This is a genomic window from Streptacidiphilus rugosus AM-16, assembly GCF_000744655.1.
GTDB classification, from domain to species: Bacteria; Actinomycetota; Actinomycetes; order Streptomycetales; family Streptomycetaceae; genus Streptacidiphilus; species Streptacidiphilus rugosus.
Map to the genome: position 1 here is coordinate 4927905 of NZ_JQMJ01000004.1, position 55569 is coordinate 4983473.

General features: G+C 71.1%; 56 protein-coding genes and 1 pseudogene. 25 read left to right on the forward strand and 32 right to left on the reverse strand.

Translation table 11 applies throughout. The annotated features are described in order from the left end of the window. Positions 1-109 precede the first annotated feature (109 nt). Together BS83_RS31650 and BS83_RS45910 are read left to right on the forward strand one after the other, a co-directional pair. Positions 110-694 (forward strand): suppressor of fused domain protein, encoded by a 585-nt coding sequence (locus BS83_RS31650; protein ID WP_051944402.1) that lies wholly within the window; start codon positions 110-112, stop codon positions 692-694. Between the two features lie 704 nt (positions 695-1398). After that, positions 1399-1692 (forward strand): hypothetical protein, encoded by a 294-nt coding sequence (locus BS83_RS45910; protein WP_037606835.1) that lies wholly within the window; start codon positions 1399-1401, stop codon positions 1690-1692. Between the two features lie 374 nt (positions 1693-2066). On the opposite strand, the gene BS83_RS31660 is transcribed toward BS83_RS45910, so the two are convergent. Next, the gene (locus tag BS83_RS31660) at positions 2067-3224 is read right to left on the reverse strand and encodes a lactonase family protein (protein WP_051944403.1); all 1158 of its coding nucleotides are present in this window, start codon (positions 3222-3224) and stop codon (positions 2067-2069) included. 495 nt (positions 3225-3719) lie between these two features. Next, positions 3720-4334 carry a TetR/AcrR family transcriptional regulator gene (locus tag BS83_RS31665; protein ID WP_232248544.1) on the reverse strand — a complete coding sequence of 205 codons (615 nt, stop codon included), beginning with the start codon at positions 4332-4334 and terminating at the stop codon, positions 3720-3722. Positions 4335-4512: 178 nt separating this feature from the next. On the opposite strand from BS83_RS31665, the gene BS83_RS31670 reads away from it, so the two are divergent. Together BS83_RS31670 and BS83_RS31675 are read left to right on the forward strand one after the other, a co-directional pair. After that, on the forward strand, positions 4513-5475 hold the full coding sequence (locus BS83_RS31670; RefSeq protein WP_232248546.1) for a carboxymuconolactone decarboxylase family protein: 963 nt from the start codon (positions 4513-4515) through the stop codon (positions 5473-5475). Beyond that, the gene (locus BS83_RS31675) at positions 5472-5912 is read left to right on the forward strand and encodes a nuclear transport factor 2 family protein (RefSeq protein WP_051944404.1); all 441 of its coding nucleotides are present in this window, start codon (positions 5472-5474) and stop codon (positions 5910-5912) included. The genes BS83_RS31670 and BS83_RS31675 overlap by 4 nt, the downstream gene beginning before the upstream one ends. Before the next feature lie 85 nt (positions 5913-5997). Here the strand turns inward: BS83_RS31675 and BS83_RS31680 are convergent, their stop codons facing one another. Continuing rightward, the gene (locus BS83_RS31680) at positions 5998-6630 is read right to left on the reverse strand and encodes a PadR family transcriptional regulator (RefSeq protein WP_037606837.1); all 633 of its coding nucleotides are present in this window, start codon (positions 6628-6630) and stop codon (positions 5998-6000) included. Between the two features lie 62 nt (positions 6631-6692). Here BS83_RS31680 and BS83_RS31685 point away from each other — a divergent pair, with 62 nt between their 5' ends. Together BS83_RS31685 and BS83_RS31690 are read left to right on the forward strand one after the other, a co-directional pair. Then, entirely contained in the window at positions 6693-7544 is an 852-nt protein-coding gene (locus BS83_RS31685; protein WP_037606838.1) for a class I SAM-dependent methyltransferase, read from the forward strand. A gap of 41 nt (positions 7545-7585) precedes the next feature. Then, positions 7586-7936 carry a YciI family protein gene (locus BS83_RS31690; protein ID WP_037606839.1) on the forward strand — a complete coding sequence of 117 codons (351 nt, stop codon included), beginning with the start codon at positions 7586-7588 and terminating at the stop codon, positions 7934-7936. Here the strand turns inward: BS83_RS31690 and BS83_RS31695 are convergent. The 5 genes from BS83_RS31695 to BS83_RS48440 all read right to left on the reverse strand — a co-directional run bounded on the left by BS83_RS31695 (position 7930) and on the right by BS83_RS48440 (position 12070). Then, complete coding sequence (locus BS83_RS31695; protein WP_157597396.1) at positions 7930-8229, reverse strand: hypothetical protein; 300 nt, start codon at positions 8227-8229, stop codon at positions 7930-7932. The two genes, BS83_RS31690 and BS83_RS31695, sit on opposite strands and share 7 nt — an antisense overlap. Before the next feature lie 105 nt (positions 8230-8334). Beyond that, positions 8335-8868, reverse strand: a complete 534-nt coding sequence (locus BS83_RS31700) for an SMI1/KNR4 family protein (RefSeq protein WP_037606841.1) — start codon at positions 8866-8868, stop codon at positions 8335-8337. Then, a complete protein-coding gene (locus BS83_RS31705) occupies positions 8865-9401 on the reverse strand; it encodes a hypothetical protein (RefSeq protein WP_037606843.1) in 537 nt (178 codons plus the stop codon). The genes BS83_RS31700 and BS83_RS31705 overlap by 4 nt, the downstream gene beginning before the upstream one ends. A gap of 231 nt (positions 9402-9632) precedes the next feature. Then, complete coding sequence (locus BS83_RS31710) at positions 9633-11819, reverse strand: protein kinase domain-containing protein (protein WP_157597397.1); 2187 nt, start codon at positions 11817-11819, stop codon at positions 9633-9635. Positions 11820-11938: 119 nt separating this feature from the next. After that, positions 11939-12070, reverse strand: a complete 132-nt coding sequence (locus BS83_RS48440; RefSeq protein WP_269664877.1) for a hypothetical protein — start codon at positions 12068-12070, stop codon at positions 11939-11941. A gap of 46 nt (positions 12071-12116) precedes the next feature. Here BS83_RS48440 and thpR point away from each other — a divergent pair, with 46 nt between their 5' ends. Next, entirely contained in the window at positions 12117-12704 is a 588-nt protein-coding gene (gene thpR / locus BS83_RS31715) for an RNA 2',3'-cyclic phosphodiesterase (RefSeq protein WP_037606845.1), read from the forward strand. Between the two features lie 393 nt (positions 12705-13097). After that, entirely contained in the window at positions 13098-13289 is a 192-nt protein-coding gene (locus BS83_RS31720) for a hypothetical protein (protein WP_232248548.1), read from the forward strand. Between the two features lie 228 nt (positions 13290-13517). On the opposite strand, the gene BS83_RS31725 is transcribed toward BS83_RS31720, so the two are convergent. Beyond that, positions 13518-15422, reverse strand: coding sequence for a S9 family peptidase (locus BS83_RS31725; RefSeq protein ID WP_232248551.1), 1905 nt, complete (start codon positions 15420-15422; stop codon positions 13518-13520). Between the two features lie 344 nt (positions 15423-15766). Here BS83_RS31725 and BS83_RS31730 point away from each other — a divergent pair, with 344 nt between their 5' ends. Then, the gene (locus tag BS83_RS31730; protein ID WP_037606846.1) at positions 15767-16114 is read left to right on the forward strand and encodes an MmcQ/YjbR family DNA-binding protein; all 348 of its coding nucleotides are present in this window, start codon (positions 15767-15769) and stop codon (positions 16112-16114) included. Between the two features lie 116 nt (positions 16115-16230). On the opposite strand, the gene BS83_RS31735 is transcribed toward BS83_RS31730, so the two are convergent. From BS83_RS31735 to BS83_RS44475, 3 genes and pseudogenes are all read right to left on the reverse strand, one after another. Continuing rightward, the gene (locus BS83_RS31735; RefSeq protein WP_037606847.1) at positions 16231-16533 is read right to left on the reverse strand and encodes a muconolactone Delta-isomerase family protein; all 303 of its coding nucleotides are present in this window, start codon (positions 16531-16533) and stop codon (positions 16231-16233) included. Positions 16534-16569: 36 nt separating this feature from the next. Beyond that, positions 16570-16716: pseudogene (locus BS83_RS44470) on the reverse strand (NAD(P)H dehydrogenase); the annotation flags it as partial. 117 nt (positions 16717-16833) lie between these two features. Continuing rightward, positions 16834-17613 (reverse strand): tetratricopeptide repeat protein, encoded by a 780-nt coding sequence (locus tag BS83_RS44475; RefSeq protein WP_157597399.1) that lies wholly within the window; start codon positions 17611-17613, stop codon positions 16834-16836. Positions 17614-17873: 260 nt separating this feature from the next. On the opposite strand from BS83_RS44475, the gene BS83_RS31745 reads away from it, so the two are divergent. Both BS83_RS31745 and BS83_RS31750 read left to right on the forward strand, forming a co-directional pair. Beyond that, the gene (locus tag BS83_RS31745; protein ID WP_037606849.1) at positions 17874-18137 is read left to right on the forward strand and encodes a hypothetical protein; all 264 of its coding nucleotides are present in this window, start codon (positions 17874-17876) and stop codon (positions 18135-18137) included. A 225-nt stretch (positions 18138-18362) separates the two neighbouring features. Continuing rightward, on the forward strand, positions 18363-19598 hold the full coding sequence (locus BS83_RS31750) for a serine hydrolase domain-containing protein (protein WP_232248553.1): 1236 nt from the start codon (positions 18363-18365) through the stop codon (positions 19596-19598). Between the two features lie 33 nt (positions 19599-19631). On the opposite strand, the gene BS83_RS31755 is transcribed toward BS83_RS31750, so the two are convergent. Continuing rightward, a complete protein-coding gene (locus tag BS83_RS31755; RefSeq protein WP_037606850.1) occupies positions 19632-20606 on the reverse strand; it encodes a helix-turn-helix transcriptional regulator in 975 nt (324 codons plus the stop codon). A gap of 374 nt (positions 20607-20980) precedes the next feature. Here BS83_RS31755 and BS83_RS45915 point away from each other — a divergent pair, with 374 nt between their 5' ends. The 6 genes from BS83_RS45915 (at position 20981) to BS83_RS31775 (ending at position 29094) form a co-directional block, all read left to right on the forward strand. Beyond that, positions 20981-21151 carry a hypothetical protein gene (locus BS83_RS45915; RefSeq protein WP_157597400.1) on the forward strand — a complete coding sequence of 57 codons (171 nt, stop codon included), beginning with the start codon at positions 20981-20983 and terminating at the stop codon, positions 21149-21151. A gap of 6 nt (positions 21152-21157) precedes the next feature. After that, positions 21158-21484 (forward strand): hypothetical protein, encoded by a 327-nt coding sequence (locus BS83_RS31760; RefSeq protein ID WP_037606851.1) that lies wholly within the window; start codon positions 21158-21160, stop codon positions 21482-21484. A 285-nt stretch (positions 21485-21769) separates the two neighbouring features. Next, positions 21770-23479, forward strand: a complete 1710-nt coding sequence (locus tag BS83_RS42410; RefSeq protein ID WP_051944407.1) for a CHAP domain-containing protein — start codon at positions 21770-21772, stop codon at positions 23477-23479. Positions 23480-23824: 345 nt separating this feature from the next. Further along, a complete protein-coding gene (locus BS83_RS45920; protein ID WP_037606852.1) occupies positions 23825-26401 on the forward strand; it encodes a CHAP domain-containing protein in 2577 nt (858 codons plus the stop codon). Between the two features lie 419 nt (positions 26402-26820). Beyond that, complete coding sequence (locus BS83_RS45925; protein ID WP_157597400.1) at positions 26821-26991, forward strand: hypothetical protein; 171 nt, start codon at positions 26821-26823, stop codon at positions 26989-26991. Between the two features lie 369 nt (positions 26992-27360). Beyond that, positions 27361-29094 carry a hypothetical protein gene (locus BS83_RS31775; RefSeq protein WP_037606854.1) on the forward strand — a complete coding sequence of 578 codons (1734 nt, stop codon included), beginning with the start codon at positions 27361-27363 and terminating at the stop codon, positions 29092-29094. A 219-nt stretch (positions 29095-29313) separates the two neighbouring features. Here BS83_RS31775 and BS83_RS31780 read toward each other — a convergent pair whose 3' ends face one another. Genes BS83_RS31780 through BS83_RS31790 form a run of 3 tightly spaced genes read right to left on the reverse strand, consistent with a single transcriptional unit; the run spans position 29314 to position 31786 of the window. Beyond that, positions 29314-30207, reverse strand: a complete 894-nt coding sequence (locus BS83_RS31780; RefSeq protein WP_232248555.1) for an alpha/beta fold hydrolase — start codon at positions 30205-30207, stop codon at positions 29314-29316. Continuing rightward, positions 30204-30992, reverse strand: a complete 789-nt coding sequence (locus BS83_RS31785) for a TetR/AcrR family transcriptional regulator (protein WP_051944408.1) — start codon at positions 30990-30992, stop codon at positions 30204-30206. The genes BS83_RS31780 and BS83_RS31785 overlap by 4 nt, the downstream gene beginning before the upstream one ends. Next, entirely contained in the window at positions 30989-31786 is a 798-nt protein-coding gene (locus BS83_RS31790) for a class II aldolase/adducin family protein (protein ID WP_037606857.1), read from the reverse strand. Before BS83_RS31790 ends, BS83_RS31785 begins: the two co-directional genes overlap by 4 nt. Positions 31787-32231: 445 nt before the next feature. Between BS83_RS31790 and BS83_RS31795 the strand changes: the two genes are divergently transcribed. The 4 genes from BS83_RS31795 (at position 32232) to BS83_RS31810 (ending at position 35832) form a co-directional block, all read left to right on the forward strand. Next, positions 32232-33761, forward strand: coding sequence for a DUF4153 domain-containing protein (locus BS83_RS31795; protein ID WP_198035347.1), 1530 nt, complete (start codon positions 32232-32234; stop codon positions 33759-33761). Positions 33762-34025: 264 nt separating this feature from the next. Next, the gene (locus BS83_RS31800; RefSeq protein WP_157597402.1) at positions 34026-34520 is read left to right on the forward strand and encodes a hypothetical protein; all 495 of its coding nucleotides are present in this window, start codon (positions 34026-34028) and stop codon (positions 34518-34520) included. 216 nt (positions 34521-34736) lie between these two features. Further along, complete coding sequence (locus BS83_RS31805; protein WP_232248557.1) at positions 34737-35168, forward strand: hypothetical protein; 432 nt, start codon at positions 34737-34739, stop codon at positions 35166-35168. Between the two features lie 190 nt (positions 35169-35358). Continuing rightward, a complete protein-coding gene (locus tag BS83_RS31810) occupies positions 35359-35832 on the forward strand; it encodes a carboxymuconolactone decarboxylase family protein (RefSeq protein ID WP_037606860.1) in 474 nt (157 codons plus the stop codon). Positions 35833-35874: 42 nt separating this feature from the next. Here the strand turns inward: BS83_RS31810 and BS83_RS31815 are convergent, their stop codons facing one another. From BS83_RS31815 to BS83_RS31855, 9 genes are all read right to left on the reverse strand, one after another. Continuing rightward, positions 35875-36408, reverse strand: a complete 534-nt coding sequence (locus BS83_RS31815; protein ID WP_051944409.1) for a DUF4383 domain-containing protein — start codon at positions 36406-36408, stop codon at positions 35875-35877. 119 nt (positions 36409-36527) lie between these two features. After that, a complete protein-coding gene (locus BS83_RS31820; RefSeq protein ID WP_037606862.1) occupies positions 36528-37823 on the reverse strand; it encodes a tetratricopeptide repeat protein in 1296 nt (431 codons plus the stop codon). Between the two features lie 11 nt (positions 37824-37834). Beyond that, entirely contained in the window at positions 37835-38323 is a 489-nt protein-coding gene (locus BS83_RS31825) for a MarR family winged helix-turn-helix transcriptional regulator (RefSeq protein ID WP_051944410.1), read from the reverse strand. A 194-nt stretch (positions 38324-38517) separates the two neighbouring features. Then, complete coding sequence (locus tag BS83_RS31830) at positions 38518-40602, reverse strand: WD40 repeat domain-containing protein (RefSeq protein ID WP_037606863.1); 2085 nt, start codon at positions 40600-40602, stop codon at positions 38518-38520. A gap of 53 nt (positions 40603-40655) precedes the next feature. Next, on the reverse strand, positions 40656-41474 hold the full coding sequence (locus BS83_RS31835; RefSeq protein ID WP_037606864.1) for a nucleic acid/nucleotide deaminase domain-containing protein: 819 nt from the start codon (positions 41472-41474) through the stop codon (positions 40656-40658). 126 nt (positions 41475-41600) lie between these two features. Beyond that, on the reverse strand, positions 41601-42188 hold the full coding sequence (locus tag BS83_RS31840; protein ID WP_037606866.1) for an SUKH-4 family immunity protein: 588 nt from the start codon (positions 42186-42188) through the stop codon (positions 41601-41603). Between the two features lie 62 nt (positions 42189-42250). Then, positions 42251-43111 carry a nucleic acid/nucleotide deaminase domain-containing protein gene (locus BS83_RS31845; protein ID WP_037606868.1) on the reverse strand — a complete coding sequence of 287 codons (861 nt, stop codon included), beginning with the start codon at positions 43109-43111 and terminating at the stop codon, positions 42251-42253. Continuing rightward, positions 43108-43830 (reverse strand): WXG100-like domain-containing protein, encoded by a 723-nt coding sequence (locus tag BS83_RS31850; protein WP_037606869.1) that lies wholly within the window; start codon positions 43828-43830, stop codon positions 43108-43110. The genes BS83_RS31845 and BS83_RS31850 overlap by 4 nt, the downstream gene beginning before the upstream one ends. A 219-nt stretch (positions 43831-44049) precedes the next feature. Continuing rightward, positions 44050-45144: a glycoside hydrolase family 19 protein gene (locus tag BS83_RS31855; RefSeq protein WP_051944411.1), complete on the reverse strand. Its 1095-nt coding sequence runs from the start codon at positions 45142-45144 to the stop codon at positions 44050-44052. Between the two features lie 395 nt (positions 45145-45539). Here BS83_RS31855 and BS83_RS31860 point away from each other — a divergent pair, with 395 nt between their 5' ends. The 3 genes from BS83_RS31860 (at position 45540) to BS83_RS31870 (ending at position 48147) form a co-directional block, all read left to right on the forward strand. Then, positions 45540-46250 (forward strand): hypothetical protein, encoded by a 711-nt coding sequence (locus tag BS83_RS31860; RefSeq protein WP_037606872.1) that lies wholly within the window; start codon positions 45540-45542, stop codon positions 46248-46250. A gap of 77 nt (positions 46251-46327) precedes the next feature. Next, entirely contained in the window at positions 46328-46825 is a 498-nt protein-coding gene (locus BS83_RS46770) for a hypothetical protein (RefSeq protein ID WP_037606875.1), read from the forward strand. Then, positions 46816-48147 carry a copper resistance CopC/CopD family protein gene (locus BS83_RS31870; protein WP_051944412.1) on the forward strand — a complete coding sequence of 444 codons (1332 nt, stop codon included), beginning with the start codon at positions 46816-46818 and terminating at the stop codon, positions 48145-48147. Before BS83_RS46770 ends, BS83_RS31870 begins: the two co-directional genes overlap by 10 nt. Before the next feature lie 181 nt (positions 48148-48328). Here BS83_RS31870 and BS83_RS31875 read toward each other — a convergent pair whose 3' ends face one another. The 4 genes from BS83_RS31875 to BS83_RS31890 form a co-directional block, all read right to left on the reverse strand. Next, entirely contained in the window at positions 48329-48664 is a 336-nt protein-coding gene (locus BS83_RS31875; RefSeq protein WP_051944413.1) for a transcriptional regulator, read from the reverse strand. Next, positions 48661-49110, reverse strand: coding sequence for a hypothetical protein (locus BS83_RS31880; protein ID WP_157597404.1), 450 nt, complete (start codon positions 49108-49110; stop codon positions 48661-48663). Before BS83_RS31880 ends, BS83_RS31875 begins: the two co-directional genes overlap by 4 nt. Before the next feature lie 77 nt (positions 49111-49187). After that, on the reverse strand, positions 49188-49382 hold the full coding sequence (locus BS83_RS31885) for a hypothetical protein (RefSeq protein ID WP_037606878.1): 195 nt from the start codon (positions 49380-49382) through the stop codon (positions 49188-49190). A 131-nt stretch (positions 49383-49513) separates the two neighbouring features. Next, complete coding sequence (locus tag BS83_RS31890; protein ID WP_051945682.1) at positions 49514-50104, reverse strand: chorismate mutase; 591 nt, start codon at positions 50102-50104, stop codon at positions 49514-49516. 248 nt (positions 50105-50352) lie between these two features. Between BS83_RS31890 and BS83_RS31895 the strand changes: the two genes are divergently transcribed. Then, entirely contained in the window at positions 50353-50607 is a 255-nt protein-coding gene (locus BS83_RS31895; RefSeq protein ID WP_157597405.1) for a hypothetical protein, read from the forward strand. A 4-nt stretch (positions 50608-50611) separates the two neighbouring features. Here BS83_RS31895 and BS83_RS31900 read toward each other — a convergent pair whose 3' ends face one another. The 3 genes from BS83_RS31900 to BS83_RS31910 all read right to left on the reverse strand — a co-directional run bounded on the left by BS83_RS31900 (position 50612) and on the right by BS83_RS31910 (position 55195). Continuing rightward, positions 50612-51991, reverse strand: a complete 1380-nt coding sequence (locus BS83_RS31900) for a hypothetical protein (protein WP_063774267.1) — start codon at positions 51989-51991, stop codon at positions 50612-50614. 358 nt (positions 51992-52349) lie between these two features. After that, positions 52350-53855 carry a PT domain-containing protein gene (locus tag BS83_RS31905; protein ID WP_157597406.1) on the reverse strand — a complete coding sequence of 502 codons (1506 nt, stop codon included), beginning with the start codon at positions 53853-53855 and terminating at the stop codon, positions 52350-52352. 170 nt (positions 53856-54025) lie between these two features. Further along, complete coding sequence (locus tag BS83_RS31910; protein ID WP_037606882.1) at positions 54026-55195, reverse strand: metallophosphoesterase family protein; 1170 nt, start codon at positions 55193-55195, stop codon at positions 54026-54028. Between the last annotated feature and the right edge of the window lie 374 nt (positions 55196-55569).

A 55569-nucleotide genomic window follows, 5' to 3' on the forward strand; every position in this document is an offset into this window, starting at 1 on the left:
CACCGCCTACACGCCCGGCGCAGCATCCTGCCGTTGACCCTGGGGAGTTCCGCGGAAGGCTGATGGGTCGGCGAAGAAACCCACCGCCACACCTGAGATCATCCAAGCCATGTTCAAAGCGAAGCGCAGACAACAGGCCATCGCGGGCGTCGAGTCACACGTGCGCGGCTTCTTTGCAGGTCACGACCAGGTTCAAGCCCACGACTACGACCTCGGGCCCGGGCGTCGAGAAGCCGTCCCTGGGCTGCGCATCATCGCGGCCAGCCCGGGCCCCCGCTGCAACGTCTGGACGTACGTCACTGCCGGCTGCTGGTCCGCGGTCGAGAAGCAAGGCCACGGAATTGAGTTCGTCCTGACCTCTCCGGCTGGCGACGTGAGCTTCGTCGACCTGCTCGCCAAGATCGCCTACTACCATGCAGCCCACCACCTCGATCTTGAACACAGTATGCCCATCGGTGAGCCGTGGATGCCTGGTTCGTCTTGCGACCATCTGCTCCTCAGCCTGCCCTACCTCCACGACCCGGACCTGGAGCACTGCCCGCTCCCGAACGGACACGCCCGCATCCTCTGGGCCCTTCCGGTGACGGCGGCTGAACTCGGGTATCGCCGTGAGCACGGCCATGAAGCGCTGGAGCGGCTCTTCGAGGAGCACGAGATCGAGCCCACGGATCCCTATCGCGCCTCCGTGGTGTGAGAGGACATTCTGAACCGGTATGCCCGATTCTGGCGCCGACTTCAGGATGAGGAGCTGTTCAGGCGATCGTGTGGTCCCTTTGGCGCCTGGGAAAGGGGCCAGAGCCATCGGTCGACGAACGCCAGCCAGGTGAAGGCTTCGCTGCCTTCGGTCGTCTGCTTAGATCACCGGCATGACGGACTGGCTCCATCTCCAGCATGCCTACGGCACGGCGGAAGACATCCCCGACCTCCTCGATCGAGCGGCCCGAGACCCAGGGGCCCCGGAATGGGATGATCTCTGGTCCCGACTGTGCCATCAGGGCACTGTCTACTCGGCGAGCTACGCGGCCGTGCCTGCGTTGACGCAGATGGCACGTCAGTGGTCGCCCGCAGACCGTCAAATGCCACTCGTCCTGGCCGGGCGCCATCGTCGCGAGCTCGGATCGTCCGCGTGGGGATGAAGATCCTTACGAGAGGCACGCGGGTGACGTCGCCGCGCTGCGGGAACTCGCCGAGGAGGCCCTGGGCGATCCCTCGCTGGCTGATGATGCCAACGCGTACGTTTATCTTCTCCAGGCCCTTCTTGGTTTCGAGGGCGTGGACGTGTGGGCTGAGCAACTCGATGGACTTAGAGGGCATCTGATGAGCTTTTAGGTCAATCTGCCCGTTTCTTGGGGCGGAGTGCGCCAGGTTTGGGTGGTTTCTCGGCCGGCAGGTGCGTGCGTGGCTCTGCCGCAGGAGATCACGGCGCGACCGCAGCAACGCGTCTGGGCGAACCAGCAGCCGCAGCCGACGCAGGAATTCCCGAGGCAGCGGCACCAGCAGAGCAGCGAGGAACGCGCGATCCTCCGGACCGAACTGCAACCTGTCCCCACCGAGCCGCCGCTCCAGGACTGCGATCTGATGACGCAGGATAAGGATCTCCACGTCCTTCTCCCGGTCACTCATCGGCAGCAACCGCACCGCGGCGAAGGCATGGGAGACAGCCAGATAGGCATGGCGCAGCAACACAGGTGATCATCTTGCCGCAACCCCTACCAGCCTTTGAGCTGCGCGGATGACATTCTCGGCAGGCGCACCCAGAGTCCGGCGACCAGTGCTCGCAGCGGGACGCCGGCTGCCGATTCGACTCGGGCAACCCCGAACACCGCTGATCCGGCAGAGCGCCGACACCCGGTCGACCCGACCGGAGCCCGTCACCGGCAGACCGTCCGTCGCTCCGGCAGGGAGCGAGCCCTGGGCTCCCTGACCGAAGCCAGTGCACGGTGGGCAGATCCCGCCCACCGTGCACACGCACCAGGAAGACCAGGAAAACCAGCGACTGTCGGCGTCCTCTCTTTGGCTGATCGCGGCTGGTCCCCCAGGATCCGGCGGCGACCAGGCCCCAGGGATCAGGAGGCAGCGATACCCTCGCTGCCCGCGCCGCCGGGGATGGCCGCGGTGCCGAACTGGGTCAGGGTGCCGTCGTGGTTGACGGTGAACTCGTCGATGATGCCGTTGACTCCGGTCTGGACGTAGAGGAAGCGTCCGTTGGACGACGCCGCCGCGTCGATGGTGCCCGGATCCGTGCCGGTGTTGCCAAGGGCGGCGAGGTGGCGACCGCCGTCGGAAGCACGGAAGCCGCTGATGGTGGCACTGCCTGCGTTGGACGTGTAGAGCAGGTCACCGATCGCCACCACCCAGCATGTAGCCGCCTGGCCGGTGGCGGCGAAGGCCACCTGCCGCGCCGACCCGTCGCGGTGGATGTCGAAGGTCGCCAGCGCGTTGGGGCCGGCCTCGGTCAGGAAGATCCCGCGGCGGTCGTTGGGGACGAACCCGAAAGGGACCGCGCCGGGCAGGTTGGTGACCACCGGGGAGTCGGACGGAGCGCCCCGGTGGTCGATCGCGAACACGTCGAGGTTGTTGCCGTTGGCCTTGGTCGTCACCACCAGCTGCGAGCCACCGCGGACGAAGCCGACCTGGCCGGGGGTGTTGGTGAACTGCGGGGTGGCATTCGGGTCGAGCCCGAGGCAGCGGTACCAGTCGTCCTTCTTCTCCAGGTGGTCGCCGTCCAGCTCGTATCCCTGGATGGAGCCGCCGTCCAGGGCGTTGAGCACATAGACGACGTGATCGTGAACGGCGACGCTCACCGGGAAACGGCCACCGGAGCCGACGACCTGGCGCAGCCTCAGTCGGTCACCGTCGACCCTGAAGACCGAGACGGTGTTGCTGCCGGCATTCACTGCGAAGAGAAGGCCGTGTTCCGCGTCGTAGGTCAGCGAGCCCTGCGAGGCCAGGTGGTCGGCGACCGAACCCGTCAGCTGACCGCCCCGTCCACCGGTGTCGTAGGTGCCGGCCTGGGTGAGCCGCCCTTGCCGGTCGCGGTGGTAGGCGATGATCTGATTGCCCGACAGGTCATTGGTCTGGGCGAAGACCGCGTGCCCGGCGTCGGCGTTGCGCGTTGCCGCGCCGACGGCGGCGGGAGCGCTGGGGGCGGACAGGGCAACGATGGCAGCCGCGGCCGCAGCCGTTGCGATGGTCGTACCGAGGCGTCGAGGGACAACGGGCATGCTGAGGGCCTCCGTGGCGTGTTGAGGTGGAGGGTCCTCGTGGACGCATGTTCCCGGTTGGTATGGCGTCATGGCGCGAGGACCTGGACTGTTGCGATCGCGGATGATCCGGTGGCGCCACCGGCTCCGGCTTGGCATGTCGGCGTACGATCAGTGACGATACGTCACAAAATGCCAATATTCGGACAGCGACCCGACAATGCGCCCCCACGGGTCGCTGCCCGCGTGACCGCGACGGAGGTGCGGGGTGTCCGATTCGGGGATTCCTGCGGTGGCGGCCGATGTCGGCCACCGTACGGCGCGGTCGCAGGGGCTGCCGCGAAGCCGTTGCGGCGCTGCTCCCGGATCCTTGCTGGCGATACAACGCAATGGCGAGGTTTCTTGATCACATCCGTTGCTGCGTTGTCCGCTTCGTACAGACGGGCGCGACCCGCGACCTGTAGGCGTCGGCTCGGGTGACGTGCCGTCATCCCGAGAGGGACGATCACACTGGCACTACGAGCCCGATGCCGAGCCGGCGTCCCGCGCCGCGGCGAGGGCTGCGGCGGCGGCATGGTCGGCGGTGTGCCGGTCGACGGATTCGCCGGTGATCAGGACTCGGAAGTAGACCGGTGCTGCCAGGTTCTTGATGAGTTCGGCTGCGTCCGTGTCCGGCGGCAGCTCGCCGCGGGCGACAGCGCGGTCGACGACAGGGCGGGCCCGCTCGATGCGGTCATGGAAGATACGGCGGCGGCTTTCTGCCAGCTCGGGGACGCGAACGGCAGCGTCGGACACCATGATCGCGAGCACCGCGCGGCCGATGGGGCTGCTGATCCAGGCGACCAGGCCGCGGGCCAGCAGTCGCAGATCCTCCGCGACGGAACCGGTGTCAGGGATGGGGATGTCGGCGGCGATGTGCTCAGTGAGTGCGTCGACGATCAGCGCGTCCAGGTCGGCCCAGCGCCGGTAGACGGTCGTCTTGTGCACGCCCGCTCGCTGCGCGATCTGGTCCACCGTCAGTGTGGTGTAGCCGCGCTCCACCAGTTCGTCGATCGTGGCGGCGAGGACAGCCGTCCGCACCTTGGCGCCGCGGCCGATCGTTGCTCGGCGCGCCGAGGCGGGTTGCTGCATCGCAACTCCTAGTTGCATTGAGGGCGGGGGCGTGGCACGCTCAAATTATCGCAACTGCGAGTCGCAATGTGGCTTCCAGCCGCAGGAAACGGGGACTTCCATGCCTGCGCCCTATCGTTTCGCCCCCGCGGTCCCGAAGTCCTTGGCAACAGGACAGGTCGCCGAGGTGTATGCCCGGATGCGCGCGGAGTTCCTGCTCGCCGACGGCCCCCTGATGAGTCTGTCGCCCGCCCCAGAACTCCTGACTGCCACCTGGGCACTGCTGCGCGAGGCCGAGCTCGCCGGGCGGGCCTCGCGCGCCGCCAAGGAGGCTGCCGCCGGGGCGGTCGCGCGCGCCAATCGGTGCCCGTTCTGCGTTGAGGCACATGCCCTGCTCGTCCACGGAGCCGGGGAGCACGACCTCGCCGAGGCCACGCGGAGCGGGGCAGTGCCGTCGGACGGCACGGGTGCGGCAGTCGTCGCCTGGGCGGGGGCCACCCGGACGCCCGGCGACCCGGCCCTGGCCGCTCCGCCCTTCCCGGCCGAGCACGCGGCCGAGTTCCTCGGCACTGTCCTGGTCAGCCACTTCGTCAACCGGATGGTCACCTCGCTGCTGGACGAGGACGCGTTGATTCCACAGCCGCTGCGCAGCTCGGGTCTGCTGCGTCGCCTCGCCGGCCTGACCGTCCGACGCACCGCGCGCCGGCCCCTGCAGCCGGGCCCCGGTCTGAAGCTGCTCGCCGGCCTGCCGACGTCCGTGCCACCCGCCTGGGCAGGCGGCTCCCCCGTCGGCGTGGCGTATGCAACGCTGCGCGCTGTCGCGGCAGGTGGTGCCGCACTGCTCGGGCCGGAGGCGCAAGCACGCGTCGGCGCGACCGTCGCGGCCTGGGACGGAGCCCATGCGCCCCTTGGCGCGGGCTGGCTGGACACGCCGTTGGCCGGCCTGCCGGCCGCGGACCGCCCCGCCGCACGGCTCGCGCTGCTCGCCGCGCTCGCCCCCTACCGACTGACCGAGGCGGACGTGGCGTCCTGGCGCGCGAGCGCGCAGGAGCAGGGCACGGACGCGAACCTGGTCCGGGTGCTCGCCTTCGGCGCGATCACGGCCGTCGAGCGCATCGAGAGCTGGATCGCACCGGTCACCGCAGAGAGGACCCCGGCATGAACCCGGCACCCATCTCTCCCGCGCAGGACCTCCGTGGCTACCTGCACACCTACCTCACCGGGGCGGTCTTCGGCGACGAACCGCCCGACGTCCTGTTCGACCGCTTCCACACTCCGGACTTCGAGCAACTGCACGACGGGGCGCTACTCGATCGCGACAAGCTGGTCGCGCACACCCGTCCGGCCCGCAGGAACGTGACGGCCTTGCACCTGAACGTCCACGACGCCCTCGTCGACGGCGACCGCGTCGCCGCCCACTACACGCTACGCACCACCATGCGCCGCGGCCCCGAACTTGTCTCCGAGGTATGGCTGTTCGGCAACCTCGCGCCCGACGGGCGACTCCACCGAATCGTCTCGACGAGCCGCACCGACCCCGTTCGAACCTCCGCCGCAGACCAAGCGGCGACCGACCGCGCCACCCCCTCCCCCGACTGACCGCCGCACGCCACCAGCCGCCGAACAGGATGACAGCTTCGCGGGCTCGCGCGCGGCACGTGGGCATCACCGGTCGCGCGCCGGGTCAGTCCGGGTTCCAGTCGGCTCGGCGGACCGTTTCGGCGAACTGCTCGGCGTCGACGGTTGCGTCGCGGAGTTCCTCGGGCCACTGTGCGACGACGTCGGCGGCCCAGCCGGCCCATTCGGCGACGAGCCGGTAGTAGTCGGTGAGGAAGCGTCCGACGAGGAGGAGTTGGGCAGCGCGCTCGGGGAAGGGCCCGGCGCCCGACTGGTAGTCGCGGGCCGCTGCGAGGTTGCCCTGGTTGCGTTCGACGGCCCAGGCACGTGCCGCGCGCAGGGTGGCCAGGGTGGCGGCCGGCGAGGCGGATTCGGCGAAGAACACCTGCAGCAGCTGTTCGCACTCCAGCACCGGGCCCTCGCCCGGCTCGTGCAACCAGGCCACGAGCCTTTCCCGGCCCTCCTCGGTGATGGCGTAGACCGTCCTCGGCCGGCGACCCACCAGCTGCCGCTCGGCCCGTGCCAGCCCGAGACGGACGAGCTTCTTGGGCTCTTCGTAGATCTTGCTCCTCGCCCGGGGCCAAATCCGTCCCAGGCTGCGATCCATCTGTTGCGCGAGCTCGTAGGTGCTCCACGCGCGCACCGAGAGCAGACCGAGGATCGCGTAGGACGTGGTGGTGAGTGCCGGGTCGCTTGACATCGCCGCCTCCGAGGCGTAATCCAGACTTTAGTCCCAAAGGGAGTATAAGGGAGATGGTCGTAATGACCGGGACGCTCCAGATCGACCCATCCAACGCGGATCAAGCCCGCGCCTGGGACGGCCAGGAGGGTGACTACTGGGCGCAGGAGGCCGACCAGTTCGACCGCGCCCTGCGCGGATACCAGGCCCGCTTCCTCGACGCCGCCGCGATCGTCCCCACAGACCAGGTCCTGGACATCGGCTGCGGTACAGGTGAAACCACCCGTGACGCAGCACGGCGCGCCACTGCCGGCCACGCCCTGGGCCTGGACCTGTCCGGCGAGATGCTCCGCGTCGCGCGGCAGCGCGGAGCGGCAGAACAACTGCCCAACGTGACGTTCGAGCAGGCCGACGCCCAGGTGCGCCAGTTCCCCCGGGGCGAGTTCGACGTGGCGATCAGCCGGACCGGCACCATGTTCTTCGCCGACACGCTCACGGCTTTCCGCAACATCGCCCGATCCCTGCGCCCCGGCGGCCGACTCGTCCAGCTGGTCTGGCAGCCCCCACAGCGCAACGAATGGTTCACGGCCTTCACCACCGCGCTCGCCGCCGGCCGGGGCCTCCCCGTCCAGCCGCCGAATGCGCCCGGGCCGTTCGCTCTGGCCGACGCCGACCGCGTGAGCGGACTGCTCACCGACGCAGGCTTCCACGCGCCGCACATCGAGGAGCTCACCGCGCCGATGCACTTCGGCGCCGATCCCGACACCGCGCAGCGGTTCGTCACCGGCCTGCTCGGCTGGCTACTCAACGGCCTCGACCACGCCGGCCGGACCCGTGCCCTGGCCGATCTGCGCGCGAGCATCGAGGCCCATCGCACGCCCGAGGGCGTCCTGTACCCGTCAGCCACCCGGCTGATCATCACTGCCCGCGCCTGAGCTGGCCACACGCCGCCCGAGCGCACCGAACCCCCAGGGAGATGGCCACCATGGGCTACTTCGCCGTCACCCGCGAAGCGGGACCCGCCTGGACCGATGGCCAGGGCATCACCGCACAACCGCGGCTCGAGCAGCACGCCGCCTTCATGGACACCCTCGCCGGAACAGGCTTCGTCCTGTTCGCAGGTCCGCTGTCCGGCACCGAGAAGGGCCGCCTACGCGCGCTGCTGATCGTCGATGCGGACAACGAGACGGAGATCCGGCAACGACTCGCCGACGACCCCTGGGCCCTCAGCGGTCACCTCCGAACCGCCGGCATCGAGCCGTGGAACCTCTTCGTCGGCGCCGAGCGGATCAACACGCTGTCCGGACAAGCCCCGGCACGTCACTGAGGGCCGTCAGGTTCTGCCTTCGCCAAGACCTCGAAGCGTGCGGCATCCGGTAGGTACTCGATGCAGCCCAGGATGGCCAGGCGTCCGAAGGACACCTCGATGCTCGCCTCGACCACATGGTCGAATGCGTGACGAGCGTCGCTCGGTGAGCGGTCCGGAAGCTCGACCGTCACGTCGACGTACATGTTGACTTCGGTCCCGATGCCGAGCGTCTGCTCCGATACCGCGAGGCCGTCCGACACCGCTTCGTCGGTCCGGGCGTCACTCAGATCATCTTCGGCGTTCTCGTCCATCACATGGATCTGGAAGTAGTCCGCGAAGAGCCGCAGCTGCTCGTCTCCATCAGGTCCCTCGTGTCCTCTGTCGACTCTTGCCGGGCCACGCGTCGTGTGGTTTGTTCAGCTGTCCGCCGCGAGACGCCGCGAGGCATCGGGCCAGGGCACGGGTTCCTGCGCGTCCTCGGCCATCATGACCTCCTCCCACCAGCCCGTCCCGTCCAGCCAGGAGCTCAGCCACTGCGCCAGGGACGGCGAGTCGAGAAACCATGCGTCGGCCCAGTCCTCGGGGCCGGCGTTCGGCTCGAAGAGCAGAACCGGCGCAGCCGGATCGAGGCAGTCCACGGCGGCATACATGCCGCAGCCCCAGTCCAGGATCGGCAGGACGCCGCGCGGCCAGTACTCGGAGGCCGCAGTGCTGCGGGGCGGCCCGTACTCGGACACAGCCGTTCGTCCGGGTCCGATGAGCGGCAGCAGGGTGTACTCCGGGCCGAAGCCCCCGTTGGCCACTTGCCGGTACAGCAGGCTCAGCAGCGTGAATCCGAGTTCACGCTCGGCTGCCGCGATGTCCTTCTCGGTAACGCAGGCCGGCAGGACTTCCGCCTGTTGGAGCACGCGTTCACGGACGCGCAGTACGAGATCCGAAAGGTCGCTCATGCCCCCGGCTCCTGACGGCCGAGGTGTCGGTCGAGAATGTCCGCGGAACTCGGAGCAAGCCGGTAGATGCCCTGCAGGCTGAGCGCGCGCAGGAGCCGCCCGTCCTCGACATACTTGAGCTTCCGCTCGCCTCGGCGCGAGGTGAAGGTGAGTTGTTCCAGGCAGTCCCCTGGCAAAGGCGCGTCGAACCGGATAGCGGTCCCCGGCGAGCCGAGCACGACCTCGGAGATGCAGCCGCTCTTCAACGGGCGCCAGTGGGTCAGCGCGGGGTAGTCCTCGTCGGCCAGCTCCACGCCCGCCTGGTCGTAGTCGACGATCTGGCGAACCTCCATCGCGCAAACCGTGTGGAGCGCGGCCTGCCAGGCACGGACGGCGAACACGCGGTCACCAGGTACGACTCCCGCCCGCCGGAAGCTCGGGCGGGACTGGTGGGGGCCGCCGAACAGCACGGTCGGACGCTGTCCGGTGAAGCCGCCGCGTATCAACTCGCGACACAGGTCATTGGTCCACAGCACGGTGTAGGAGTTCGCCACGCACGAAACGTAGCGGCCACCACCGACACGGCCGCAGGCTGTCCGGTGAGGATGGTCCCAACCCCGCACAGAGCAGATCCGCATTTCTCGCCACCCGCACGGGTCGCGGGCGCCCGCGAGACGCTCTCGTCGTCGTTGAGTCCTGGTGGCTGCGGCCCGAGCCCACACCAAACCGAGGCACGCAGCCGCGCCACCCGCCGCTGTACCTGGGTAGGTGCTTGCGCGCGACCGTCAGGTCGGCGGGCGGAGGGCGACGATGGAGCTGCGGCCGGTGGTGGTCAGGATCAGGCCGCCGTCCAGGGAGAGCAGGGCGTCCGACCGGAGGTCCGGTCCTGATGGACTCTGGCGGGGGGTGCTGGACCACAGGAGGCGTCCGTCGGTGAGGGAGAGGCAGGTGATCCTCGCGAGCCGGTCGCGGAGGTAGACGCGGTCGCCGGAGACGAGGGTCGAGGCGACGTCGTCGTTCAGTGTCTGTGTCCAGCCGGGTCGGCCGGTGGCCAGACTCGCCACCGCGACGTGCCCGTCACCCCGCACCGCCACGAGGATGTCTGTGCCGAAGTAGGCGGTACCGTCCAGGGGACGGGACAGGGGGCGCGAGGTCGTGGCCCCGGTGGTGAGGTTGACGGTGGTGTAGGCCGTCACGCGGGACAGTTCCGGTCCGGACTCGGGGAGCACGAGGGCGCCGCCACTGGACGGGAGAGGGCTCGGCAGGTTCAGCGAGGCGTGGGCGGGTATGACACGCCGCCACTGGATCTTCCCGGTTCCGAGGTCGAAGCGGATCAGCGCGGTTCTGGACGAACGCTCGACGGCGACGTCCGGAGCGCCCTGCACGGCGTAGGTGAGCCCGCCCTGGGGATAGGGGCGGGACCACAGGATCCGGGCGGTGGGCCCGGTGGTGTCCAGTGCCAGGTAGTGGTCGCCCAGCAGCAGGACGGTGTGGCCGGCGTCCACGGCATCAGGGGTGGCGGTCATGTCGTTGCGCATGGAAAGGGCGGGGGAGCGCCACAGCACGGCGCCCGTGGTCGTGGACAGGCCGACCGCGGTGAGCTGACCTGGCAGGCCGGTGATGTTGGACAGGGCCAGGACGACCACCACGCGAGCGTCGGCACTGACCTCCGACGCGCCCCAGTGACCGCCTCCGGGAGCGGTGGCATGCCACAGGGCCTGGCCGGTCCTGGGGTCTACGGCCACCAAGCGCGTGTCCGCGACGCAGACCAGTACCGGCTCGGCCGACCGGCAGCCCACGCGAAGCGACGCGCTGGGGCCGTCGGCGGGCAGGTTCAGTGCGGACCAGCTCCGCTCCCAGACGGCCCAGCCGCGCGGTCGCGGTGCGTCCGCCGGCTCCGTGACCGTCGGGGGCGTCCGGGAGCTGTTCGCGACCGGACTCCCGGTGGATGAGGAGACGGTCGGCCCCGCGGAGGAGCGTGCCTGGCCGGTGCTCGAGTTCCACAGCAGTGAGCCGAGCACGGTCACGACCGCGAGGGCGACCGCGCCCAGGGACATCAGCAGGGCCGGGCGCCGCCGTTTCGGGACGGGCGAGGCTGCGGGGCCCGGCGCGGTGGCCGGGGCAGCCGTCGGGGACGGCACGGTCCCCAGGGCCGGCAGGGTCCGGGCGTCGGGTGAGCGGAGGAACTCCAGGACCTCGTCCGGACCCGGCCGGTCCTCCGGGTTTTTCTGCAGGCACCAGGTGATCAGCGCCCGGAGGTCGTCCGGGAGGTCACCGAGGGCCGGCTCCTTGAAGACGACGTTGAAGGCGGCGGCGTACATCTCCTCCGCGTCGAACGGCCCCCGGCCGATGGCGGCGTAGGTGAGTACGGAGCCGAGGGCGAAGAGGTCGGCGGCCGGGCCGGTGGCGGCGGGGTCCTGGATCTGCTCCGGCGCCATGAAGGGCGGGGTGCCGATGAGGCGTCCGGTCGTGGTGAGAGTGGAGCCGTCGTGGGACCGCGAGATCCCGAAGTCGATGACGCGCGGACCGTTCTCCGCCAGCAGCACGTTCGCGGGCTTGAGGTCCCGGTGCACGACACCGGCGCGGTGGATGTCGCGCAGCGCCTCGGCGAGGCCGTAGGCCAGTTGCCAGACCTCCGCGGCGGCCAGTGGACCGCGCTGTCTCACCCGTGCCGCGAGCGTCGGCGCGTCCACGAACTCCGTGGCCAGCCACGGGCGTTCCGCGTCGACGTCGGCGTCGAGAACCGACGCGGTGTAGGCGCCGCTGACCGCCCGGGCGGCGGTGACCTCCCGGGCGAAGCGGGTACGGAAGTCGGGGTCGGCGGCGTACTCGGCGCGGATCACCTTCACGGCCACCCGGCGCCCCGTGGGCGACAGCGCGAGATGGACCACGCCCATCCCACCCGCGCCCAGCTGCCGTTCCACCCGGAACGGACCTATCGCCGCCGCTTCTCCAAGATCTTCAGCACCCACGGGCCCACTGTAGGCCCTGGACGCCGCAGCGCGGCCCGACGATCACTGCATTGATCCGGCCGCGGATGATGTGCCGTCACCAACGGAGGTCAGTCATCTCGGAAAGCGGCGGTCGGGACCTACGGCCGCGGCGGCAGGGTCGTGAAGGCGGTGCACCCGGCCGACGTGCTCGGGCCGGGGTTGACCGTGCAGACGGTCTCGGCAGCGACATTGGAGGGGTTGAGCACGACGACGTGCAGGGTGTTGCCCATCACCGACGTCGAGACGGCGGTGAGGGCGGGATGCTAGAAAGCCCTGGTGACCGATCATGCCCAGCATTCCCCGACCGTGCGGCTGTTCGTTGCGCTGGCCCCACCGGACGATGCCAAGGACGAGCTGGCGGATGCCCTGCAGGACGCCTACGCGAAGTACTCCCACCTGCGGTGGAATCGGATCGAGGACTGGCACATCACGTTGGCGTTTCTCGGTGAGCTCCCGGTCACGGTCGTCCCGCTCCTAAGGCCCGCTCTCGCCCGGCTGGCGGCGGGTCGTTCGTCCCTGGGCCTGGACCTGAACGGCGGCGGCCACTTCGACGAGCGGCTGCTGTGGAGCGGGGTCGAGGGGGAGCTCGACCGACTGCACGACCTCGCAGATGACGTCCGGGACTCGGTGCGGGCCTGCGGCATCGCGTTCCAGGAGCGCCCGCTGCGCCCCCACCTGACGTTGGCCCGGGGACGGCGTGGTCAGCAGTCCGACATCCTGTCGGCGGCCGCGAGCCTCAGCGAATTCGCCGGCCGCACCTGGCAGGCCGAGCGCCTCCACCTGGTCGGCAGCAACATCGGCCGCGGCCCGGGAGTGATCCGCTACCGCGACATCGAGTCCTGGCGGCTCGCCGGCAGAACCTGACCGTCGGGGTGCGCCGTCCCCCACGGTCAGTCGTCCGGCCCCTCCGCCATCGCGGGCAGAGTCCTGCGGAGAGGCGGGCGGCGAAATCGGACTCCGCCGTCATCAAGTCGCTGCAGGTCGCTGAGGGGCCGAGGACCGGTGGCGCCTGGGGACTGCGCAGCCCGCGAACTGACACCAGATCCAAAAAATAGTGATGTGTGACTATTTTGGTTTGATTGAGGTTCTCTGAGAGTTTCATCATGGGGCGGTGTTTCGCGCAATTCGCGGCGCCATGTGCTGGATTGTCGTTGGTGTCCGGCCGAAAGGTGCCGGCGCTGAGGAAAGGCGATGCTCATGATGGGTGTGCGGTTCACGAGGGTTGTGGCGGCGGTCGCGCTTGCAGGCGGTGCGCTGGTGGCTTCGGTGGGGACGGCGTCGGCGGCGCCGAGCCACCACGAGCCGGGGCACCACCACCAGCGCTGCCAGGTGGTGCAGGGGCACTTCGAGCGGACCTGGCACCCGGCCACCCGCGACCGGCACGGCAAGCGGCACCCCGGCTACTGGACCCGCACCTGGGTCCCCACCCACCAGGTCTGCGAACGCTGACCCCGACCAGGCCGATTGACGGGCGGGCCCACCCGCCGTCCTAAGCCACGCATGCGCCGTAGGGCGGTTGGAGTCCCGTGCGGGACTCCAACCGCCCTACGGCGCGTGGACGGATCCGAGCCGCACGCGGACGGCGATCCGGCGCCGGACGGGAGTCGACGCTGCATCTCGGCCGTCGGATGCCGCCGAGCGACTTCCCGGGGTCGGACGGCCGCTCGCCTCCGCGCGCTACGCGGGGCCGAGCCAGCGATCGAACCATGCCCGGGTGCGGTGCAGCAGGTCGAGTCGGTGACCGCGCCCCAAGATTGCATGTCCTTCGCCCGGGTAGAGGGCGAGTTCGTGCTCGACCCCGAAACGGCGCAGGGCACGGTGCAGGAAGACGGCCTGGGCCACCGGGACGTTGGTGTCCTCCTCTCCGTGCAGGATGAGCACCGGGGTCTGGATGCGTGATGCGTAGGAGACGGGGCTGACCCGGTCGTGCGGGTGCGGGCCCGGACCCTCCCAGCCGTAGCTGCCGCTGAGGGCGGCCTCCCGGGTGGCGCCCTGGTCGCCCGCCGCTGTCTGCAGACCCCAGTCGGTGATCCCGGCGCCCACCACGGCCGCTTTGAACCGGTCCGTGTGGGCGACCGCCCAGGCGGCCATGAAACCGCCGTGGCTCCATCCGCCGATCCCCAGCCGGCCGGGGTCGGCGACTCCGCTCTCGACGAGCATGTCGATGCCATCGGTGATGTCGCTCCACTCGGCGCCGCCGACAGCGCCCGCGACTGCGGCGGCGAAGGCGTGCCCGCGGCCCTGGCTTCCCCTCGGGTTGGGCAGGAATACCGCGTAGCCCGCGAGCGCCAGCCACTGAGCGGGCGGCAGCTCGATGTGGAACTGGAACTCGTCGGCGAACCGCCCGTAGGGCCCGCCGTGCACCAGAGTGATCAAAGGGAGTGGGCCGTCCTGACGGCTCCTGCCGGGAGGCAGGAGCAGCAGCCCCTCCAGTTCCAGCCCGTCGGCAGCCCGGTAGGTCAGGCGCTCCTGGCTCCCCCAGCGCACCGTACGCAGCTCGGGTCGCGTGTCACTGACCTGGACCAGCGTGCCGCCGACCGTCCCGGCACGGACGTTCTTCGGCTCGTTGCCCGCGCCCGCGAGCACGGCGATGCTCGCTCCGTCATGGCTCGCGCTGAGCGCGTGGGCCATGCCCCGCCAGCCGCTCAGCCCGCGCAGGCCCGTCTCGTCGGGGATCAGCCGGTACAGGGCCGTGTCCAGCCCGTCCGCGACGAGCACCAACGGCGGGCCGTCGGCGACCTGGACGAGCTCCGTCGGGCACATGCCCATCCCGGCGGTCAGGTTGCGGTGCTCTCCCACCGGGCCGGCCTCCGGCACGGTGAGGTCGAAGACCGCCGTGCCACCCACCAGATCGGGCGGTGTGACGGCCAGATAGCTCACGTGCCATGCATCGCCGGACCGCCACCACCTCGGTGCGCAGGTGTCCGCACCGACCGGTCCCAGGTCCCGCACCTTGCCTGTGGCCACGTCGACCAGGTGCAGCTCGGGGGCGAGGGCGCCGGTGTCCTCGTCCGAATCGGCCCAGGTGAGCACGGCCAACGGGCCGCCGTCCGGCCGCTGCACCACTTCGGCGACATGCCGGTCTCCCAGCCCTGCCACCAGGCGCGTTTCGCCGCTGTCGAGATCGAGGAACCACAACCGCGCGGGGCGGCTGCGCCCGTCCCAGACGAACACGTCGCCCACATCGGTGCCGTCACCGGCTTCGTCGAAGGCGGTCAGGGCGAGAGTCCGGCCGTCGACGAGCGGCGCGAAGCCGGCGATACCCCCCTGCCGGACCGTCACGGCCTCGGCCGGGGCGTCATCAAGCCCCAGGCGGTGCACCTGACCAGCCGTGAGGACGTACAGGGATGCCGAGTCCGGGGCCCACCGGGGCGCGCCGACCCAGCTCGAACCGTCGGTCAACCGCCGGGCCGCGCGACCGTCGACGTCCGCCACCCACAGCGCGTTCACCACGCGCTCTCCGGCGTCCAGGCTCTTCACCACGTAGGCGACCGCGCGGCCGTCCGGCGAGATCGCGGGGTACATCGGCACCGCGCTGTCCACGACGGTCTCGGCCAGCTCCTGCATCGACAGTTCCGTCACTTGACGCCCCTCCGCAACTTCGTGTCCGCACATCCTGCCGCACGACGCAGAGGCTCGAACAAGATCCGCGGCAATGGCATCGGACATCCGGGGCGCATCTCGGAGGCCACGGCGCCGGCCGGCTCTCCGGCTGTTTCGCCACGAGGGCGGTGACACTGCGGAGGGGCCATCGGGCCGGCCTGCCCTGCTGCGACAGGTCTGCGCCTGGGCCCTGGTGGCTTTCTCGGTCGGCTGACCGCTCCCGAGGACCAGGCACGTTGACGCCCGGACACCGACCTGGGGCCACGGCCCTGCCAGGGTGGCTGTCGCCGGTGCGGTCACCCTGCGCGTCTAGGGTGGTGGCCATGGTAGATGCCGATGATGTCCGCCGCATCGCGTTGTCCCTCCCGGAGACCGTGGAGAAGGAGGCGTGGAGCATGCCCACGTTCCGGGTCGCCGGGAAGATGTTCGTCACGGTTCCCGACGACCAGACGTCATTCGCCGTGCGGTGTCCCAAGCATGATCGGGCAGAGTTGATCGCTGCGGAGCCGCGGAAGTTCTGGGTGCCGCCGCACGAGGCGTCCTCCGCCTGGGTCCGTGTGCGCCTCGGCGCTCTGGAGGGCAGTGCCGAGCTGTACGAGATCCTGGTGGACTCCTGGAAGCAGGCCGCACCCGAACGGCTCGTGGAGGGCTTCCACCCGGAAAGCCGGTGAGTGGAGGCCGAACGGATAGCTGCGCATCCGCCCGCACGATCAGCCGGCTTCGCCCTGCCGCGAGCGCGCCGGAGCGGCGCTCGCGGCAGTTCCGCCGTCCCGACGCGGCGCGGGGATCAGCCGGCCTCGCCGGTTCCGGCCGGGTCGTTGGGGTGCGACTGGACGGGGGTGACCGTCGAGGTCATCCACGGCCACAGGGGAAGTGTGCCGAGCACCTTCTCGTACAGCTCGGCCTCGTCGGCGGCCCGCCAGAGGCCGATGCTGCGCAGCTCCCCTACAGGGCGCCACAGTCTGACCAGGTGACCGGCCCGGGCCAGTTCAGCGGCCCGGACGGCTTCGGCCGCGCGCCGGCGCTCGACTTCGGCCGGGTCGGTGCCCTCGGGCACGGTGGTCGTGAGTTCGACGAGGAATTCGTTCACGGCTTCTCCTTCTGATGCTGTGGCGACGATCGGTCAGGCGTCGGCCCACTCGATGTCCTCGGCACTCGCCTCGGGGATGGCCCGGGTCGCGGCGTGGTTGGCGGCCCAGGCCGGGTTGGACTCGATGGCGCCGGGCTCGGCGAGTTCGGCGGCCTTCAACAGGCGAACCTGGGCGCCGGCCTTGACGCCGGCGTGGTGGAGTTCCTAGGCGGGTCCGTTATGGCGCCTATGGAGGAGCCCCAGGAACGTCCACCAGATGAACCACGCGGGGCCCTTGGCGGATGTCCCGTCGGAACCGCCCTACCGGACGGTGGAAATGATGGCCTCGCCAAAGGATTCCGCACCTGCCATCACCGCAGCTTCGCGAATTTGATCATCATTCAGACCCCGAGCCAAGTCCAGCGCGCTCGACATCCCGTCGCCTCTGCCGACGGACAGCATTCCCAGGAACCAGCGGAGGGACAGGACCGGGTCAACGACCCCCAGCGCCCCGTCTCGATAAGCCGTGGCCAGTACGCCCATCGCCCCGAAATGGCCGTGCTCGGCAGCACGTATGTACCAACGAAGGGCATCGTCCAGGAACTCCGCAGCCGCGAGCAGGTCCCCGAGTCTCGCCTCTGCCTCAACGATGCCCGCCGCACTCGCGTCCTCGAGAAGGGAAACCGTCCGCGCCAATCCGAAGTGCTGCCCTTCCTCCCGAATGTTCTGGGATGCAAGGTTGAATTTTGCTACCGGATCTCCCAGATCTGCGGCCTGAGAGAAGAGTTCATATGCCCGAACTGGATCAGGTCTCACCGCGACTCCCGTTGCGTACATGAATCCGAGGCTCCGAATCGCCTCCCGATCGGCCTCCTGAGCCGCCTGCGAGAACCAGCGCATCGCAGCGCGTCCGTCTCCCAGGATCTCCAGCGACAGTGCACCGAGCAGAGTCGAAGCCTCGGCATCTCCGCCGGCCGCCAGCGACTCGAGCGATCCAGCAAGGGTCCTGGCCAGCTTCCGCGACGCCCTGTCCCTCGTGGGTGATTCGAGCAGTCGGCGGACATCCGCCTTCAATCCAAGTTGAGACGGCGATGAGCTCAAGGCAGCCTCCGGCCAGGTCGTCCGATGGTCATCTTCGCGGCACAAGGCTACCCAGCCTGGTGACAGCGCTGGAGTCGCTGCCGGAGCCCCCTCGGCGCAGGGCCCGCCTCGGGCCGGCCCTGCGCCCGGGTTTCCGGCCTGCGCGGCATTCGGGGCGGGCGCGGGATTGCTCTGTTCGGCCGGACACCACGCGCACCCCGGTCAGCCCGGACCTAGCTTGGAACCCGTCGGGGGACCCTGACCAGGAAGGACGCCGACCCATGGCGCGCATCACCCGGACACGCACCGAAGACATCTCCATCGAGGCGTTCCGTCTCGACCTCGACGAGGGCGAGCGGAAGGCCCTTCGCGCGGATCCCGGCGGCTACCTGCGCAAACTGATGGAGAACGAGGGCTACACCGTCAACGGCATCTTCGTCGACGCGAAGTTCGGCAGCCAGGACTGCGAAGACTGGGAGGTGGTCCACTTCCTCAGCGGTGTTCAGGCGTCGCACTGCGGCGTGATGTGCATCCAGGTGATGTGAGCGGACGCGGAGGGTGGCGGCCGGGCCGGTCAGCTCCCGTGTGGTGGAGCAGGCCGGCCCGTCGGCCGCCCCCGCCCGAGTGAACACCGCGCCCGCCGGCACCTCGGTCGAGTGGATGTGTACGGCTTTTCGGCCGGGTGCGGCGCGCCCTGGCCCGCCATGGCCCGGGTTCGTTGACAGCGTTCCCTTCTGGGGGCTCTCACGAACCGAAGGGCAGGCGTGCTGGTGAAACTGGTCCAAGCTCCACGACGGGCGCGTCTTCGCGGCCTGCTGGCGGCGGTCTGCGCGGCCGCCGCGGTCGTCCCGCTCGCGACCGCTCCCGCCGGCGCGTCCGCTCCCGAGGGGGCGATCGCGGCGCGTGCGGCGCTCGCCCTTGCGGGCGCCGACGCGGGCGACAACGGCGACGGCCACGAGCTCTCCCCGGCGCTGGAACGTCAGCTGGACCGCACGGTCCGGACCGCGATGCGCACCTACGCCATTCCCGGTGCGGTCGTCGGGATCTGGCTCCCGGGGCGGGGGCGCTTCGTGCGCGCGTTCGGCGTCGCGGACAAGAAGACCGGGGCCCCGATGCGGACCGACATGAACACCCGCATCGGCAGCGTCACCAAGACGTTCACGGTCACGGCCCTGCTGGAGCTGGTCGACCAGGGCCGGGTGCACCTGGACGACCCGATCTCGAGGTACGTCGCCGGTGTGCCCGACGGTGGCAGGATCACGCTGCGGGACCTCGCCGACATGCGCAGCGGCCTGTACCCGTACACCGCGGACAACGGGTTCCTGAAGGACTTCCTGTCCCACCCCAAGCGGTCGTTCACCCCGAAGCAACTGCTCTCCTACGGGTTCCGGCACCCGAACCTGTTCGCGCCCGGCAGCGCGTACCTCTACTCGAACTCCAACACCGTGCTGCTGGGCCTGGTCATCGAGAAGGTAACCCACACCTCGCTGAGCGACTACGTATGTCGGCACGTGATCGCGCCCAGCGACCTGGACCGCAGTGTGATGACCCCGACGACCTACCTGCCCCGGCCCCGGCCGCACGGCTACACCGCGCAGACCCTGAACGGCACGGTCGCGGACGCCACCGGCTGGAGCACCAGCTGGGGCTGGGCCGACGCCGACATGGTCTCCGACCTGCAGGATCTGCACGCCTGGGCGTACGACCTCTATCGCGGCCGGCTGTTGTCGCGGCACACCCAGGCCGAGCGGCTGGCGTTCATCCCCACCGGCTCCCCCGGCCTGGCCTACGGCCTGGGAGTGGCCGACTTCAACGGCTGGATCGGACACAACGGCGAGGTGCCCGGCTACGAGACCGTCGACGTCTACCTGCCGTCCGAGCGCGCCACCCTGGTGGTCATGGTGAACACGGACGTCCCCTACCGGAACAACCCGGCCGACGCCCCCGGCGACCTGCTCGCCACGGCGCTGACCTCAGTGATCACCCCGAAGAACGTCTTCCCCTGACGCACCGTCGCGCGAACCGGCCACCTGGTCCGGTCAGAGCCAGCCGTTGTGCGCGGCCTTGATGCCGGCCTCGAAGCGGCTGGCGGCGCCCAGGCGTTCCATGATGGAGGACATGTGGCGGCTGACGGTGCGGGAGGACAGCCCGAGGCGTTGGCCTGCGGTCTCGTCGGTGAGGCCGGAACCGAGGAGGCGGAGGAGTTCGCGTTCGGCCACGCTCAGGCCGGTGGCCGGGTCCTCGGTGCGGACGGCGCCGAGGGGGATGGCGGTCGCCCAGGCCTGTTCGAAGAGGTCGACCAGGGCGGAGACGATGCCGGGTTCGGTGACGTGGAGCGCGCCCTTGCGAGTGTGGGCGGGGTCGATGGGGACCAGGGCCTGGGTGCGGTCGATGATGACCAGACGCTGGGGCAGGACCGGTGCGGTGCGGACCTCGCTGCCCAGGCTGAGCAGCCACTGGGCGTAGGCGGTGGTGTGGGGGTCGTTGCGGGTGGCGTCCTGGTAGAGGGACTTGACGGTGACGCCGCGGGCGATGGCTGCGGCGTTGCCTTCGCGGCCGGCGGCCAGGTCCTCGGGGCGCTGGCTCGCGCCGGGGTGCACGCCGACGCACTCCGTGCGGACCTCGCGCATCAGCACCTCCAGGCGGTTCTGGATGGCGTCCATGCCGATCAGGCGTTCGCCGTGCCCGGGCCGGGTCTCGGCGCGGTCGGCGACCATGCGGGTCACAGCGGCGCGGGAGGCGGCGAGTTGGGCCTGACGGGCGGCCAGGTCGGCTTCCTCGCGGGCGAGCATGTCGGCCAGACCGACCTCCGGGGTGACCGCGCGCATCTGTCCGGGGTGCTCGCTGGACGCGCGGACCAGCATCAGGTGGGTGAGTTCGTTCAGGCAGTCGTGGACCTGGCCGGGCGTCAGGCCGGTGAGGTCGGCTAGCTGGCTCACGCCGTAGCCGGGGTGGTCGAGCATGGCCCGGTAGACGTCTGCGGCGGTGGTGGTCAGGCCCAGTGCTTCCAGCATGGTGACGGGTCCTCATGACGGTGGCGCGGCCCCCCGCTCGCGCCTGGCAGGGTCATGCTCGCAGCCGACCGGGCTCCGATCAAGAAGGGCTATGGGCGCTTCGTCGCAGGTCAAGCCGGTATGCGGGATTTCTTCCGCGCGACTCAGGGCTGTCGCGCCCCAGCTTTTGACGCGTACGCGTCATGATGTCTGCTTCCCGACAGGCGTGTTGACGACACCCGGAACTCCTTCCCCGGGGGACTGACCACGACGAAGCTGGTCATCGCCAGCAGGAAGCACGAACAACCCGCAGAACCACCGGACCGAGCGTCACCGCGGGACGCCAGAACCGGAACCGCAAACAGCTGCCCCTTCACCCGAAAAGGACCACCACCATGCTCCGCACCCGACTCGCCAAGGCCACCGCGGTCACCACCCTTGCCCTCGCCACCGTCCTCCTCCTCCCCACCGCCGCCAACGCCGCACCCACCACCACAACCACCACCATCACCACCCAAGCCACGGCCACCCCCACCACCGCCCCGGACAACGGCACCTGGGGCTGAACCCGGATGGACGTCGTCTACACCTTCCTGACCCGCCGCGCACCCGTGGCGGACCAGACCGCCGAAGTCAGCGAAGCGGTGGACGTCCTGTGGGCCCACGCCGAGCCCGACGACCGCCTCGAACACGCGGGCGGTCGTGCCGAAGCCGATCGGCTCGACCTCCTCCTCTTCTTTCTCCCGGCCGACGGCACGGAGCCCGATCACAGCGCCGAACAACGCGCCGTCGCACTGATGCGCCGCGCCCACCGTGCCTCACCGCTGCTGCGGGGCCGCTACCTGACGCCGCCCGAGCCCGGGACCCAGCAGCCGGACACCCACCGCGCGAGCTCCTGAACCGGCAGGTCCCCTTCACTCGGCCGCGCCCGGAGTGACGTTCCACCCCGGTGACCGCTGTTCCTGCAGGACAGCCGTCCGACCGCCGTCCCCTGCCCCACGCAACCGCCGGCCCGGCGGTCCGCGCTGCCCGCTGCCCGCTGCCCGCTGCCCGCTGCCCGCTGCCCACCTTCCTGCCTGCCTGTGGCGTGTCCGCGCCCTGTTCCGGCAGTCCCCGGCGGCGGCTGCACACCGGTGCCTCCTCGTCACGTCACCGCTTTCCTCTTCACGCCACCTGGAGAAGTCATGTCTTCGACGACCAACCGCACCAAGCTCCGCGCCCTTGCCGGCCTCACCGCCGCCGCCGTGGGCGGCATCGCCGCCCTGGGCCTGGGCGCCACTCCCGCGTCCGCCGCCACCGGCACCCAGATCGTGAACATCGCCGACGCGAACCTGGGCAAGCACTACTGCGACACGAACAGCGCAGGAGGCACCGGCTTCGACAGCAGTTGCAGCGCCAACGGCGGCACGGGCGAGTACTGGTGCGGGGACTTCGTCTCCTGGGTGTGGCAGCAGGCCGGCATCACCGTCCCCGCGAGCAACCCGGCGTCGGTTCCCTCCTGGATGAGCACCTCCGCGTACCACGCCCTCGGCAGCGGCTACACCCCCCAGCCCGGCGACGCCGTCGTCTTCGGCGACAACCAGTACCCCACCCAGGGCTCCCACATCGCCCTGGTCACCAACTACAGCAACGGCATGCTGTCCGACATCGGCGGCGACGAAGGCGGGGGTGGAAGCCCCTGGTGGTCCACCAGCAGCGTCCAGGTCGACGAGGGCAACGGCGCCCCCTGGAATCCGAACACCCACCTCTTCGCCGGACAGAGCTACGAGATGTGGGTCCTGGGCTACGTCAGCTCCGGCGCCTCCAGCTCCGGCGGCGGAGGCGGACCTGTCTCCACCGCCCTGCAGGGCGGCTCCAGCCTCACCCCACTGACCAACAACGGGTTCGACGTCGCCTGGCAGGGCCGCGACGCCAACAACAGCCTCTGGGTCGGCACCGGGAGCGGCACCTCGCTCTCGTCCTACGGCGACCCGAAACTGCTCGGGGTCGCGGCGGGGACGAAACCGTCGATCACGACCCTCGCAGACGGCACCTGGGTCGCCGCCTGGCAGGGCCGGGACGCCAACAACAGCCTGTGGGTCGCCACCGGCAGCGGCAACACCATCACCTCCGTCGCCGACCCCTACGCTCTGGGCGTCGCCCCGAACACCAGCCCCTCCATCGTCGCGCTCCCCAACAACCAGTGGGAGGTGGCCTGGCAGGGCCGGGACGCCAACAACAGCCTCTGGCTCGCCACCGGCAGCGGCACCAGCATCACCGCGAAGAACGACCCGATGGCACTCGGCGTGGCCGCCGGCACCAGCCCCTCCCTGGTCCCGCTCGCCGGCGGCGGATTCGAGGTCGCCTGGCAGGGCCGGGACAGCAACAACAGCCTCTGGCTCGCCACCGGGAACGGCACCTCGCTGACCGCCGACGGCGACCCCTGGCTGCTCGGCGTCGCCGCGAACACCAGCCCGTCGCTGGCCCCCCTGCCAAACGGCGGATTCGAGGTGGCCTGGCAGGGCCGCGACGCCAACAACAGCCTCTGGCTGGCCACGGGCAGTGGCATCAGCATCACCGCGAAGGGCGACCCGAACCTCCTCGGTGTGGCCGCCGGCACCAGCCCCTCGGTCGCCGCGACGGCCGGCGGCGGATTCGAGGTGGCCTGGCAGGGCCGCGACGCCAACAACAGCCTCTGGCTGGCCACCGGCACCGGCGCCGGCATCACCGCCGACGGCGCCCCCTTCGCGCTCGGCGTCGCCGCCGGCACCAGCCCCTCCCTGGTCACCCTCCCCAACGGCACCTTCGAGGCCGAGTGGAAGGGCCGCGACACTAACGGCAGCCTGTGGCTGGCCACCGGCACCGGCAGCACCATCACCGCCGACGGCGCCCCGTTCGCCCTCGGCGTCGCCTGACGCCACGCCGGCTCCCGCGAAGCATCCACGGCGCGCGCGGCCGCAGGCCGGACCTGCGGCCGCCGTGCCCCACCCGCAGGGGGAACCCGGTCCGGGCACCGCGCAGACGACGCCCGGACCGAGGCGGCGGCAGGCAGCGGACATCCGCACCCGGCAGATCCCGGACCACCGCACCGTCGAGCGACCCCCGCTGCATCACCGGCGTGGACGGACCCCGCGGGATTTCGGGGTCATCGCCGGCCGCGGGAGCACCCCGTCGTTCCCCCCCCGTCCCCGGCTCGCACAGCCGACCGGTTGCAACAGCACTGACACAGACCCTTCCTGACTCCGACTGAGGAGACGTCCATGCCTCGCGCTTCCCGCAGCCTGTCCGCGATCGTCCTCGCTGCAGCCCTGGCCGCTCCGATGGGGGCGATGTCCGCCGCACACGCCGCGGATCCCACCGGCGCGGCGGCGGCCGCCACCGCAGAGGCCGCGACCTCGCGCCACGCCATGACCGTCGACGGTGTCGCGCTCACCGTCACCAATCCCGACATGCCGGTCGGTGCGTCGTTCGCCGCCAAGCCCGGGGACTCCGTGCAGAGCGCCTCGGTCGAGGCGCCCGCTCCGTTCCGGTTCTTCTCGGTCACCGCGGTGCCCTTCGGTGAGCAGTTGCCGAAGTCCGACTTCCCCGTCGCCGCATCAGGTGGCGCCGCCGCCTGGCGGTCGGTCGGCGGCCCCTCGACCCGCGGTCCGGTCGCCACGTTGTTCGGCCAGAAGGTCGTCGGGCAGGTGAGGCACGAGACCGACGGCACCAGCAAACTCCTGACCGTGCAGTGGATCGTCGAGGCGGGCAAGAGGGTCTGGGTGGTGCGCGCCGAACACGCCGAGCCGAACGTCCCGGCGCGGTTCGGCGCCGGCATCACCGTGACCTCCGGGCACCTGACGACGCCGACCACCGTCGACGTCACCGCCGCCAACACCGGCTCCCACCCCCACGGCCATCCCATGGCCACCACGACGACCGGGGACCCGGCCATCTCCTTCGGCGGAGCGCTGCCCGCGCCTCCGTCCAGCTACTGGAACCACGGCAACGGCACTTGCGACGGCGGCTTCGACAGCCTGCTCAACCAGAAGATCGCCGGCCTGCAGGTCTGCGGGTACAGCAACGGCAACGACCGCGCCACCGGCTGGGGCAGCAACGAATGGGAATGCGCCGAGCTCCCGATGCGCTACGCCATCCAGCGCTGGGGCCTGACCGGCAACGACGGCGGCAACGGCAAGGACCAGGCCGACAACCTCACCACCGCCCTCAACAAGATCCACCCCGGTCGCTTCGTGCTGCGCGGCAACTCCCTGTCCGACCACACCGCCCCCCAGCCGGGCGACGTGATCGCCTACTACGACAGCGGGGCCGGCCATACCGGCGTCGTCATCGCCAGCCACGTCGACGCCAACGGCAACGGCACGATCGACATGGTCCACCAGAACTGGAACGCGGTCGCCTCCACCCCCGGGGAGTGGGACGGCATCACCGTCAGCAACGGCATGGTGGAGAACGTCCTGGGCGGCTCCGGCGACGTGCACTGGATGCACGACACCTCCTGGACCCCGATCCCGGCCGGCTTCAACGTCAACCTGTGGGGCTTCAACAGCGGCCAGACGCTGTCGGGGACTGTCAACCTGACGGCTCACCCGACCCAGGAGGGCGTGATCAACTCCCTCACCTATCAGATCACCGGCCCCAACGGCTACAACTCGGGTCCCTTGAGCCCCAGCGCCGGAGGCGCGTCGTACTACCCCCTGGCATTCGACACGATCCCGCTGGCACCGGGTACCTACACCGTGTCGATGACCGCCAACGAGATCGACGGGCAGAACCACACCTACGTCGGCGGCTCGTTCACGCTGCAGGAACCGCAGGGCACCAACGTGCTGCGCGCCGCCAACGGCACGATCGCGGTGTACAACGTCGGTACCGACGGCAACGTCTACGGCACCAACCAGAACACCGTCGGCGGTCCGTTCAACAGTTGGGCCCAGTTGTCTTCGGGCATCCAGTTCACGGGCAAGGTCGCGGCGATCCAGGACTCCAGTGGTGCCATCTCGCTGTATGCCCGCAGTGCCGACGGCTTCGTCTGGGGCACCACTCAGTTCAGCGCAGGCGGTGCCTTCGGCAACTGGAACATCGTCGGCGGCAACGGCGGTGTGGCCAGCGACCCGGCGGTGCTGCTGACCCGGAACGGCACCGTGGCGATCTACGTGACCAACGGCGTCGGCGACGTCTCAGGAACCAGCCAGGCCACCGTGGGCGGCACCTTCTCCAACTGGGCGTCCCTCGGCGCACCCGCCGGCATGACCGGCCGACCCTCGGTGATCCAGGACTCCACCGGCCGCATCACGGTGTACGCCCGCAACACCAACGGGTGGCTGTACGGCACCACACAGCTGAGCGCAGGCGGTGCCTTCGGCAACTGGAACGGCGTCGGCGGCAGTTCCGGCGTAGTCAGCGACCCGGCGGTGCTGCTGACCCGGAACGGCACCGTGGCGATCTACGTGACCAACGGCGTCGGCGACGTCTCAGGAACCAGCCAGGCCACCGTCGGCGGCACCTTCTCCAACTGGGCGTCCCTCGGCGCACCCGCCGGCATGACCGGCCGACCCTCGGTGATCCAGGACGCCGCCGGCCGCATCACGGTGTACGCACACAACACCAACGGCTGGCTGTACGGCACCACCCAGTTCAGCGCCGGTGGCACCTTCGGCAACTGGAACGGCGTCGGCAACAGCAACCCTGTGGCTGCCGGCACCGTCGGCGACCCGACTGCCCTGTTCGCCGCCGACGAGACGGTCGCGGTCTACAGCAAGGACGGCGTCGGAGACGTCCTGGGAGTCAGCCAGTTCAGCGTGGGCGGGGCCTTCGGCAACTGGCAGATGATGTAAGCCGGTCGGCCCTTCGCATCCCGCGGCTCCGAACCATGGAGCCGCGGGATGCGGCGTTTGCAAGGTGGGTTGCGACGGATCATGCCGGCCCGCATCAGTGGGAGGCGACGAGGACCTCGCCAAGGATGCGGACGCCGGGCAACGTCTCGCCCAAATGGCTTCGTCGCAGGTCAGACCGGTATGCGGACTCCCTTCCACACGACTCACAAGCTTGACGCGTACGCGTCATGATGTCTGCTTCCCGACAGGCGTGTTGACGACACCCGGAACTCCTTCCCCGGACGACCGACCACGACGAAGCTGGTCATCGCCAGCAGGAAACACGAACAACCCGCAGAACCACCGGACCGAGCGTCACCGCGGGACGCCAGAACCGGAACCGCAAACAGCTGCCCCTTCACCCGAAAAGGACCACCACCATGCTCCGCACCCGACTCGCCAAGGCCACCGCGGTCACCACCCTTGCCCTCGCCACCGTCCTCCTCCTCCCCACCGCCGCCAACGCCGCACCCACCACCACAACCACCACCATCACCACCCAAGCCACGGCCACCCCCACCACCGCCCCGGACAACGGCACCTGGGGCTGAACCCGGATGGACGTCGTCACCCTGCCGACGTGACACGCCGCGCCCACCGCGCCACACCGCTGCTGCAGGACCGCCGCCTCACGCCGCGCGGGCCCGGGACCCAGCAGTCGGACACCCACGGCACAACCCCCTGAACCAGCGGGCCCCCGTCACCCGACCACGCCCGGAGTGACGTTCCACCCCGGTGACCGCTGTTCCTGCAGGACAGCCGTCTCGAGCGACCCGCGCCTCACCTGCACCGAATTCGCCGCGCCCGTTGACCGGGTCCGTCGGCCCGCGCCGCTGAGCGCCCGCCCCACTGCATCGGCCGTGACCGGCCTGGTTCGTCACGCCCGCCCGACTTCTCACCTCGACCCGAAGGACTCCCCCATGCGCAGCAACATCGCCCGTCGCACCGGTATCCGCACCGCGACCCTGGCCGCCATCGCGGTCGCCGCCGGGCTGCTCGTCTCCGGCCCCGCCCACGCCGACACCGGCACCTACGTCAACAACGGGAACGCGACGCCCACCTCCACCGGCACGCTCGGCACCGGCGTCGGACAGAAGCTGACCGGCGCGCAGATGGTGCAGCGGGCCCTGGACTGGGTCAGCCACAACGTCAGCTACAACCAGGGGCAGTCCTTCTCCGACGCCGAGGTCGGCGGGCCCTACCGCACCGACTGCGGCGGGCTCGTGGACATGGCCTGGCAGCTCACCAGCAGCCCCGTCGTCACCACCCCCTCCCCCGGCATCGACTCCTCCACCTACAGCACCAAGCTCACCAGCTGGTCCCAACTCCAGCCCGGCGACGCCCTCGCCGTCGCCGGCGAGCACATCAACCTCTTCGCCGGCTGGATCAACCAGTCCGCCGGCACCTTCCACTACATCGCCGAGGACAACCCCTCCGTCACCACCGGCGAGTACTCCGCCAGCACCAGCGACACCTCCATCGACGGCTACCCCAAGAGCTCCTTCGAACTCCTGCGCTCCAACAACCTCGCCCCCGCCATCCCCGCCGGATTCAGCGTCACCGCCAACGCCCAGCAGGACGGCAGCACGGTGAACCTGACCTCCACGGTCACCGCCAACGGCTACATCAACTACGTCAACTACGTCATCACCGGACCGGGAGGCTACAACCAGACCTTCCGCGCCGGCGGCGGGCCGGCCAGCCCCAACACGACCGGCTACGCCTACACCTGGAACACCAACGGCCTGACCGCAGGCACCTACTCCGTCCAGCCCGTCGCCAACGAGATCGACGGGGCCGACCACAGCTACGCCGCGACGGGCGTCACGGTGGCTCCCTCGGGCGGTAACCGCCTGTACGGGCTCTCCAGCGACAAGAGCGCGGTGTCCGTGTGGAACGGCACCGGCAGCGGCCCCGGAGCCTGGACAGTCATCGGCGGGGCCGCAACCCAGATCTACGCCGGAGGCTTCGGCCTCTTCGCCACCAACCCCAACGACGGCAGCATCAGCAAGTACAACGGCACACCCGGATCCTGGACCGTCGTCGGCGGCCCCGGCGCCACCTACGCCGTCAGCAACGACCACCTCTACGGGCTCTCCAGCGACAAGAGCGCCGTGTCCGTGTGGAACGGCACCGGCAGCGGCCCCGGAGCCTGGACCGCCATCGGCGGAGCCGCAACCCAGATCTACGCCGGAGGCTTCGGCCTCTTCGCCACCAACCCCAACGACGGCAGCATCAGCAAGTACAACGGCACACCCGGATCCTGGACCGTCGTCGGCGGCCCCGGCGCCACCTACGCCGTCAGCAACGACCACCTCTACGGGCTCTCCAGCGACAAGAGCGCCGTGTCCGTGTGGAACGGCACCGGCAGCGGCCCCGGAGCCTGGACCGCCATCGGCGGAGCCGCAACCCAGATCTACGCCGGAGGCTTCGGCCTCTTCGCCACCAACCCCAACGACGGCAGCATCAGCAAGTACAACGGCACACCCGGATCCTGGACCGTCGTCGGCGGCCCCGGCGCCACCTACGCCGTCGGAGCCAGCAGCCTGTACGGCATCTCCAGCGACTTCTCGGCCGTCTCCACCTGGACCGGTAGCGGGACCAGCTGGACCGCCGTCGGTGACTCCGCAAGCGAGATCGCCGTCGGCAGTTGACCCTGCCGCGCACCGTTGACGGGTGAGGGGCCAGCCGCCGCTGCGGCTGGCCCCTCACCCGTTCGCCGTTTCGCCCGGATCGGCGAGGCTCCCGGCCCCGGGCCTGCTGATCCCCTTGGGATGGGCAGGCCCGGGGCCATCCGCGTGGACGCGCGTCGAGGCCCGGCCGACCTGCCTTGCCGTCAACCCGGTGTGGGCGAACGATCCCCTCCCGGCAGCTCAGCCGGCGCTCAGGAAACTCACCAGGTGCCCTGCCACCGCCTCCGGTGCCTCAACCTGCGGGTAATGGCCGACGGCTGGGGGCTCCGACAGTTCGTCGATCGCCGCGTGCGGCATGCGCTCGCGGATGCGTGCCAGCACATGGGCCCCGCTGATCGGGTCGGCCGGGCCCCAGACGAAGGCGACGGGACCGGGGTACGTTTCCAGCGCGTGGACCCACCTGGCCTGATGGGTACGCCGGTCGTCGATGTAGCGGAGCAGCCGGTGCGCCAGGAGGTGGCCGTTGGCGGCCGAGATGGCGGTCCACATGGTGTCCAGGTCGGCATCGGCCACGGGGCGGCCGAGGACGCGGCGCATCGAGGAGCGGAAGCCACGCCGGGTCACGGCTCTGGAGAGAAGGGGGCCGAGCGGGCCGTGGAGGAGCCGCTGGACGAGGAGGGGCCGGTGCAGGTCGGCGTACAGGCCGCCGTTGAGCCAGGCCATTCGCGTGATCCGTTCGGGGCGGCGGGCCAGAAGCTCCTGGGCGACGCTGACACCGTAGTCGTGCGCGACAAGTGCCGTGCGGTCGATGCCGAGTTCGTCCCAGAGGCTCTCGACCAGATCCGCCTGCTCCGTGATCGAGTAGACGTGGCGCCGGGGCTTGTCGCTGTTGCCGAAGCCGAGCAGATCGAGCGTGGTGACCCGGAATCCCGCGGCGGCGAGCTGCGGGACGACGGGAGCCCAGTCGTGCGAGGAGGTCGGAAAGCCGTGGACGAGCGTGACGGGGAGGCCGTCCACCGGGCCGTCCTGCCTGGTGAAGATCATGTGCGGGCCGACGCGTCCCCTCAGGGCGATCGTCCTTCCGTCGGCGTGCCAGCGCGACAGCGGCGGCATGGTGTGGTCCGGCTCAGTCACGGCAGGTCCCACGTCCGGGCGATGCCGTCGAGCAGGCAGCGCAGGCCGAAATCGAATTCCTCGTCACCGTCCGGCGCGCCCAGCAGTGCGGCGTGCGCGCTGAGCGTCGGCAGCCGCCCGGACGGCAGGGAGGCGAACAGGTCGCTCATGGCGGCTCGCTGCTCCGTGGTGCGGGCAGCGCCGCTGGTCTCCCAGATGGCCGTGCCCACGACGAAGTGCGTGACGGTGAGATAGATCTGCACCGCCCGGCGTGGCGGCCAGCCCGCGAGGCTCAGAACGGAAAGCCCCTGCTCGCGTGCCCGCAGCGCGTTGGGGCCCAGCAGTTGGCCCGTCGTCATCAGAGGTACCACGGCGGGGTGTTCGTGCAAGACCCGGCGGTACTCGTGGGCGCCCGCCTCGGTGCCGGCACGCCACCCCGGGTCCGGCTGCGGCAGACGCACTTCGCCGAGCATGTGGTCGACCATCTCGACCAGGAGTTCCTCCCGGCTGGCGACATGGCGGTACAGGCTGGTGTGCCGAACGTCGAGGCTGTCGGCGAGCCGCCGCATCGTCAGAGCGTCCAACCCCTCGCGGTCGGTGATCTGGAGAGCGGCTCCGGTGATGGCGGCGAGGGTCAGCCCGCCCGGGCGGGGGCGCTGACGCGAGCGGACGAGGTAGCGCTGCTTCCACCAGCCGGCCGAGCCGGGGATCGGCGCGGCGGTGGCCGACACGGCAGTGGAGGCCGCGGCGGTGGTCGGCTCGTGGGCGTTTCCGGTGTCCGCGGGCGGACGGGCCGTCCCGGTCATGCGAAGAGCTCGGGGTCGGTACGGACGATTTCGTCCCACAGCGGCTGGAAGGAGAACCAGCCAGCGAGGGGAAAGCCGGTCTGCTGGCGGGTGTAGCGGGCGGATTCGTCGTCGATCAGTTTCGGCGTGCCCGCGGCTTCGGCCAGAAGCTGCGCCTGGGCGCTGCGTTCCATGGTGATGAACCACCAGGCGGCTTCGTCGACGGATTCACCGACGGTGAAGATGCCGTGGTTCTGGTGGATGGCCGCGCGGTGACTGCCCAGTCCGCGCGCCAGGAGCTCGCCGGCCTCTTCGTCCACGACGACGGCTCCCGCGCCGTCCTCGACCACGACGTGGTTCTCGAACAACGCACAGGCGTCCTGGGTGATCGGATCCAGGAGGCGTCCGAGGCTCGACCACGCCTTGCCGTGGACGGCGTGGGCGTGACAGGCGGCCACCACGTCCGGGCGGGCCTTGTGGATGGCGGAGTGGATGACGTATCCGGCCTTGTTGACGGGCCGGCGTCCGTGTCGCACCTGGCCCTCGTGGTCGACCAGGATCAGGTCGGAGACGGTGACGTGCCGGAAGGACATGCCGAAGGGGTTGACCCAGAACATGTCGGGGAACTCCGGGTCGCGGACGGTGATGTGGCCCGCCACGCCCTCGGCGAATCCGAGGCGGCCGAAGATGCGGCAGGCGCCCGCCAGTCGCTGCTTGCGGTGTTCTCGCTCGTCAGCCGGGTTGTCGAAGGACGGGGGGAGGTTGAACTCCAGGTCCTGCTGGACCGGAACGAATGAGCTGGCGATCTCGGTCATGGTGGCACTGCCCCTCCGGCCGCGGTTGCCGATCCGACGCGCTGTGCGTCCATTGGACGCATGTTATGCGTCCAATGGACGCACAACAAGAGCCTCCACACCCAGGCACTGCCGCGCCGACCCCCTGAGCCGAGGGCCGGGGCCGCCCGGCGACCCACGCGGCGGCGACTCCGGATGTTCGAGCCGATGACGTCTGGAGGATGACTCCCGGCCGACTCCGCGACGCCGCCCATCGGCTGACGCATGCTCGGCGCTCTGTCACAGTTCTGCGACAGCACCGCCCGGAGATCGATTTGAACCTGTTCAATTCGACTGCCGGGCCGCTAGTGTCGGCCGCCCCGACAGCCCGAGGGGGGCCATGCCCGACACGCCTGCCACCACGCCCGCCAACACACCGGCAGCCACGCCTGCAGCCACACCCGCAGTCACGCCTGCGTCCGCGGGTGTGCAGCCACTCCTGCTCAAGCCGCCCGCTCCGCCCGCGTCGGCGCGCCCGGTCGACCGGGCCACCCTGTCCCGCCCGGCCGCTCCGCCGAGCGTCGGCGTCCTGGCCTCCGCCGCGCTCACCGGCCTGGCGGCCGCTGTCACTCTGCGCAGCGGGATCGGCGCCAACCTGCTCGTCTGCGCGGCCGTCCTGGCCGGCGGCGCGGGCGTGACGGCGCACCGGACCGGCCGCAGGATCCGGCCCTGGACGGTCCTGTGGACGGTCGCCGTGCTGGCGCTGCTCGCGGTGCCCGTCGTCTCCGCGTCCGCCTGGCCCACGCTCCTGGCGGTCTGCGCCGCGCTCGGCATCGGTTCGCTGGCCCTGCACGGCGGACGCCGCTGGGCCGGGGTCGGGCTCGGCCTGCTCGGCCTGTGGGCGCACCTCGGACCCGCCGTCGGCTGGGCCGCGGCCGCTCTGCGCGCCCTGCGCTACCCGGGCCGGACCAAGCTCGCGGTGGCCGTCAGGACGGCGGCTGTCACCGCTGTGCTGCTGATCGTCTTCGGGCTGCTCTTCGGCACCGCCGACTCCCAGGTCGGCTCGATCCTCGGCTCGATGCTGCCCACCGTCAGCGTCGGCGACACGCCCCTGCGGGTGCTGCTCTTCGCCCTCGGCACCTTGCTGGCCCTGACCGCCGCCCACACCGCGGCGGCGCCCAGACGCTGGGACAGGACGCGGATCCCCGCAGGCAGGCAGCGCAGCCGCCTGGAGTGGGCGCTGCCCCTGGGCCTGCTCAACCTGCTGTTCGGCGTCTTCGTGGGAGTCCAGCTGGCGGTGCTGTTCCGCAGCGGCTCGATCTACCGCCGCACCGGCCTCTTCCCGGCCGAGTACGCCCGGCAGGGCTTCTGGCAGTTGCTGTGGGTGCTGGTGCTGACCCTCCTGGTGGTGGCGCTCGCCACGTACTGGGCTCCCCGCTCCACTGCGGGGGATCGGCGGTTGGTGAAGTCCATGCTGGGCCTGTTGTGCACGCTCACCCTGGTGGTCGTGGTCTCGGCGCTCTACCGGATGAAGCTGTACGTCGACGCCTTCGGGCTGAGCAGGCTCCGGCTCTCCGTCGCGGGCGTGGAGATCTGGCTGGGCGTCGTCTTCGTTCTGCTGATCGCGGGCGGGATCCTCAGCAGCCGGGCCTGGCTGCCGCGTGCCGTCGTCCTCAGCGCGGCGGTGGGCCTGGCGGTGTACGGGCTGATCCGGCCGGACGCGCTGATCGCCGAACAGAACGTGGCCCGCTACCGGCAGACCGGCCAGATCGACATCGGCTACCTGCGCGACCTGTCCGCGGACGCCGCCCCCGCGCTGGACGGCCTCCCCGATGACATGCGCGCCTGCGCGTTGCAGGGCATCAGCGACAACGCGGTCGCCCCGGACGCCCCGTGGTACGCCATCAGCCTCTCCGACGCCCGGACCCGCGCCATCCTCCGAGCCCGCCCGGTGACCTCACCCGACGACGCCTGTGCGCGCATCGGCGTCCCGCTCTACAACCCCCTGGGTGAGTAGGTCTGTTCGGCGGGGGCGCTGAACACACCCGTCCCGCCCTCGTCACGACCGGAGTTCCTTGACGGCCGTCGGTCCACGTCGACCGTCATGGCCTGCGGCTGCCGTGCCCACCACCCACCGGGCATGGCAGCCCTGAGGTCCCACGAGGCCTCTGATGCCGAGAGACCGTCAAGCCCGAACCACACGGCGCTGCCACCGCTCCCAGCGGCGCAGCCGTCGGATCACGACAGTTGACATCCGGGCCTCACCTCCTACGATCCTCGCGTGGAAGAGATCAGACTCGGCTTCGGCCCACGTGAGAAGCGCAGAGTGTGGGTCCGGCTGGCAGTCCTCGTGACTGTCGCCGCAGTGCTCGCGCCAATCGGGTTCGACAGAGCGATGAAGGTCGATCCGGTCGGCACGGTGATCATGCTCGCCGCGGCTCTGGGCCTCGGGGCCTTCAAGCAGCTGGAGTACGCCTCGGAAGCCACGCTCCTCACTCCGCAGGGCGTCGTACTGAACAGCCGGCTGAAGCGCCGGACCGTCCCCTGGCAGGAGATCACCCGCATCGAGGCGCGCCGCCGGGTCACCGTGCCCACCGGCACGCCCCGGATGTTCGCCTACCTCCACTGCGCGGGCACGGCCCCGATCCGGGTGCCGGGTCTGCTGGAGGCCCGCTTCGGCCTGCCCAAGCAGGAGTTCCAGGACCAGCTCGGCGTTCTGCTGGAGCGCTGGCAGCGGGAGACCTCCAGGACCGACGCCGTCCTGGTCACGCTCTGACCTGGCCTGGGCGCCCCCGTTCGCAGGCGGCGTGGCGAGTCTGCGACGCTGTCCGACGTGAACTCAGATCCGGTTGATCCGGCTACCGGCCCTCGTCGTCACTACGACCGTGGAGGTCGGTTGGCCGGCTTCGCTCACCGACGAATCCTGGTCGTCTGCCCTCGGTGCGGCGGCCGGGCAGTCGTGGTTCCGCGGCCGGGTCTTCCCCTTGAGAGAGTGTTCGTCCCACGGCGTCTGGCCTGCAGCGGCTGCGGGGCCACAGCCGACTGGGAGCCGCGGCTCCCCTGGACCCAGATCCTGGGCGCTGCGGTCGGCGACAGCCAGGATCCGTTCTTCAGGCAGCCTCTCTGGCTGCAGACGTTCTGCGCGGGCCGGGTCCTGTGGGCCTACAACGAAGAACACGTCGACGCGCTCGCCGCCTTCGTGGACGCCCGGCTGCGCGAGAGCGGCCCGCTGGTGACGGCAGGCTCGATGTTCGCCAGGCTGCCGCTGTGGATGAAGCGGGCAGACAACCGCTCCGACGTCACGGCCGGCCTGGAGGCGCTGAAGGCGCTGGCCCAGCGGTCGGCGCCGGCCGACCGGTCCGATGCGGCGTTCGAGCACGGAGACCTTCCTCGCGCTCTGCGATCCGGTCGTCCCCGCACCTGAGGACCGCAGACGATGCCGTCGACCGGGGCATCGGAATTGCCCCGGCCCGTGTCGCTTAGGGTGGTGGCCACTCGAGGAACGCGACAGGGCAGGTGGTCGGATCTTCGCTGCCGCCTTCCTCGCCCGAGTCAACGCGCCCGTTCCGCCGACCGCGGTACGCATCCGGCGGGCTTCTTGAGTCAGGAGTTTCATGCGTCCGTTCGTGGACAAGGTCGCACCGGAGATCTGGAAGGCGGCCCAGGCCTACTCGGCCGTGGTCACGGAATCCGCGTCCGCCCGGGGTCTTTCGTCGCAGGAGAGGGAGCTGATCAAGGTCCGTGCCTCCCAGATGAACGCGTGCTCGTTCTGCCTCGACCTGCACGGCCGGGAGGCCCGGCAGTCCGGGCTTCCGCAGCAGAAGTTGGATCTGCTGCCGGCCTGGCGGGAGGCGAACGTCTTCTCCGAGCGCGAGCGGGCGGTGCTGGCCGTCGCGGAGGCGGCCACGAGTCTGCCGCTGACCGACGAAGCGGAAGCGGACCTGGCCGGAGCACGGCACGTGCTCGGTGACGACGCGTTCGTGGCCGCGGAGTGGGTGGCGATCACGATCAACGCGTTCAACAGGATCTCCATCCTCAGTCAGCACCCCGTCCGCCCGCGCGACGCGGAGGGAAAGCTCGTTCGGTGATCGGGCCGCGGTGGCGTCCGCGGGCGCCTCGCGGCCGACCGCTCACTGCGTGAGGGGTGGCCGCTGTCCCGTTCCGCCGGCGGGGAGGGAGAGGCGTCGCTGCTCGGCGTCGGCCCGTTCGGGGTGGCGGGCGCGCCAGTAGGGGTTGTCGTGAGGCAGTTTCCAGCTGACCCGTCCGTACATGCCGAAGGTGGCGACGACCAGGCCCATGATGAAGCTGAACATGACGTTGGGCATCCGGAACGCGAGGAAGTTGGCGCTGGAGTCGAGCAGGCCCAGGTTGACGAAGCCGCTGAGGACGAAGGCGGCGCCGACGACGATGTTGATCGTGGAAGCCGTGTTTCCGCCGATGACCGCGCCCACGATCAGAGCGACGGCGAACAGGATGGACAGGAAACTGAGCAGACCGTTGCTGGACAGGCCGGCGACCTGCTCACCGTGGGTGCTGAAGAACGCCAGGCCGTCGGCGAATCCGAGGCAGCCGAAGACGAGCAGTGCCACCCCGCACAGGCCGGCGCCGTATCGGTAGACCTGGCCGAGGCGATGGTCCACCGGCAGTTCGTCGAGCAGTTTCATCTCGCTCTCCCAGCTCTGATCGGACAAGGTGCCCTGCGCGTTCCAGGTGATGCCCGATCTCGGGCGCGGGCGAGCGGGACCGTTTGTGCAGCGTTTCTGCGCGAAGCACGCGGAGTCGCTCAGTCCTGGAGGACGGCCACCGCTTCCCGGACGCGACCGAGGTCGACGAGATGTTCCGCGAGGGCGACGCGGGTGGCGGGCAGCTGCTGCCGAAGGACGGTCACGGCCTCCTCGGGGCGTCCGGCCAGCTTCAGCAGCTCGGCGACGGCCGGGGCCGCGTACCAGGTACCTCCCTGCCGGTGTGCGCGTGCCCGACCGAGGGCCTCCTCGGGGCGACCGGCGGCCGCGATCAGCCTGAGCCGTGCCCGGAAGGTCTCCCATTCCTCCTCGCCGCGCCGGGACGTGAGGCCGTCGAGGTAGGCCAGGCCGTCCTCGGGACGCCCCTCGGCGGCGTAGCGGTCGCAGAGCCTGTCGATGATCCGGTGCTCCTCGCCGTCCGGTGAGTCGGCAAGCCGGCGCAGAACCTCGACGGCCTCCGCGCCTCGGCCGTGGCGGGCCAGAAGTTCGGAGAGCCGCAGTGCCATCCGGCGACGGCCGCCGACCCAGGCGCAGGGCTGTCGGTAGGCCGCGACCGCGCCGTCCACGTCCCCGCGTCGCTCCAGCAGTTCGGCGAGGCGCTGGGCGGCGAAGCCGTGGTCCTCGACCGCCGCGTAGGCGCGCAGCTCCTCGATCCTGTCGTGGTGGGCCAGCAGGTCGGCCAGTTGGTCGTGGTCGGCGTCGGGCGTGCTGCGCCGGGTGCGCAGCAGCGCCACGGCCTCGTCCGTGCGGCCCTGGCGTTCGCGGACGGCGGCGAGCAGGTCCACGGCGTTGTGCGGCTCGCAGGTGCGGCGGCATGCGGCGTTGTCGCAGTGGTGGCCTGCTTCGACGCGGGCGGCCAGCAGCGCGGCGGCGTCCTGGTCACGGCCCGCGTCCCTGGCGGCGTCGACGAGCGCTGCGGCGATGGCTCCGTCGTCGAGGAGCGGGACCAGCAGGGCGAACGCCTCTTCGCCGCGGCCGTGGCGGGCGAGGAGGCGGGCGTGGAACTCGAGCGCGGGCCGGTATCCGCTCGCGGCGTGAGGGTGGGTCAGCGCGATCGCCTCGGCTGCCCTGCGGCAGTCCGCGAGCAGCCCGGCAGCGGTCTCGGCCGCCGTCCACCACCCCGTGTGGAGGTAAGGGGCGAGGAGCTCCAGGGCCTCGGGGTGCCGGTCCTGCCCGGCGAGCAGCCTTGCGTACTCACGGGCGCAGAACCACTCCCCCCGGGTGGCCTGGTACGCCACCTCGTCGCCGTGCCCGAGCTCGACGAGCCGGGCGACCAGCTGCGGCGGGATGCACGCGGTCTCCGTCCGGGCCTGACGGGCGAGTTCGTCGGCGTCCACGACGCAGGACTCTAGCCCGCGTCGGCGCCGGACGTGCCGGTGGGCGGGGGGCTGATGCGGCGGGCCAGCGCCTCGCCTGCGGGGAAGGCCCGGGCGATGCTGCGGAGGAGGTCGAGGCCCTGCTGCGTCGGCTGGTCGGCCGTGAGGTGGTCCAGGGAGTCGTAGAGCCGTGCCTCGACCTCGACGATCCGGCGCTCCAGGGCGCGGCCCTCGGTCGTCAGCGAGAGGGTGACGTAGCGGCGGTCGGCGGGGTCGGTGTCGCGCCGGACCAGATCCTGGGCGACCAGGCGGTCCACCAGGCGGCTGGGGCTCGCGGTGGTCTCGCAGACCAGCAGCTCCCCGAGCCCGGACAGGGTGAGCGGCTGGCGGTCGCCCAGCACCCGCAGGACCTCGGCCTGGGACGGTGTGACGCCGAGGGGCCTGAGGTCGGCCGCGAGCTGTTTGTTGCCCTCGCGCTGGATCGCCAGGATCAGGTAGCGCAGTTCCTCGGCGGTCCTCATCGGCACCCCTCCCTCATCGGGCAACATATTACACGACATCCATGTTGGGTCCCGGGCGGTCGGCGGTTGGCGAACCGACCTACGACGACGGCCTCCTGGCCGTCGTGCCCACACACTCCCGAACGCCGCCGCGCGCCTCGTCGCCGCGACAGCGCGGCCGTGGTGGTCCGGGCGGCAGACGGCCGGGACGGGCGCTACCCTCCTGGCTCGACGACCGAGACCTCCTCGGCCGAGGCGAGGACCAGTCGGTTCGGCCCGAGCAGCAGGAGGCCGAGGACGGGTGCGCCGAGGCGCAGGTCCCGGGGGTCCTCCTCGCCGCCGAACCGGAGCAGGCGGACCAGGCCGTCGGCCCAACTCACGGCGAGCGTCAGCGGGTTGCCCACTGCCTCGGTCCCGACCGCCACGGAGACGGAGAGCACCGGGCAGGCGCGCCGGTCCAGCGGTTCGGGGAACGGTTCCGCGCCGGGGCTCCACAGCCGGACCGTGCCGTCCGCGCCACCGCTGAACACCAGAGGGGGCAGTCCCGGCGGCTGCGCGACGGCCAGCGACGAGACCGGGCCGGTGTGCGGGCGGACCCGCTCCGTCCGGTCGGCGTCGGCGCCCCCGTCCGCATCGGGGGAAGTGTGCGCGCCGGACTGGTGCCAGGTCAGTTCGCCGGCGGCGTTGCCCAGGACGCAGGCGTCACCGAAGCGCAGCAGCGCGAAGAGTTCGCTCTCCGTCCGGGCGGCGGAGGGGAGTTCGAGACTCGACGTGCCCCAGACGTCCAGCCGGGTCAGCGAGCCGTCGTCGCCGTAGTCCAGCGCCCGCAACGGGTGCGGCTGTGCCAGCGGCACGCGGCCGAGGGAGCTGCCGTCGATCAGGGAGAGCCGGTGGAGACCACCGGTCGCGTCGGCGATCAGCAGCGAGCCGTCGGACTTGCCGTCCGCCGCACGGCCCGCCGCGAGCGCGGTCACCGGACCGGGCCAGGAGGCGGCGCCGCGCGCGAGCCGCCACAGCGTGCGCAGCCCGCCGCCGGCGGCCCGGCCTTCACGCGTGGGCGCGAGCGGGGTGCCGTGCAGTCGGTGGCGCAGGATCTCGGCGCGGACGCCGGGGTCGTCCTCCTCCGTGAGGGCGGGACCGGCCTCGGCCCAGGCCTGGGCGAGCGGGCCGGTCGCCCCGGTGGCCTTGAGCGCGGTGGTGATCCGGTGCGGGTCGGCCCGCACCAGGAACTCCGGGTCCCCGAGCAGGTCCTGGGCCTGACCGGTCGCCAGCGTCTGGGTCAGCAGCAGGGTCAGGTGCTCCTCCGGCACGCCGTCCAGGTCGGGGCGGCCGTCCGACCGCCGCGGCACGGCCTGCACCAGGGCACGGCACAGCTGCTGCGGCAGCTCCTCCGGCATGTGCGGGCGGACATGGTCCGCGAGCGCGGTGCTCAGCAGCGGCACGCCTGACGGCGCGACGGGCAGCAGCTCCGCGACCAGTCGGCGAGCCTCGGGGTCGGGCACGAGCAGCGTCCAGCCCTCCGCCGTGAGGGGCGCGTCCACGGTGGCGAGGGCGGCGAGCGCGGGCCGGGCCGCGTCGGGCGTCCCGGCCCACCAGCGGTCGAGCAGCTCGACCGACGGACGCCCAGCGCCGAACCCTTCGCCGAGCCCTGCGGCGAGTCGCGCCAGACCGGGGCTGGGGTACGCGGCCTCGGCCGGCGGACGCGCCGTCGCGGGCGCGCCCGGGAGCCCGGCGTACCAGCGACCGAACCGCTCGGCATCGGTCCACTGGGGTGCGTCGAGGTCCATGACGGCGGCGGGCACGTCGTCGGCGCCCGTCGCCTCCCGCAGCAGCGCCGCCGTCGTGGCGTCGGTCTCGACGACGATGCGCACCTGCGGCAGTTCGAGCAGCGGGAGGACCAGCTCGTCCAGGACCTGGCGTGGCTCGTCGGGCAGCGCGGGCCCGCCGGCGCGATGCAGGTCGGCCAGGCAGAACACGGTCGGCCGGGAGTCGGCGGCGAGGGCGCCGACGAGCTGCGCCGGGGTCCGTGCGTAGAGGTCGAGTTGGCGGGCGGCGATCCACACCGCCGAGGAGACGGTCAGCCCGAGCAGCGGCACCATCGCGTGGACGCGCCGCTCCTGCGGCGCGTCGTCGGCGGAGCAGGCCGTCGTCAGCCACGCCAGCAGATGGCTCTTGCCCGAGCCCGGCGCGCCGGTGACCACGCACAGTCGCGGCGCGAGCGGATCGGCCAGCCATCCGAACAGCGCCGCCCCGGCGGGCTTCCGCCCGCCCGGCAGCGGCGGCACCGGTGTCCGTTCCATCGCGTCTCGTCCCCTGTCCCCGGTCGCCCTGAGCCGGCGGCTGTCTGTGTCGGTCAGTCCTGTTCGAGGATGTGCAGCATCAGCGCCTTCACGCCCGCCTCGCGGGACCCGGCGTCGCGCCCGTAGTCGAATCGGTGCGTGAACCGCGCCTGCGGGAACTCCGCCGGCATCCACAGCGCGCACCAGTGGCCCGGCATGAAGCAGGCCTGCAGCTCGGTGAAGACGCTGGTGACCGCCTCCCCCGGCACGCCGGCCGCGGCGAGCCGGTCCCAGGCGATCTCCTCCGGATGCGGCAGGCCCGGTCCCGTCGTCGCCACCAGGATCTGCTCCTCGCCCTGGGCGTCCCGGTAGCCGATCGCGGCCGAGGAACGGACATTGAGCGGGTGCCGCAGGTCGTCCAGGACCCGCGGCCACCAGCCCTCGCGGTCGGCGAACGCCTCCTCGTCGAGAGCCGTCAGCTCGGCCCGCAGCTCGCGGTAGACCGCCAGCGCGTCGCCCTGGTCCTCGGCCCCGGCGATCAGCGGCACGGCCCTGTCCAGGGCGGTCAGGCAGAGGAGGAACCGGTCCACGCCGCTGTTCACCGGCATCTCGGGCAGCGCGAAGCCGTCGAAGCCGCCACGGACCGCGCCCTCGGGGGTCACATACAGCTCGACGGGCCCGTCGTACCCGAGCACCGGACGCCCCTGCGCCGTCGTCGGCGCGGGCTCGGCCTCCGCGTCCGGCGCGCTGAAGTACCGTCCGACCTGCACCGGCACCCCGACCTCGGTCACGCACCCGGCCCCGCCCGGTCCGGCCTCGGCCGGCCACGCCAGCCGGCGCAGGCCCTGCACGCCGAAGCGCTCCAGCAGCGCACGGCCGGGATCGGTGCTCATGTCGGTTCCTTCCGGGGTTCCATGCGAAGCCGGGACGTAGCCAGCAACGCTACCGTGGCCGCCGGGGCCGGATCCGCGGCCTGGGCCCGGTCGGCGGTCCGCGTCTCCACCGCTCCCACCGGTCTCCTACCGCGCCTCTCGGGGGAACATGCCGCCGGCGAAGGAGTCGAGGTAGCCGGTCCAGAATCCGCCGGGGTCGGCGAAGGGGGCGGAGTCCACGGCCGTCATCTCGTCCTTGATCTCCTGGGCGGCCCGGGAGTAGAGCGGCAGCGCCTCGGTGTAGCCGAGGGCGGGGTCGGGCGCCTTCGACTCGATCAGGAGCAGCAGCTTCGCGAGCGACGAGACGTCGGCGTTCAACTGCTCGACGTCCTCGTCCTCGTCGTCCCAGACCGCGAAGACCGCACCGTCGCTCCGACGGACGTACACCGAGGCGTCCTGCAGGCAGCCCAGCGAGCCGAGCTCGCCCGTCGAGGCGAGTTCGATCACCGGGGCGGCGTCCTCGTCGTCGACCACGAAGTCCTCCGGGGTGGACGCCGCGGCCAGCGACGCGTCCATCTCGAAGAGACCGCTGCACCTCGGCACCCCCACCTCGCTGAGGAAGGCGACGGCGTCGGCGCGGGCGATGACCCGCTCGGCGACCGACCGATCGGTCAGCACCACCTGTCCCGGCGGCAGCAGGGAGGCGAGGTCGTCCGAGGTCAGGGGGAAGAGCACGGGATCTCCAGGGGTGGACCGCTGAGCCGGTGGTTCTCGGGAGGTGGCGTCGTCAGGAAAAACTACACGTCGAAGTTCCTGGTCCCGGCGAGGCCGCCGCCGTACTTGCCTGCGGCGTGACCGGACTGGAGCTCGGATATGTAGCGGCCGAACGGCTTGTTCCGGTCCACCGTGTTCTCGATGGCGTTGTCGTACTCCATGCCGTGGGTGACCTCCAGCTTGGAGTTCAGCGTCGGATGGTAGATGTGCATGTTGAGCCATCGGCGGCAGTTCATGTTGTCCTGGCACGGCCTGCGTTCCGTGTAGATCCGGTCGACCTGGAACTGTTTCCCCTGATGGACCATCGGATAGCCGATGGAGCGCTCCGAGTCGTTGCGCTTCTGGCTGCTCCGGCCGATCAGCACGAACTCCTCCTTGCCGTCCTCGGAGCGGTAGTGCAGGGCCGCGTAGTTGTTGCCGCCGTAATCACCGCGGGCGCGGCGGGCCTCCTCGCAGGCCTGGGAGAGGTCGGTCGGCTGGTCGATCTTCTTCGACTCGACCCACTCCCCCTCCTTCCCTTCGGTACGCCCGAGCTTCTTCCATTTCGCGTCACGCGCGGAGAGGTTGCCCCTCTCGTTCTTCGTCAGGTTCTTGACGCCGTCGGGATTGCGGTTGCTGTCGAGGATCCCGCGGATGCCCGAGTCGTCGTCGGCCTCGATCGCCTCGAGCTTGCCGCCTCGTAGTTCCTTGACGGTGCCGTCGTCGTCGATGAAGTACTTGCGAACGACCTTCTGCTCGTTCTCCTCGACGTTCTTCGCGATCGTGTGGACGTTCTGCGCGGTCTCGTCGTAGACCCCGCCGAGGGCGTGCGCCATGTCCTGGCCCAGCGCCTTGCCGGTCTTCTCCAGGGTGTGTTCGAGGGGCTCGACCAACGGGTCGCTCACGAGAAGCTCACCCCCGACAGGTTCGTGCTGAAGGTCTGCGCGTGCATCCGGACCATCTCCGCGTGGCCGCTGAAGGCGGAGGCGTGTTCCCGGAGTTGGTCGGGGTGGACCATGAGCCCCTCGCCCGCGCCACCGCCGGAGACGCCGAGCATGTCCTCCAGGGCCTTGTAACTCATGCCGGCCACGGCCTTCTCCACGACGCCGAGCAACGGCGTCAGCGCCGCGTTGATGACCTGGCCGACGAGGTACTGGATCAGCTCCTGCTTGAGGAACTCGACCAGTTTCTTGGCCCCTTCGACGATGGCCACCTCCGCCGCCTCGGCCAGGCCCAGCGTTGCCACGGCGGCGGCCTGGTCGGCGACGAACGACGCGGCCAGCACCGCGAGTTCGCCGATGCACTCCAGCTTCATCGCCACGATGTAGTCCGCGGCCGCCTCCAGCGCGTCGGCGAGGAACGAGCAGGCGTTCAGCAGGTCCTGCATGTGACCCTGCGACAGGTGGGCCCACTTGGAGACCAGCAGGTCGTACGAGTTGGCCTGGTACGCCGAGTTCATGGCCTGCAGGGTCGCCGTGGCGTCCTGGTGCGTCCCCTCGATGCCGGAGGCGAAGGTCCGTACGTGTCCGGCGAAGTCGCGCACGGCGTCCTCGTTGACCTGCGGCCACTTGATCCCGATGAAGTTCAGGAAGTCGGCCACGACTTGCGGCAGCTCGATCGCCACATCAACCCCCGTGTCGGCGACGGCGTTCGAACAGAGACTAGTACGCCCGTCCCGTGGGAGGACAGCACGAAAGCGGCGACGGTTCCTTCCGGTCGCCCCGCGAAGGGTGGGACGGGCGGAGCTCCCGGCGGGGAGGATTGGGCGACAACCCGGGCGCCGGGAGCTTCGCGGTTCGCCTGATCGGGACGGCCGGCGGGCGGACGTTCCGACGGGCGGGTGTCAGCAGGTGAGGTTGGAGCCTGTCGGGACGCCGAGGATGGAGGTGAAGGAGACGTAGTCGTTGACCCGGTCCTGCATCTCGGCGGCGTTGGCGCCGTTGCACTCGATGCTGCCGTTGATGCTGCGGATGGTCTCGCCGAAGCCCGCGCCGTTGACCATCGCGTTGTGGGGGGTCATCGAGCCGGGGCCGGTCTGGGTGTTCCAGTACCAGAGGCCGGTCTTCCAGGAGACCGCCGGGTCCGAGGCGACCAGGCCGGGGTTGTCCAGCAGGTCGATGCCGAGGGCGTCGCCGGCGGCCTTGTAGTTGAAGTTCCAGCTGAGCTGCATCGGACCGCGGCCGTAGTAGGCGTAGGTGCCGGCGGGGCAGCCGTAGGGCTCGCTCGCGCAGTAGTTCCCCGACTGGTCGACCTCGTTGATGTAGACCAGGCCGCCGGTCTCGTGGTCGACGTTGGCGAGGAAGGCGGCAGCCTCCTGCTTCTGCACGGTGGCGCTGCCGGTGGTGGCGAAGCCGGGGTAGGCGCTCAGCGCGGCGACCAGACCGCTGTAGGTGTAGAAGGAGTTCCGGTTCGGGAACATCTGGTCGAACTGCGCCTCGCTGACCACGAATCCGCCGGTGCCGCCGCCCGTGCCACCGCCGCCGGAGCCGCCGGAGCAGGTGTAGGGGGACCAGAACCAGGTGCTGATGGTGGGGTCGTAGCCGGGGTTGTCGTGGGTGGCGATGTAGTACTGGCCGTTGGGGGTGTACCGGACGATGGCGCCGGTCGCGTAGGACTGTCCGGCCGCCCAGGCGGGGTAGTTGCAGCCGCCACCCGTGGTGCCGCCGGAGCCGCCGCAGGCACCCTGGTCGGCCCAGACGTCGGCGACGCCGGGCGTCTCGCCCTGCGTCCACCACTTGGCCTGCCAGTTGTCGCCGTTGTAGGAGGCGGTCATGCCGCCGGTGTAGACCGAGCCGGAGTTCCAGGCCGCGGCGCAGTCGGCCGCCATCGCCGGACTCGCGGTGCTCAGAACCGTGAAGGAACCGATGCTGCCGACCAGGACGGCCAGCACCGACGCGATGCGCGCGCTGCGGTGCGGCCTTCGGGACAGGGATCGCATGTGCCACTCCAGAAGTGGGGGTGAGTGGGGATCCCAGCAGCAAAGCGCCATTGGTCCAGACCAGTCAAGAACATCGGTGCAATTTCTCTGTCGGTTACATGACCGTTCGCCACCCGCCTGGCATTGCCCCTGCACAGGGCTTGACAGTCCGACCCGCCGACGTGTTGATCCGGCCTATTGGACTAGACCTTCCTCTTGACGGCCCTTCGTCAAGGTGCCAACGTGAACATGCGGCCCTCGGTGGAAACCCGCGACGCCGTCCAGAGGTTCGCCCCCACGTGCCTGGACGGCCCCACGGACACCCTGGGCGTGCACCACCGTTCTCGCGACACCCCCACCGACCGCACGGCTACCGCAGCGTGCGGCACGCTCGCGATCGAAGGGATCTCTTCGTCATGCGGATCAAGTCCGTCAAACCCGGCCTGGCAGGGCTCGGCACCGTGCTGCTGCTCGCCGGGATCACGGCTTTCGCCACAGGGAGCTCCGCCCAGGCGGACGCCAACTCCACCTCGGCGGTCAGCTCCGGACCGTCCACGTTCACCCAGGCCGTGCCCGCCGGGCAGCCCTCCCAGTACGGCCAGCCGCTCGAACGGTGCGCCAACGGCGTCAACCACCCCGTCGGCGGGGCGAACCCGGTGCTGAGCGAACCGCTCACCACCAAGTTCACCAGCAACGTGGGCCTGTCCGAAGCCGTCTCCTTCACCGGCAACCAGTGGTATGGCAACTGGCAGTTCACGTTCACCAACACCTCCTCCGAGGTGCTTGCCACGGACTGCGCCGTGCTGGTCTTCCGGGCCCCGTCCGGCTCCGACAATCACGGCTACACCGCCACCCAGGCCTACGGGCACCCCCAGCAGGACTACCTGGAGGTCCCGCGGGGTGACGGGACGTCGTTCTACATCGCCAGGATCGACTTCCACGACGTGCCGCTCTCCCAGCGGCAGGTCGCACCGGGGCAGTCGTTCACGTACACGCTCGGCGGCGTCCCCAACCCGGCGATCACTCTTGAGCAGATGCGGGACTCGCTCAGGTTCACGGCCGACCTCGACCTGGCGGCGAACGAGTCGCTGATCGAGCACTACGGCACCAACCGGCTGACGAACTAGCCCCTCGGGCCAGGCCGTCCCACCGGGGCGGCCTGGCCCTCCCCACCGGATGCCAGCGGAGCGGAACGGAGCGGACCTTGCCCGCCGGTACACCCCTGCAGCGGGCCGTCACACCGGTCACCGCGGCACTGATCACCATGCTCTCCCTCGGCGGGTGCGCGAGCGCTCCCGAGGCCGGGAGCACCGCTCCCGCTCGGGCACCGATCCCCCTGGAACTCCAGGCCGACGCCGTCGCCACCCGGGAGTTCGGGCTCCTCGCGGGCGGGGGGTGGGCCCAGGCCTGGGCGTTGTGGAACGCGAGCGCCCAGCAGGTCATCAGGCAGGCGGACTTCGTCCGGCTCAACACCGTCTGCCGACCGGCCCTCGGCGTCCCCTACGTGGTCGCCGCGACGACCAGGATCGACCAGGAGACGGTGCGGGTCGACTGGCGCCGCGCGGACGCCGTCGGCAGCAACACGCTCCTCTACCAGGCGGGTTCTTGGCGCTTCGTGCCGGACGCCGCCTCGCTGGCGGACTACCGGCTGGGCGTCGACGCGCTGGTCCGCAAGCGAAGGGCGGCGGGCTCGTGCCACTGAACCGGTCCGGAGCACCGCGGCCGCGACACCGGTGGCTCCCTGACCTGCGGGCGCTCGCGGCGCTGACGGCCCTGTTGATCGGCGGGCTGCTCGCCTCGGCCGGGCCGGCGGTCGCCCATGCCGAGCTGGTCTCCTGCTCACCCGCGGACGGCTCCGTGATCGCCCGGGAGCCACTCCAGGTGACCCTGGCCTTCTCCGAGGACGTCACCGTTCGGCTGAGCTCGGTCCGGGTGATCGGTCCGGACGGGCGGCGGCTCGACCGGCAGCCGCCGCAGGCCGTGCCCCCGGGTGACCGGCGCATCGCCGTAGGGCTCGCCCCCGAGACGCAGCAGGGCACGTACGTGCTGGAGTGGCTGGCGACCGCGGCCGACGACGGGCACGCCACCTCGGGCACGCTCAGCTTCTCGGTGGGTGCACCCAGCCGGACCCCGGTCGGGCAGGGCCTCGGGACGCCCGACCGCGTCACCGACGCGGTCCTCGACACGGCCGTCTGGCTCGGCTTCGCCGGGCTGGCCCTGCTGGTGGGCAGCGCGGTGATCCGCCGGTGCGCTCCGCAGGGCCGGGACCCGGCGCCGCCCGCACCCTCCCTCCGCCGGGCCGGCAGCGTCGGCTGGGCCGTGCTTCTCGCCGGAACCGTGGTGCAGCTCTTCGTCCACGGCCCCGCCACCCAGGGAGAGGCGGTGGCCAGGATCACGGACAGGGCGCTGCTGGGCGCGACCCTCTCGACCCGCGAGGGGCATCTCCTGATCGCCAGAATCGTCCTGCTGGCACTGGTGGCCACGATCGGCGACCCGCTGCTGCGGCACCGCCGGGGCGCCGTCCCTGCGGTCCTGCTCGTCCTGGGGCTGGCCGCGACCTGGAGCGGCACGAGCCACGCGTCGAGCGGGAGCCTGGTGCCACTGTCCCTGGCCGTGACCACCCTGCATGTCACGGCGTTCGCCGTCTGGGCCGGCGGGTTGTCCGGTCTGCTCGTGCTGTCGAGGGGTTCGGGCTCCGGGCTGCCGCCGCTGACGGTGACGCGTTTCTCCCGGGTCGCCCTGACCGCCGTGGCGGTCCTGGCCGCCACGGGGCTCTACCAGGCGTTCCGCGAGATCGGCCGCTCCAGCGAGCTGACGGGCACCTGGTACGGCAGGCTGCTCCTCGTCAAGACGGTGATCGTCGTCCTGGTCGTCCTCGCCGCGTCCGTCACCCGCAGGTACGCCCTGCGCCCGGACAGCGGGCCGCCGACGGTGCTGCGGCGCGCCGCCCTGCTCGAACTGGTGGGTGTGACGGCCGTCCTCCTGGTCACCGTCCTGCTGATCGGCCAACCGCCGCCGCGCTGAGCCGGCTGTCGCCATCGGAGCCCACAGCGGCCGAGCGGAGCCCCCGCACGTCAGGGGGGCGCACGCCGGGGGCTCCGCTGTCCGGTCTCGGCCATGGCCGGTCCTTCCGAACGAGAGGCGTCTAACCGCTGAGCGGGCGTCAAAACACGGTGATGTCCGCACCGGCCGGGATCGGCCCCCCTCACTCCCCCGCCTCGTCGTCCTCGCGGTGGGCGCGGCCCTGCTCGGTGAGGGCCGACAGCGCCGCGAGGTGGCACTCGAAGGCCCGACGGCCCGTGGCGGTGAGGGAGAGCCAGGTGCGGGGGCGGCGGCCGACGTGTCCCTTGCGGACCCGGACGTAGCCGACGTCCTCCAGTGCCACCGCGGTCTTGGACAGGGTCGGCGCGGCGATCTGGCAGGTCTCGGAGACGGTGGCGAAGTCCGCCTCGGCGCAGCCGGCCAGGAAGGCGGCCAGCTTGAGCTTCGGCAGGGTGCCGAAGGCCTCGTTCGGAAGCGGCGCCCGGGGGGCGTCGCTCATCGGGGCCGGACCGAGCCGGAGATCCGGTACCAGGTCTCCAGCCCGAGGATCAGGCCGAAGGAGATGGTCCCCCAGCCCAGGCTCCCGGCGGCGAAGAAGCCGAAGCCCAGGGCGCACCCGACGAAGACCAGCCACTGGGAGACCCGGCGCCGGGTGCGCCGGCGGCAGATGTCGGTCAGCGGGACCAGTCCGCCGCGGCGCCAGCGGCGCACGATCTCGGCGTACATGCCCAGGTGGGCGACCAGCAGCACCAGGCCGGCGATCCCGAGGACGGCCGCGGCGGACCTCCTCCCGGCCAGGTCGGAGACGCCGATCGCCGCCATGGCCAGCGCGAAGGTGCCCCCCGCGTAGACCGGGAACCAGCCCGGCACGCGCGGTACCGCGGCCGTCCGACGGGTCGCGGCGGCGACGGCGAGGGCCTCTTCCGGACTCAATTCATCATCCATGCTTGAAGAATAGCATCTACTTTCCATTATGAAAGTAGATGCTTCGCGCGCGAGGTGCGGGCACACCGGGCCCGGCGTCAGCAGCCGCTGCTGGACCCGGAGTGGCTGTGGTGGTGGGTGCTGCTGTGCGAGCTGCTGCCGCTACTGCCGTGATGGTGGCTCCGCATCGGCGCCGTCATGGTGGCGGCGCACGCCGGGCCGTTGTTGCATGCCGCGACGCCGACCGTGGCCGTGAGAGTGAGCGCGGCGGCCAGGGCGATACGACGGATCAAGACGGGCTCCTCGGGAGTGGCGCGGACAGACGTTCTGTCAGCGGCAGACGACAATCCCGAGGACCCTAGTTCCCTCGAGCCGACCCGCCTGCCCCGGGGGTCGGCCCGCGCCCGTCGCCGCGCCCGGTGGCTCAGCCCGCGGATCGGTCCGCGCAGACGGACGGCAGGGCGCGGAGCAGGGCGGCGAAGTGCAGGACGTCGAGGTTCTGCTGATGGCGCGCGTGGACGGTCGCGGCGGTCAGCCTGCCGTCACAGGAGGGCGCCCGGAGCGCGCCGTCGGCCGCGGCGATGGCCTGGACGAGTTCGGTGTCGATGGTGTTGAGCTCGACCCGGATGGTGGCCAGGCTGGGCCTGGTGGTCGGGACGAGCGAGGGATCGGCGTCCCATTCGGCGAACAGCGCGCGCTGGACGACCTTGCTGGCCTCGATCTGGTCGCGGAAGATCTTCGCGACCGGCGCGGGGTCGATGCCCAGGGCCGTGGCCTGCTGCTCGGCGTCGGCGATCACGACCGCCTCGCGGGCCGGGTCGTCGATCGGGCTGGTGGTCCCGTACTTGGCCGCCGCCACCTGGTCGGCCACCGTGACCCGCTGCGCGGACAGCTGGGCGATCGTCTCCAGCGGCGTCGTCCTCGGCGCGGCGGCGGCGCTGCCCGCTCCGAGCCCGGATGCCGTGGCGGTGAGCAGGAGCAGTCCGCCGACGAATCCGGCCGTCGATCGGCTCATGGTGATGAACAGTCGCACCGGAACCCCCAGTCGTGTACGGAACGTCGCGCCGATGGTACGGGTGCGGAACGCCCGGACGCGGTGCTTCCGCCGGATTCGCACGGGGCGCGACGCACGCGTGGCCGCCGCCGCAGGGTGCGGGGAGAACGCCTGGGGCGTCCGGTGCCTGCGGGGCGGCCACGCGCGGGTCAGGTCACCACCTCATGCGGTGGTGGTGCCTGCCCGACCGGGTGGCGGAGGCCGTGGGGATGGGCGAGCCGTTGGCGGCCGTGTTCGTCACCACGGGGACCGGGGTGGTGCAGGTGGCCGCGGCTGCCGGGGAGGAGGCAGCCGCGGCCGGGGTCGCCGCCGCGGAGGTCATCGACCCTGTCGCCGTGGCGGAGTCGCTGGGCATGGTCCACGCGGAGCCGATCTGTCCGCCGGCTGCCGGGGCCGAGGCCGAGCCGGCGGCCGGAGCCGAGGCGGACGCGGCCGGGTCGGTGGGCGCTGCGGGAGCAGGCTGACCGGTCATCGGGGCGGTGGAAGGGGCGGTGGAGGCGCCGCCGGTCGGAGCGACCGTGGTGGTGCCCGCCGGGGCCGTCGGGGCGGCGCTGGTGCAGGCGGCCCCGTCGGGGTCGCCGCGCCGGACGCGGGGGCGGCCGGGGTCTGGCCGAGCGGGGTGAAGGTCGCGTTGACGACCACGCCGTTGCCGTCCGTGGTCAGCGTGATCGGGTTGGCCACGTTGAGCAGGGCCCCGCAGTTGAGGTTGGTGAAGGACTGGTTGGCGCGCATGGCCAGGAAGGTGAAGAGGTTGTTCGCCATCGCCGCGTCGACCGACGGGCCGTTCATGAAGATGGCCTGGTCCTTGAAGACGCGCTGGATGCCCATCGCGTTGCCGAAGAGGTTCTGGCAGTAGGTGGTGCCGCCGCCGTTGTCGGCGGCGCCGATCGGGGTCATGTCGACGCCCGCGCGGTACAGGTTGGTCTTGGTGTTGCTGCCGTTGCCGTTGTTCTGCGTCATCGGGTCGGTCACCGGGACGAGCGCGATCGGGGCCTGCTGGTTCGCCGCCGCGGAGAGCTCGTCCAGGGGCAGGGCCGCGGCGGCCATGCCGTCGCTGGACTGGTCGGGGCGGGTCCAGGGAGTGCAGCCGAGGGTGGGGTCGATGAACTGCGTGAGCAGCAGGTTGTCGCTGCCGTTGGCCAGGTCCACCAGCTGCTGGTTCTGCAGGGCGGCCTTGTTGGCGGCGTTGTTCTGCGCGATCTGACCGTTGGCGGTGGCCAGGTAGTGGGTGACCACGTTGTCGCTCTGGTCCTGGTCCACCACGGAGAAGTCACGGGTGGTCGGACAGGGCAGGCCGTCCTTGGCGGTGCCGGCCGGTGGGACCTGCAGCTGGTTGGCGGCTATCTGCCGGTTCGCGTTGCGGAAGAACGCCGGGGCGTTGCAGTCGGCGAACTGCCCGAAGATCGAGCCGCGCAGTCCGTTCACGCACCGGCCCTGGGCCAGCGAGTTGGTACCGCCGGTGTTCGTCAGGGTCAGGTTTGTGCCGTTGAAGCCGAACCAGATCCCGACCGTCGATCCCGCGGGGACGGTGGCCGGAGTGGGCGCGGCGGCAGCCTGGGTGCCCTGGTCGATCACCAGCGGGTCGTACAGCGTCACCTGTCCGCCGGGCGCGACGATCGCGGCCTCGACGAAGGCGGACTGACCGGCGTTGGCCTCGTTGCACGGGCCCGCGGCCGCGTCGGTGGCCACCAGTTGGTAGGGGGTGGCCAGGCCCTGCGCGCTGAGCGGGTTCGGCGGCACGACCAGGGTGCAGTTCGGGTTGGCGGCCGCGGCGGCCGGCTGGTTGTTCGCCGCCAGCGCGGTGGCCAGTCCGCCCGCGACCAGGGGCAGTCCGATCAGCAGGACCATCCAGGTGGACTTCCTCCCGCGGCGTCGGCGCCGTCGGTCCGGCGCGAAGCGTGAGTGTTGCTTGTCCGCATGGCGCATGTACGACTCAACTCCAATCCGGCCCACCGACCACGGGCCGCGATCCACCCGGCTCCTGTGACCGGTGGGGTGCACAGGGCCGTGTGTGCCGTAAGTGGTTCCCCCCGGCGGCGAGCCTCGCAGATCGAACCCGGGTTGCCTCGCCGGGAGAGGGTTACGTTAGAAATCGGTAATCCGTTCCCCGAAACCGTTCGGCCTGCGACGGACGGCACTTGACCAGCCGTCATGGCACGGCGAACGGCCCCCGCGTCGCGGGGGCCGTGAGTCGGGACGGGGTCGGTCAGAAGTGCGTGCCCATGGCCGTGCTCGGGGCAGCGGGGAGGCTGGGCACGGAGGTGGGCATGGACGTCGGCATCGCGGTGGGCATGGCGGTGGGCATGGACGTCGGCATGGCGGTGGACGTCGGGGCGGGGGACGGCAGGCCGCTCACGGTGAGGCTCAGGTGCAGGCGGGCCAGGAACAGCGAGGTGACGGTCGGCCACCTGTGCATCCGGTGTCCGTAGACGGGGGTCTGCCGGACGAACGCCCAGACCAGGTCACCGTTGGCCAGCACGGTGAGGGGGCCGGAGACGTGGACGGTGAGCACCAGGTCCGGGGTGAGGAACCTGCCGGTGAGGTCGATCAGCCGGAAGTGCGTGCCGGTGAAGGCGCCGCGCCGGACCGACTCCCAGGTGACCAGCAGGGCCGACCTCCCGTACGGCGCCACGTGGACGTTGACGTTCGCGGTTCCCGGCGTGCTGGTCAGCACGACCGAACGCGCGGTGTGCCGGGCGGAGTCGACGAAGAACAGCACGGCCTGGTCGGTGCTCCAGCGCGGCGCGGCGTTCCAGGTGAGGCTGTTCGCCCGGGAGGAGACCGGCCCCTGGGCGGAGAGCGCGGTCACCCAGCTCCCCCGGCCGGTCTGCACCATGTCGTCGCCGCTCGCCATCGCCGAACCGGTGGCGCTGCCGTCGTCGTAGCAGTTGTACGCCGCCCAGGATCCCGACCAGCCGAGGGTACGGCCCATGTCGCCCCGGCAGTTCCACTCGTGACCGCCGGACAGCATCTGCCCGGAGTCGCTGACGTAGACCATCTTCTCGCCCCACCGGCCGTTCCGGGAACCGCCGGCTCCGTGCACGGTGAAGAGGGCGGCGTAGCGGCTGCCGTTCCAACTGAGCTTTCCGTCGAGCATGGGGGCGGTGTCGTGGCCGGCCGCTCCGGTCAGCTTGACGGCGAAGGCGATGTGGCCGTTCCGCACCCGGATCAGCGCGGCGGCGGTCTCGCCCCAGCGGTTGTGGTCGGCCACACGGGTGAGCAGGGCGAAGCCGTTGTCGAAGGCGACCAGGCCGCCGATCTCGTGGGCGCCGGTGATGACGACGTCGGGGCCGGTGCGGCGCAGCCGGCGGTCGACGGGGGTGACGTGGACGGAGTTCGCGGCCTGCCAGGCCACTTCGAGCATGCCGTCGGGGGCGACGGCGGTGACCGTGCGCGTCCACTGCGGCATGCCGTTGCCGTTCGGGGAGAGATAGCTGAACGCGCTGCTCAGTTTGATGGTGGACACCGAGATGTTCGCCGCGATGACGTTGCCGCTCGTCATCGTCGGGGCGTTGGTGGCCATCTGGCTGGTGACGGTGCCCCAGTTCGTGGGGGCCGCCGCGCCGGTGACCGGACGGGCCGTCGGGGCGACGTCGGCGAAGGCCAGGCCTCCGACGACGAGTACCCCCAGGGCCAATGGCAAACCGAAGAGGAGGCGGCGCCTGCGCCGCTCCGATCGAACCCTGTTGGCCGTGAATCGCTTGCCGGGCATGTTTGCTCCCTTCCGCTCGGATGGGGAACAGACTGCCGCCGCGGGGGCCCCGGGTCGCCGGTGCGCAGGGTGGTGTAAGAGACGCGTAATGCCCAACGTGGCGCGAGGGACGCGGGTTTCCGGTGCGCATGCACGGCGTCGTGCGGTGCCGTGCATGCGCCCCTGCCTGCCTACTTGCAGCTGCCGCTGCCGGTGTCGCGGTACTGCAGCGCCGAACTGTCGAAGCCGGGACCGGCCAGCGCGGGCGCGTAGTCCCAGCTGTAGCCGTGGGCCTTGAGCGTGAACTTCATGACGCCGAAGGCGCCCGCCTGGGCGGTGACCACGTTGGGGTTGTCGTAGTTGCCCGGCGTGCCGGCGAGGGAGTCCAGGGCCTCGCCGCCGGAGCCGATGATGAACTCGGGGATGCCGTGCTTCGGGTCCGACTCGCCGGCCGGGTTCATCGGGCGCAGCCGCGCGTACGCGTGCTCGTGGCCGTTGAGGATGAGCGTGGCGTGGTTCTGGTACAGCAGCTTCCACCAGGCGTCGGCCGCGGCGCCCTCGGCGCCGCCCGCGCCCACCGCGGAGGCGGGGACGGTGGCGGTCGAGGCCGTGGTGGCGCTGAAGGTCGGCTGGTGCCAGTACGCGATGGTGCACGGACGCGAGTTGGCGGCCAGGTCGTTGGAGAGCCAGGTGGTCTCCTGGGCCAGGAGGCCACCGTCCGTGGTGGAGCAGTCGTGGTTGAACGCGTCCGAGCCGCACTCGGCGTTGAGCGAGATGATGTGCCAGTTGCCGAGGTCGTAGGAGTACCACCCCTGCCGGTCGGCGGTGTCGTCGCCGGCCTGGCCCTGGGTGGCCGGCGCGCCGACCTGGTTGTGGCCGTTGAAGTAGCCGAAGTAGCCGACGCCGTTCTGGCCCGCCTCGTTGTCGCCCTTCTTGGCGTACGGGTAGTACTCGTGGTTGCCCGGCGCCGGACGCTCGAGCATCTTCAGGCCGCCCCACGCCTGCTCGAAGGACTGCTCGAAGTCGGTCAGCTTGCCCACCTGGTACTGCTCGTCGCCCAGCAGCGCCACCGCATCGGGGTGCATGCTCGTGGCCTGCCCGGCGGTCGCGAACTCGGCGCTCATGCCGCCCAGCGTGGCGCTGCCGCACTTGAGCGCGGCCGGGGTGGACGCGTTCTCGTCGTCGTCGGGCTCACAGGCGATGTCGCCGACCGCGGCCAGGGTGTAGGTCTGGGCCTCGCTGTGGTGGGCGGCATAGGGCCAGTCGTTGTCGCTGCGACGACTGTCGGCGACGGCCGTGCCCGTGACGGCCAGGACGGCCAGTCCGGCGGCTACGGCGGAGATCTTGGTGGCGCGCTTCATGGGCGGTGCCCTTCCACGAGAGGAGCGGTCACCGCAGGTTAAGCAGTCGGTCCGGCGGCTCACACAAACACGTTCTGACGGTTCGGCGAACTCCGCGCCGCGCCCGGATGAAGGTTCTCGTACGCGGTGCCGTGACAGGTTTATGACGGCTCGCCATCCCGGTGGGCCGGCGGCCTTTGCCACGTCGGGACGACGGTCCGGTCCGGCTCCGGGAGAGCGGGAGCCGGACCGGACCGGACTCGGTCAGAAGCCGAGGACCCACCCGAAGACGATCCTCCAACTGGGCACAGGCGCACCTCCCCTCGGTTGTCGACGCGATCAGCTTCCGCGTCGGCGGGTGGCCGCGTCGATCGATTCGGCCTGGGCCGAAGCAC

What these genes read in the sequence shown, in the direction of transcription:
- BS83_RS31650 (WP_051944402.1), top strand. Translation starts at nt 110, where the DNA reads ATGTTCAAAGCGAAGCGCAGACAACAGGCCATCGCGGGCGTCGAGTCA.
- BS83_RS31660 (WP_051944403.1), bottom strand. Translation starts at nt 3,224, where the DNA reads ATGCCCGTTGTCCCTCGACGCCTCGGTACGACCATCGCAACGGCTGCG.
- BS83_RS31665 (WP_232248544.1), bottom strand. Translation starts at nt 4,334, where the DNA reads ATGCAGCAACCCGCCTCGGCGCGCCGAGCAACGATCGGCCGCGGCGCC.
- BS83_RS31670 (WP_232248546.1), top strand. Translation starts at nt 4,513, where the DNA reads ATGCGCGCGGAGTTCCTGCTCGCCGACGGCCCCCTGATGAGTCTGTCG.
- BS83_RS31675 (WP_051944404.1), top strand. Translation starts at nt 5,472, where the DNA reads ATGAACCCGGCACCCATCTCTCCCGCGCAGGACCTCCGTGGCTACCTG.
- BS83_RS31680 (WP_037606837.1), bottom strand. Translation starts at nt 6,630, where the DNA reads ATGTCAAGCGACCCGGCACTCACCACCACGTCCTACGCGATCCTCGGT.
- BS83_RS31685 (WP_037606838.1), top strand. Translation starts at nt 6,693, where the DNA reads ATGACCGGGACGCTCCAGATCGACCCATCCAACGCGGATCAAGCCCGC.
- BS83_RS31690 (WP_037606839.1), top strand. Translation starts at nt 7,586, where the DNA reads ATGGCCACCATGGGCTACTTCGCCGTCACCCGCGAAGCGGGACCCGCC.
- BS83_RS31695 (WP_157597396.1), bottom strand. Translation starts at nt 8,229, where the DNA reads ATGGACGAGAACGCCGAAGATGATCTGAGTGACGCCCGGACCGACGAA.
- BS83_RS31700 (WP_037606841.1), bottom strand. Translation starts at nt 8,868, where the DNA reads ATGAGCGACCTTTCGGATCTCGTACTGCGCGTCCGTGAACGCGTGCTC.
- BS83_RS48440 (WP_269664877.1), bottom strand. Translation starts at nt 12,070, where the DNA reads ATGGGCAACACCCTGCACGTCGTCGTGCTCAACCCCTCCAATGTCGCT.
- BS83_RS31730 (WP_037606846.1), top strand. Translation starts at nt 15,767, where the DNA reads ATGGTAGATGCCGATGATGTCCGCCGCATCGCGTTGTCCCTCCCGGAG.
- BS83_RS31745 (WP_037606849.1), top strand. Translation starts at nt 17,874, where the DNA reads ATGGCGCGCATCACCCGGACACGCACCGAAGACATCTCCATCGAGGCG.
- BS83_RS31755 (WP_037606850.1), bottom strand. Translation starts at nt 20,606, where the DNA reads ATGCTGGAAGCACTGGGCCTGACCACCACCGCCGCAGACGTCTACCGG.
- BS83_RS45915 (WP_157597400.1), top strand. Translation starts at nt 20,981, where the DNA reads ATGCTCCGCACCCGACTCGCCAAGGCCACCGCGGTCACCACCCTTGCC.
- BS83_RS31760 (WP_037606851.1), top strand. Translation starts at nt 21,158, where the DNA reads ATGGACGTCGTCTACACCTTCCTGACCCGCCGCGCACCCGTGGCGGAC.
- BS83_RS42410 (WP_051944407.1), top strand. Translation starts at nt 21,770, where the DNA reads ATGTCTTCGACGACCAACCGCACCAAGCTCCGCGCCCTTGCCGGCCTC.
- BS83_RS45920 (WP_037606852.1), top strand. Translation starts at nt 23,825, where the DNA reads ATGCCTCGCGCTTCCCGCAGCCTGTCCGCGATCGTCCTCGCTGCAGCC.
- BS83_RS45925 (WP_157597400.1), top strand. Translation starts at nt 26,821, where the DNA reads ATGCTCCGCACCCGACTCGCCAAGGCCACCGCGGTCACCACCCTTGCC.
- BS83_RS31775 (WP_037606854.1), top strand. Translation starts at nt 27,361, where the DNA reads ATGCGCAGCAACATCGCCCGTCGCACCGGTATCCGCACCGCGACCCTG.
- BS83_RS31785 (WP_051944408.1), bottom strand. Translation starts at nt 30,992, where the DNA reads ATGACCGGGACGGCCCGTCCGCCCGCGGACACCGGAAACGCCCACGAG.
- BS83_RS31790 (WP_037606857.1), bottom strand. Translation starts at nt 31,786, where the DNA reads ATGACCGAGATCGCCAGCTCATTCGTTCCGGTCCAGCAGGACCTGGAG.
- BS83_RS31810 (WP_037606860.1), top strand. Translation starts at nt 35,359, where the DNA reads ATGCGTCCGTTCGTGGACAAGGTCGCACCGGAGATCTGGAAGGCGGCC.
- BS83_RS31815 (WP_051944409.1), bottom strand. Translation starts at nt 36,408, where the DNA reads ATGAAACTGCTCGACGAACTGCCGGTGGACCATCGCCTCGGCCAGGTC.
- BS83_RS31825 (WP_051944410.1), bottom strand. Translation starts at nt 38,323, where the DNA reads ATGAGGACCGCCGAGGAACTGCGCTACCTGATCCTGGCGATCCAGCGC.
- BS83_RS31830 (WP_037606863.1), bottom strand. Translation starts at nt 40,602, where the DNA reads ATGGAACGGACACCGGTGCCGCCGCTGCCGGGCGGGCGGAAGCCCGCC.
- BS83_RS31835 (WP_037606864.1), bottom strand. Translation starts at nt 41,474, where the DNA reads ATGAGCACCGATCCCGGCCGTGCGCTGCTGGAGCGCTTCGGCGTGCAG.
- BS83_RS31855 (WP_051944411.1), bottom strand. Translation starts at nt 45,144, where the DNA reads ATGCGATCCCTGTCCCGAAGGCCGCACCGCAGCGCGCGCATCGCGTCG.
- BS83_RS31860 (WP_037606872.1), top strand. Translation starts at nt 45,540, where the DNA reads ATGCGGATCAAGTCCGTCAAACCCGGCCTGGCAGGGCTCGGCACCGTG.
- BS83_RS31875 (WP_051944413.1), bottom strand. Translation starts at nt 48,664, where the DNA reads ATGAGCGACGCCCCCCGGGCGCCGCTTCCGAACGAGGCCTTCGGCACC.
- BS83_RS31880 (WP_157597404.1), bottom strand. Translation starts at nt 49,110, where the DNA reads ATGGATGATGAATTGAGTCCGGAAGAGGCCCTCGCCGTCGCCGCCGCG.
- BS83_RS31890 (WP_051945682.1), bottom strand. Translation starts at nt 50,104, where the DNA reads ATGAGCCGATCGACGGCCGGATTCGTCGGCGGACTGCTCCTGCTCACC.
- BS83_RS31895 (WP_157597405.1), top strand. Translation starts at nt 50,353, where the DNA reads ATGGGCGAGCCGTTGGCGGCCGTGTTCGTCACCACGGGGACCGGGGTG.
- BS83_RS31900 (WP_063774267.1), bottom strand. Translation starts at nt 51,991, where the DNA reads ATGGTCCTGCTGATCGGACTGCCCCTGGTCGCGGGCGGACTGGCCACC.
- BS83_RS31905 (WP_157597406.1), bottom strand. Translation starts at nt 53,855, where the DNA reads ATGCCCGGCAAGCGATTCACGGCCAACAGGGTTCGATCGGAGCGGCGC.
- BS83_RS31910 (WP_037606882.1), bottom strand. Translation starts at nt 55,195, where the DNA reads ATGAAGCGCGCCACCAAGATCTCCGCCGTAGCCGCCGGACTGGCCGTC.